At 71.2% G+C, this 56517-nt stretch carries 55 protein-coding genes (2 of these 55 cut by a window edge); 22 read left to right on the forward strand and 33 right to left on the reverse strand.

Translation table 11 applies throughout. The features are described 5' to 3' along the window. On the reverse strand, positions 1-209 hold the start of the coding sequence (locus ACZ69Q_RS24375; protein WP_471045362.1) for a TetR/AcrR family transcriptional regulator. 403 nt of this gene lie to the left of the window's left edge; 209 of the gene's 612 nt are visible here — the first part of the coding sequence; the start codon lies at positions 207-209; its stop codon lies off the left edge, out of view. Positions 210-224: 15 nt separating this feature from the next. Next, positions 225-1010 (reverse strand): SDR family oxidoreductase, encoded by a 786-nt coding sequence (locus tag ACZ69Q_RS24380; RefSeq protein ID WP_471045364.1) that lies wholly within the window; start codon positions 1008-1010, stop codon positions 225-227. 68 nt (positions 1011-1078) lie between these two features. Here ACZ69Q_RS24380 and ACZ69Q_RS24385 point away from each other — a divergent pair, with 68 nt between their 5' ends. Further along, positions 1079-2218 (forward strand): acyl-CoA dehydrogenase family protein, encoded by a 1140-nt coding sequence (locus tag ACZ69Q_RS24385; RefSeq protein WP_471045367.1) that lies wholly within the window; start codon positions 1079-1081, stop codon positions 2216-2218. After that, complete coding sequence (locus ACZ69Q_RS24390; protein WP_471045369.1) at positions 2218-3186, forward strand: acyl-CoA dehydrogenase family protein; 969 nt, start codon at positions 2218-2220, stop codon at positions 3184-3186. Before ACZ69Q_RS24385 ends, ACZ69Q_RS24390 begins: the two co-directional genes overlap by 1 nt. Here the strand turns inward: ACZ69Q_RS24390 and qcrB are convergent. Continuing rightward, entirely contained in the window at positions 3161-4810 is a 1650-nt protein-coding gene (qcrB, locus tag ACZ69Q_RS24395) for a cytochrome bc1 complex cytochrome b subunit (RefSeq protein ID WP_471045371.1), read from the reverse strand. The genes ACZ69Q_RS24390 and qcrB overlap by 26 nt on opposite strands. Positions 4811-4896: 86 nt before the next feature. Further along, on the reverse strand, positions 4897-5619 hold the full coding sequence (locus ACZ69Q_RS24400) for a vWA domain-containing protein (protein WP_471045374.1): 723 nt from the start codon (positions 5617-5619) through the stop codon (positions 4897-4899). Positions 5620-5764: 145 nt separating this feature from the next. On the opposite strand from ACZ69Q_RS24400, the gene ACZ69Q_RS24405 reads away from it, so the two are divergent. The 6 genes from ACZ69Q_RS24405 to ACZ69Q_RS24430 all read left to right on the forward strand — a co-directional run bounded on the left by ACZ69Q_RS24405 (position 5765) and on the right by ACZ69Q_RS24430 (position 9725). Beyond that, a complete protein-coding gene (locus tag ACZ69Q_RS24405; RefSeq protein ID WP_471045599.1) occupies positions 5765-6718 on the forward strand; it encodes a rhomboid family intramembrane serine protease in 954 nt (317 codons plus the stop codon). Beyond that, the gene (locus ACZ69Q_RS24410) at positions 6715-7623 is read left to right on the forward strand and encodes a chitosanase (RefSeq protein WP_471045377.1); all 909 of its coding nucleotides are present in this window, start codon (positions 6715-6717) and stop codon (positions 7621-7623) included. Before ACZ69Q_RS24405 ends, ACZ69Q_RS24410 begins: the two co-directional genes overlap by 4 nt. 116 nt (positions 7624-7739) lie before the next feature. Then, complete coding sequence (locus ACZ69Q_RS24415; RefSeq protein WP_471045380.1) at positions 7740-8819, forward strand: M12 family metallopeptidase; 1080 nt, start codon at positions 7740-7742, stop codon at positions 8817-8819. Between the two features lie 23 nt (positions 8820-8842). Next, positions 8843-9127, forward strand: coding sequence for a hypothetical protein (locus ACZ69Q_RS24420; RefSeq protein ID WP_471045383.1), 285 nt, complete (start codon positions 8843-8845; stop codon positions 9125-9127). Next, positions 9124-9384, forward strand: coding sequence for a hypothetical protein (locus ACZ69Q_RS24425; protein ID WP_471045384.1), 261 nt, complete (start codon positions 9124-9126; stop codon positions 9382-9384). The genes ACZ69Q_RS24420 and ACZ69Q_RS24425 overlap by 4 nt, the downstream gene beginning before the upstream one ends. 5 nt (positions 9385-9389) lie before the next feature. Next, positions 9390-9725: a YbaY family lipoprotein gene (locus ACZ69Q_RS24430; protein WP_471045386.1), complete on the forward strand. Its 336-nt coding sequence runs from the start codon at positions 9390-9392 to the stop codon at positions 9723-9725. A 136-nt stretch (positions 9726-9861) separates the two neighbouring features. On the opposite strand, the gene ACZ69Q_RS24435 is transcribed toward ACZ69Q_RS24430, so the two are convergent. The 3 genes from ACZ69Q_RS24435 to ACZ69Q_RS24445 all read right to left on the reverse strand — a co-directional run bounded on the left by ACZ69Q_RS24435 (position 9862) and on the right by ACZ69Q_RS24445 (position 17016). Beyond that, a complete protein-coding gene (locus tag ACZ69Q_RS24435) occupies positions 9862-11322 on the reverse strand; it encodes a glutamate synthase subunit beta (RefSeq protein WP_471045388.1) in 1461 nt (486 codons plus the stop codon). Next, positions 11315-15913 carry a glutamate synthase large subunit gene (gltB, locus tag ACZ69Q_RS24440; protein WP_471045389.1) on the reverse strand — a complete coding sequence of 1533 codons (4599 nt, stop codon included), beginning with the start codon at positions 15911-15913 and terminating at the stop codon, positions 11315-11317. Before gltB ends, ACZ69Q_RS24435 begins: the two co-directional genes overlap by 8 nt. Before the next feature lie 371 nt (positions 15914-16284). After that, complete coding sequence (locus tag ACZ69Q_RS24445) at positions 16285-17016, reverse strand: VIT1/CCC1 transporter family protein (protein WP_471045391.1); 732 nt, start codon at positions 17014-17016, stop codon at positions 16285-16287. Positions 17017-17286: 270 nt separating this feature from the next. Between ACZ69Q_RS24445 and ACZ69Q_RS24450 the strand changes: the two genes are divergently transcribed. The 7 genes from ACZ69Q_RS24450 to ACZ69Q_RS24480 are packed head-to-tail and all read left to right on the forward strand — an operon-like array spanning position 17287 to position 25338. After that, complete coding sequence (locus ACZ69Q_RS24450; RefSeq protein WP_471045393.1) at positions 17287-18354, forward strand: ADP-ribosylglycohydrolase family protein; 1068 nt, start codon at positions 17287-17289, stop codon at positions 18352-18354. Next, on the forward strand, positions 18351-19820 hold the full coding sequence (locus ACZ69Q_RS24455) for an ADP-ribosylglycohydrolase family protein (RefSeq protein WP_471045395.1): 1470 nt from the start codon (positions 18351-18353) through the stop codon (positions 19818-19820). Before ACZ69Q_RS24450 ends, ACZ69Q_RS24455 begins: the two co-directional genes overlap by 4 nt. An 8-nt stretch (positions 19821-19828) precedes the next feature. Then, positions 19829-21004 carry an ADP-ribosylglycohydrolase family protein gene (locus tag ACZ69Q_RS24460; protein ID WP_471045398.1) on the forward strand — a complete coding sequence of 392 codons (1176 nt, stop codon included), beginning with the start codon at positions 19829-19831 and terminating at the stop codon, positions 21002-21004. Continuing rightward, entirely contained in the window at positions 20992-22386 is a 1395-nt protein-coding gene (locus tag ACZ69Q_RS24465; RefSeq protein WP_471045400.1) for an ADP-ribosylglycohydrolase family protein, read from the forward strand. The genes ACZ69Q_RS24460 and ACZ69Q_RS24465 overlap by 13 nt, the downstream gene beginning before the upstream one ends. Further along, complete coding sequence (gene rbsK / locus ACZ69Q_RS24470) at positions 22383-23276, forward strand: ribokinase (protein WP_471045402.1); 894 nt, start codon at positions 22383-22385, stop codon at positions 23274-23276. The genes ACZ69Q_RS24465 and rbsK overlap by 4 nt, the downstream gene beginning before the upstream one ends. Beyond that, complete coding sequence (locus ACZ69Q_RS24475; RefSeq protein WP_471045403.1) at positions 23273-24487, forward strand: CaiB/BaiF CoA transferase family protein; 1215 nt, start codon at positions 23273-23275, stop codon at positions 24485-24487. Before rbsK ends, ACZ69Q_RS24475 begins: the two co-directional genes overlap by 4 nt. Beyond that, a complete protein-coding gene (locus tag ACZ69Q_RS24480) occupies positions 24484-25338 on the forward strand; it encodes an HpcH/HpaI aldolase/citrate lyase family protein (RefSeq protein WP_471045406.1) in 855 nt (284 codons plus the stop codon). The genes ACZ69Q_RS24475 and ACZ69Q_RS24480 overlap by 4 nt, the downstream gene beginning before the upstream one ends. Positions 25339-25398: 60 nt before the next feature. On the opposite strand, the gene lgt is transcribed toward ACZ69Q_RS24480, so the two are convergent. From lgt to hisI, 11 genes are all read right to left on the reverse strand, one after another. Beyond that, positions 25399-26370 carry a prolipoprotein diacylglyceryl transferase gene (gene lgt, locus ACZ69Q_RS24485; protein ID WP_471045409.1) on the reverse strand — a complete coding sequence of 324 codons (972 nt, stop codon included), beginning with the start codon at positions 26368-26370 and terminating at the stop codon, positions 25399-25401. 77 nt (positions 26371-26447) lie between these two features. Then, positions 26448-27221 (reverse strand): DsbA family protein, encoded by a 774-nt coding sequence (locus ACZ69Q_RS24490; RefSeq protein WP_471045412.1) that lies wholly within the window; start codon positions 27219-27221, stop codon positions 26448-26450. Between the two features lie 128 nt (positions 27222-27349). Beyond that, complete coding sequence (gene trpA / locus ACZ69Q_RS24495; protein ID WP_471045415.1) at positions 27350-28168, reverse strand: tryptophan synthase subunit alpha; 819 nt, start codon at positions 28166-28168, stop codon at positions 27350-27352. Further along, on the reverse strand, positions 28165-29451 hold the full coding sequence (trpB, locus tag ACZ69Q_RS24500; protein WP_471045418.1) for a tryptophan synthase subunit beta: 1287 nt from the start codon (positions 29449-29451) through the stop codon (positions 28165-28167). Before trpB ends, trpA begins: the two co-directional genes overlap by 4 nt. A gap of 138 nt (positions 29452-29589) precedes the next feature. Then, positions 29590-29757, reverse strand: coding sequence for a tryptophan biosynthesis modulator TrpM (trpM, locus tag ACZ69Q_RS24505; RefSeq protein ID WP_351926813.1), 168 nt, complete (start codon positions 29755-29757; stop codon positions 29590-29592). Between the two features lie 21 nt (positions 29758-29778). After that, positions 29779-30588, reverse strand: coding sequence for an indole-3-glycerol phosphate synthase TrpC (gene trpC / locus ACZ69Q_RS24510; RefSeq protein WP_471045421.1), 810 nt, complete (start codon positions 30586-30588; stop codon positions 29779-29781). A 135-nt stretch (positions 30589-30723) separates the two neighbouring features. Then, positions 30724-31170, reverse strand: a complete 447-nt coding sequence (locus ACZ69Q_RS24515) for a DUF2752 domain-containing protein (RefSeq protein ID WP_471045423.1) — start codon at positions 31168-31170, stop codon at positions 30724-30726. A 78-nt stretch (positions 31171-31248) separates the two neighbouring features. After that, positions 31249-31500: an HGxxPAAW family protein gene (locus tag ACZ69Q_RS24520; RefSeq protein ID WP_471045424.1), complete on the reverse strand. Its 252-nt coding sequence runs from the start codon at positions 31498-31500 to the stop codon at positions 31249-31251. 211 nt (positions 31501-31711) lie between these two features. Further along, a complete protein-coding gene (locus ACZ69Q_RS24525; RefSeq protein ID WP_471045426.1) occupies positions 31712-32356 on the reverse strand; it encodes a TIGR02234 family membrane protein in 645 nt (214 codons plus the stop codon). A gap of 70 nt (positions 32357-32426) precedes the next feature. Then, positions 32427-33914 (reverse strand): anthranilate synthase component I, encoded by a 1488-nt coding sequence (locus ACZ69Q_RS24530; RefSeq protein WP_471045428.1) that lies wholly within the window; start codon positions 33912-33914, stop codon positions 32427-32429. A gap of 11 nt (positions 33915-33925) precedes the next feature. Further along, positions 33926-34336, reverse strand: a complete 411-nt coding sequence (gene hisI, locus ACZ69Q_RS24535; protein ID WP_471045430.1) for a phosphoribosyl-AMP cyclohydrolase — start codon at positions 34334-34336, stop codon at positions 33926-33928. Positions 34337-34467: 131 nt separating this feature from the next. On the opposite strand from hisI, the gene ACZ69Q_RS24540 reads away from it, so the two are divergent. After that, complete coding sequence (locus ACZ69Q_RS24540; protein WP_471045433.1) at positions 34468-35103, forward strand: TIGR03085 family metal-binding protein; 636 nt, start codon at positions 34468-34470, stop codon at positions 35101-35103. A 44-nt stretch (positions 35104-35147) separates the two neighbouring features. Here ACZ69Q_RS24540 and ACZ69Q_RS24545 read toward each other — a convergent pair whose 3' ends face one another. From ACZ69Q_RS24545 to hisD, 10 genes are all read right to left on the reverse strand, one after another. Beyond that, positions 35148-36398 carry an MFS transporter gene (locus ACZ69Q_RS24545; RefSeq protein ID WP_471045436.1) on the reverse strand — a complete coding sequence of 417 codons (1251 nt, stop codon included), beginning with the start codon at positions 36396-36398 and terminating at the stop codon, positions 35148-35150. Positions 36399-36408: 10 nt separating this feature from the next. Next, a complete protein-coding gene (locus tag ACZ69Q_RS24550) occupies positions 36409-36999 on the reverse strand; it encodes an ArsR/SmtB family transcription factor (protein ID WP_471045438.1) in 591 nt (196 codons plus the stop codon). A gap of 117 nt (positions 37000-37116) precedes the next feature. Beyond that, positions 37117-37872: an imidazole glycerol phosphate synthase subunit HisF gene (gene hisF / locus ACZ69Q_RS24555; protein WP_471045441.1), complete on the reverse strand. Its 756-nt coding sequence runs from the start codon at positions 37870-37872 to the stop codon at positions 37117-37119. Positions 37873-37885: 13 nt separating this feature from the next. Then, positions 37886-38281: a RidA family protein gene (locus ACZ69Q_RS24560; RefSeq protein WP_471045444.1), complete on the reverse strand. Its 396-nt coding sequence runs from the start codon at positions 38279-38281 to the stop codon at positions 37886-37888. After that, positions 38278-39003: a bifunctional 1-(5-phosphoribosyl)-5-((5-phosphoribosylamino)methylideneamino)imidazole-4-carboxamide isomerase/phosphoribosylanthranilate isomerase PriA gene (priA, locus tag ACZ69Q_RS24565; RefSeq protein WP_471045445.1), complete on the reverse strand. Its 726-nt coding sequence runs from the start codon at positions 39001-39003 to the stop codon at positions 38278-38280. The genes ACZ69Q_RS24560 and priA overlap by 4 nt, the downstream gene beginning before the upstream one ends. A gap of 4 nt (positions 39004-39007) precedes the next feature. Then, positions 39008-39649 (reverse strand): imidazole glycerol phosphate synthase subunit HisH, encoded by a 642-nt coding sequence (hisH, locus tag ACZ69Q_RS24570; RefSeq protein WP_471045600.1) that lies wholly within the window; start codon positions 39647-39649, stop codon positions 39008-39010. Continuing rightward, positions 39646-39810 carry a hypothetical protein gene (locus ACZ69Q_RS24575; protein ID WP_471045446.1) on the reverse strand — a complete coding sequence of 55 codons (165 nt, stop codon included), beginning with the start codon at positions 39808-39810 and terminating at the stop codon, positions 39646-39648. Before ACZ69Q_RS24575 ends, hisH begins: the two co-directional genes overlap by 4 nt. Positions 39811-39813: 3 nt before the next feature. Next, a complete protein-coding gene (gene hisB / locus ACZ69Q_RS24580; RefSeq protein WP_471045448.1) occupies positions 39814-40407 on the reverse strand; it encodes an imidazoleglycerol-phosphate dehydratase HisB in 594 nt (197 codons plus the stop codon). Then, entirely contained in the window at positions 40404-41510 is a 1107-nt protein-coding gene (locus ACZ69Q_RS24585) for a histidinol-phosphate transaminase (RefSeq protein WP_471045451.1), read from the reverse strand. The genes hisB and ACZ69Q_RS24585 overlap by 4 nt, the downstream gene beginning before the upstream one ends. Further along, complete coding sequence (gene hisD / locus ACZ69Q_RS24590; RefSeq protein WP_471045453.1) at positions 41507-42832, reverse strand: histidinol dehydrogenase; 1326 nt, start codon at positions 42830-42832, stop codon at positions 41507-41509. The genes ACZ69Q_RS24585 and hisD overlap by 4 nt, the downstream gene beginning before the upstream one ends. A gap of 171 nt (positions 42833-43003) precedes the next feature. Here hisD and ACZ69Q_RS24595 point away from each other — a divergent pair, with 171 nt between their 5' ends. The 4 genes from ACZ69Q_RS24595 (at position 43004) to ybaK (ending at position 47108) form a co-directional block, all read left to right on the forward strand. Further along, positions 43004-44593, forward strand: a complete 1590-nt coding sequence (locus tag ACZ69Q_RS24595; RefSeq protein ID WP_471045456.1) for an oxidoreductase — start codon at positions 43004-43006, stop codon at positions 44591-44593. 185 nt (positions 44594-44778) lie between these two features. Then, positions 44779-45825: a hypothetical protein gene (locus tag ACZ69Q_RS24600; RefSeq protein ID WP_471045459.1), complete on the forward strand. Its 1047-nt coding sequence runs from the start codon at positions 44779-44781 to the stop codon at positions 45823-45825. 11 nt (positions 45826-45836) lie between these two features. After that, positions 45837-46574, forward strand: coding sequence for an LON peptidase substrate-binding domain-containing protein (locus ACZ69Q_RS24605; RefSeq protein WP_471045461.1), 738 nt, complete (start codon positions 45837-45839; stop codon positions 46572-46574). Positions 46575-46601: 27 nt separating this feature from the next. Continuing rightward, positions 46602-47108 carry a Cys-tRNA(Pro) deacylase gene (gene ybaK, locus ACZ69Q_RS24610; protein WP_471045463.1) on the forward strand — a complete coding sequence of 169 codons (507 nt, stop codon included), beginning with the start codon at positions 46602-46604 and terminating at the stop codon, positions 47106-47108. Between the two features lie 162 nt (positions 47109-47270). On the opposite strand, the gene ACZ69Q_RS24615 is transcribed toward ybaK, so the two are convergent. The 4 genes from ACZ69Q_RS24615 to ACZ69Q_RS24630 form a co-directional block, all read right to left on the reverse strand. Beyond that, the gene (locus ACZ69Q_RS24615) at positions 47271-48029 is read right to left on the reverse strand and encodes a hypothetical protein (protein ID WP_471045466.1); all 759 of its coding nucleotides are present in this window, start codon (positions 48027-48029) and stop codon (positions 47271-47273) included. Positions 48030-48063: 34 nt separating this feature from the next. Then, entirely contained in the window at positions 48064-48888 is an 825-nt protein-coding gene (locus tag ACZ69Q_RS24620) for an ABC transporter permease (RefSeq protein WP_471045468.1), read from the reverse strand. 88 nt (positions 48889-48976) lie between these two features. Beyond that, entirely contained in the window at positions 48977-49951 is a 975-nt protein-coding gene (locus ACZ69Q_RS24625) for an ABC transporter ATP-binding protein (RefSeq protein WP_471045470.1), read from the reverse strand. A gap of 188 nt (positions 49952-50139) precedes the next feature. Further along, positions 50140-51360 (reverse strand): NYN domain-containing protein, encoded by a 1221-nt coding sequence (locus ACZ69Q_RS24630; protein ID WP_471045471.1) that lies wholly within the window; start codon positions 51358-51360, stop codon positions 50140-50142. Positions 51361-51605: 245 nt separating this feature from the next. Between ACZ69Q_RS24630 and ACZ69Q_RS24635 the strand changes: the two genes are divergently transcribed. Further along, on the forward strand, positions 51606-51770 hold the full coding sequence (locus ACZ69Q_RS24635; RefSeq protein WP_383416903.1) for a hypothetical protein: 165 nt from the start codon (positions 51606-51608) through the stop codon (positions 51768-51770). Positions 51771-51856: 86 nt separating this feature from the next. Here the strand turns inward: ACZ69Q_RS24635 and dnaE are convergent, their stop codons facing one another. Next, positions 51857-55396: a DNA polymerase III subunit alpha gene (gene dnaE, locus ACZ69Q_RS24640; protein ID WP_471045474.1), complete on the reverse strand. Its 3540-nt coding sequence runs from the start codon at positions 55394-55396 to the stop codon at positions 51857-51859. A 201-nt stretch (positions 55397-55597) separates the two neighbouring features. On the opposite strand from dnaE, the gene ACZ69Q_RS24645 reads away from it, so the two are divergent. Then, positions 55598-56517: the 5' portion of a DUF2252 domain-containing protein gene (locus ACZ69Q_RS24645; RefSeq protein ID WP_471045476.1), read on the forward strand. 406 nt of this gene lie beyond the right edge of the window; the window shows 920 of its 1326 coding nt (coding positions 1-920); it begins with the start codon at positions 55598-55600; its stop codon lies beyond the right edge, outside the window.

Genomic DNA, 56517 nt, shown 5'->3' on the forward strand with positions numbered 1-56517 from the left:
AGGAAGGTCCGCAGGATCTCTTCGAGCATCGACTCCTTGGAGTCGAAGTGGTAGTAGAGGCTGCCCGCGAGCATGCCCGCATGGTCGGCGATCTTGCGTACGGTGGTGGCGTTGTAGCCCTGCTCGGCGAAGACCTCGGCGGCTGTTTCGAGGAGTTCGCGACGCCGGACGGCCGCGGCGGTCACCTGGGGCTTCTTCTTGGTCGGCACGGGTCCATTGTCGTCCTAGGCGCGCTGGCTGCTGACGGAGACGATCTCCCCGGTCATGTACGAGGAGTAGGGCGAGGCCAGGAAGACGATCACGTTGGCCACCTCCCAGGGCTCGGCGTGGCGACCGAAGGCCTCCCGCGCGGTCAGCTCCTGAAGCAGGTCGGGGGTCGTCACCTTCGCGAGGTGCGGGTGCATGGCGAGGGACGGCGAGACCGCGTTGACCCGCACGCCGTACTCGGCCGCCTCGATCGCCGCGCACCGGGTCAGCGCCATCACGCCCGCCTTGGCGGCCGCGTAGTGCGCCTGCCCGGCCTGGGCGCGCCAACCGACGACGGAGGCGTTGTTGACGATCACGCCGCCGCCGGTGTCCCGCATACGGCGCAGGGCCGCCCGGGTGCATCTGAAGGTGCCGTTCAAGGTCACGTCGAGGACCTTCGACCACTGTTCGTCGGTCATGTCGACGAGGGGTGAAGTCCCGCCGAGACCGGCGTTGTTGACGACGACGTCGAGCCGGCCGTGCTCCCGCACGGCGGTGTCGAACAGGGCGCGCACCTGTGTCTCGTCGGTGACGTCGCACACCGCTGAGCTGACCGCGCCCTCGAACTCGCGGGCCAGCTCGGCCTCGTGCCCCTTCAGCCGCCGTGCGTGCGCGTCGCTGATCAGCACGCGCGCGCCCTCTTCGAGGAAGCGGCGCGCGGTCGCACCGCCGATGCCGGCACCGGCCGCGGCAGTGATGACGGCCGTGCGCCCGCGGAGCAGTCCGTGTCCGGGAACGTACGTCGGCGCCTCGACGTTTGTCATGGCAGCACGCTAACCTACCAAACACTTGTTAGGGAAGACTGCTAAGCCCGCAAGGAGGGAGCGCGACCGTGGATCTGTGCCACCCGGCCGCCGACGAGGCGTTCCGCGCCGAGGCCCGCGCCTGGCTGCACGCACATGTGCCGCCCGATCCGCTCCCCTCCCTTGAGACCGAGGAGGGCTTCGCGGCGCACCGGGCCTGGGAGGCCGAACTGGCCGCGGACGGCTGGTCGGTGGTGAACTGGCCGGCTGCGTACGGCGGCCGGGACGCCTCGCTGGTGCGATGGCTGCTGTTCGAGGAGGAGTACTACGCGGCGGGTGCACCGGGCCGCGTCGGTCAGAACGGCGTCAGCCTCCTGGCCCCGACCCTCTTCGACCACGGCACCGAGGAGCAACGCGCGCGCGTGCTCCCGTCCATGGCCACCGGCGAGGTGGTCTGGGCACAGGCGTGGTCGGAGCCGGAGGCGGGCTCGGACCTGGCCTCGCTGAGGTCGAGGGGCGTGCGCACGGACGGCGGCTGGCTGCTCAGCGGCCAGAAGACCTGGTCCTCGCGCGCCGCCTTCGCGGACCGTGCGTTCGGCCTGTTCCGCACCGACCCGGACACCCCGAAACCCCACCAGGGCCTGACCTACCTGATGTTCGACCTGCGAGCCCCCGGGGTCACCGTCCGCCCCATCGCCCGCCTCGACGGCAAGCCCGCCTTCGCCGAGCTGTTCCTGGACGAGGTGTTCGTGCCCGACGAGGACGTGATCGGCGAGCCCGGCCAGGGCTGGCGCATCGCGATGTCGACGGCGGGCAACGAACGCGGGCTGATGCTGCGCTCCCCCGGCCGCTTCCTCGCGAGCGCCGACCGTCTGCACCGCCTGTGGCAGGCGCAGGGCAGCCCGCCGAGCGCGCGCGACCGCGTGGCCGACGCCCTGATCGGTGCCCGCGCCTACCAGCTCTTCACCTACGCCGCCGCCTCCCGCTTCGCCGACGGCGAGTCGATAGGCCCGGAGTCCAGCCTGAACAAGGTCTTCTGGTCGGAGTACGACATCGCGCTCAACGAGACGGCCCTCGATCTCCTGGGCGCCGACGGCGAGCTGGCCGACACCGACTGGTCCGAGCGCTATGTCTTCGCCCTGGCCGGACCCATCTACGCCGGGACGAACGAGATCCAGCGCGACATCATCGCCGAGCGACTGCTCGGCCTGCCGAAGGGGCGCCGCTGATGAGGTTCCTCCTCGACGCCGAGCAGCGTGCCTTCGCCGGCTCGCTGGACGCGATGCTGACGGCGGCGGACACTCCGTCGGTGGTGCGGGAGTGGAGCCGCGGCGAGCTCGCGAGGGGACGGGCGCTGTGGTCCCGGGTCGCCGATGCGGGGGTGTTCGCGCTGGCGGTTCCCGAGGCCCATGAGGGACTGGGCGTCCGGCCCGTCGAACTCGCCGTCGCCTTCGTGGAGCTGGGACGCCACGCGGTTCCGGGGCCGCTGGTGGAGACGGTCACGGCGGCGGCGCTGCTCGCCGGCCTGCCGGACCCCGGACCGGCCAAGCGCCTCCTGCCGGCGCTGGCGGCGGGGGACGCCCCGGCGACGCTGGCCTGGCGGACGCCGTACGCCCTGGACGGCGACGCGGCCACGACGCGCCTCGCGCTGACCACCGAGGGCCTGTACCTCTCCCCCGGTCACGGGCCCGTGCGCCCTTCCCTGGACCCGGCCCGCCGCCTCACCCCTCTCCAAGCCGGCGGCGAACTCCTCAGCTCCGACCCGCCCACCGCCGAGGCCCTCACCCGAGCCCGTCTGGCAACGGCCGCCCAAGCCCTCGGCATGGGTCTCGCCCTCCTCGACAAGACCGTCGCGTACGTCAAGCAGCGCACCCAGTTCGGCGTCCCCGTGGGCTCCTTCCAGGCAGTGAGGCATCGCCTGGCGGATGTGAAGGTCGGGCTGGAGTTCGCCCGGCCGCTCCTCTTCGGTGCCGCGCTCACCATGGACCCGGCCGACGTGGCCGCGGCCAAGGTCACCGCCTGCGAGGCCGCCTACGCAGCCGCCAGGGCCGCACTCCAGTTGCACGGCGCGATCGGCTACACGGCGGAGTACGACCTGTCGCTGTGGCTGACCAAGGCCCGCGTCCTGCGCACCGCGTGGGGCAGCCCGCAGGAGTGCCGGACCGAGGTGCTCAGTGGTGGTGGTCGCCGCTGGTGACCTCGCGGTACTCCTGCACCGTCGGCTTCTCGATCCGCGACGCCGACCCGAACATCGCCCGCGCCAGCCGGGCCCGCATCCGGTGGGCGGGGGTGACCCGGCGCCGGACGCCGTTCGCGTCGACCGTCGGACCGGTCTCGTACGGCGGATGCTGCTCGTGCTGGGTGAGGGTGAACAACTGGCCCTGCGTGAGCGGCTCGTGCACCTCGATGAACTCGCCCTGCGGCAGCCGTTTGATGGTGCCCGTCTCCCTGCCGTGCAGCACCATGGCCCGGTCCCGGCGCTGCAGCCCGAGACAGATGCGCTTGGTCACGGAGTAGGTCAGGACCGGCACCACGAACACCGCGATCCGCACGAACCAGGTGATCACGTTGATGGACAGATGCAGATGCGTGGCCACGATGTCGTTGCCGCCACCGATCAGCAGCACCGCGTACAGGCTCAGCCAGGCCGCGCCCAGCGCGGTGCGCACCGGCACGTTGCGCGGCCGGTCGAGGATGTGGTGCTCCCGACTGTCGCCGGTGACCCACGCCTCCAGGAACGGATACAGGCCGAGGGCGAGCAGGATCAGCGGGAAGAGCGAGAAGGGGATGAAGACGCCCAGTTCCAGGGTGTGGCCCCAGGCGTTGAGCTCCCATCCCGGCATCACCCGGATCAGGCCCTCGGAGAAGCCCAGATACCAGTCCGGCTGGGCGCCGGTGGTCACCAGGTCGGGCCGGTAGGGCCCGAACGCCCACACCGGGTTGATGCTGGCGACGCCGCCCATGAGCGCCAGTACGCCGAAGACGAGGAAGAAGAAGCCGCCCGCCTTGGCCATGTACACCGGAAGGAACGGCATGCCGACGACCGACTTCTGGTCGCGGCCGGGACCCGGGTACTGCGTGTGCTTGTGGTAGAAGACCAGGATCAGATGGGCGACGACCAGGCCCAGCATGATCCCGGGCAGCAGCAGGATGTGGACCGGGTACAGCCGCGCGATGAAGTCCTCCCCGGGGAACTCCCCGCCGAAGAGGAAGAACGCCAGATACGTCCCCACGATCGGCACCGACAGGATCGCGCCGTAGGCGAATCGCAGGCCGGTGCCGGACAGCAGGTCGTCGGGCAGGGAGTAGCCGGTCAGGCCGGTGATGATGCCGAGCATCAGCAGGGTCCAGCCGAACACCCAGTTCAGCTCGCGCGGCTTGCGGAAGGCGCCGGTGAAGAAGACCCGCATCATGTGCACGAGCATGCCGGTGACGAAGACCAGCGCCGCCCAGTGGTGGATCTGCCGGATGAGCAGCCCGCCGCGCACGTCGAAGCTGATGTCGAGCGTGGACTCGTAGGCCCTGGTCATCAGGACGCCGTTGAGCGGCTCGTAGGTGCCGTTGTAGACGACCTCGGCGGTGCTCGGCTCGAAGAACAGGGTGAGCCAGACGCCGGTGAGGATCAGCACGAGGAAGCTGTAGAGGCAGACCTCGCCCAGCATGAACGACCAGTGGTCCGGAAAGACCTTGCGCATGTTGGCCTTGGCCAGCGCGTACAGTCCGAGCCGTCCGTCGGCCCAGTCGGCGACGCGCTCGCCCTTCCCCGGTGGCGCGGCCCGTCGCGCCGCAGCCGCCCCGTTCCCCGATCCCGCGCCGTCCATGGGTCGTCGCCCTCCGTCGGATCACCTCAGGGTGACACGGCGGTGCGGGCCCGGCCAACGGGGCGGACCGGCCGGACCTCAGGTCCCTACGGCCGTACGATCCCCTGCGCCCGCGCGGCCACCAGCCACTTCGGGAACTCCCCGACCAGGCGGTCGTACAGCTCGGCCTCGGAGACCTTTCCCGGGTCGGCGCCGGCGTGGAAGAACCCGGCGTTGTCGACCACCCGCTTCTGGGGCACCGCCAGGTCGTCGAGCTTGCGCAGGAAGTCGAACTGCTTGCTCGTCGGGTCCCCGAACCCGACGAACTGCCAGAACAGCGGGAGCCGGGCCGCCTTGCACAGATAGCGTTCCGCGGCGAGCTTGTTGATGGGGCCGCCGTCGGTCTGGAACACGACCAGGGCGGGGTCCGTGGAGCCGCTGTCCAGGTAGTGGTCGATGACGGCGTCCATGGCCAGGTGATAGCTGGTCTTGCCCATGTGCCCGAGCCCGGCCACGATCCGCTCGATCCGGCCCCGGTGGTCGGCCAGCGCGATGTCTGTGACGGCGTCGACGTCGGTGGAGAAGAAGACGACCGGAACGGTCCCGTCGTCGTCGAAGTGCGCCGACAACCCGAGTACTCGGTCGGCGAGCGCCTGCACGCTGCCGTCCTTGTAGTACGGCTTCATCGAACCGGAGTAGTCGACCACCAGATAGACCGCGGCCCGCACCCCGTCGAGGCCGTGCTTGCGGAGCGACACCCCGGCGCTCTTGTACAGACTGACCAGCGCGGGCGCGGTCTCCTCCACCTTGCTGAGACTGATCGCCGCCATATGCTTTCCCCCTCGCGCGTCACACTGGCTGCCGAGATTACGACACCATGGGCCCCGCCCCTCCCTCGGTCCACAGGTGTTCGATATTTTGTTCGCCGCCGCCCCCACCGGCTCACCGTTCGTCCAGTCCACCGAGGAGCCGGCCGTGGAGCCCGAGTCCACCCAGTCCGAGTCCGCCCAGCCCACCGTCACGACGTGCTACCGCCATCCCAAGGTCGAGTCCCACGTCCGCTGCACGCGCTGCGACCGGTACATCTGCCCGGACTGCATGCGCGAGGCGGCCGTCGGCCACCAGTGCGTGGAGTGCGTGAAGGAGGGCGCGCGGTCGGTGCGGCAGGCCCGGACGCTCGTCGGCGGGCGGATCGCCGCGACCCCGCTGGTGACCTCGGTGCTCATCGGGCTGAACGTCCTCGCCTATCTGGCCGAGGTGGTGCGCCCGGAGATCCTGGACCGGTTCTCGATGCTCAGCGCCCGGCTGGTCGGGCCCGACGGCGGCTTCTACATGTACCAGTCCGGGTACCCGTCGGACTTCCATGCCGAGGGCGTCGTCGCCGGGCAGTGGGAGCGGTTGCTCACCGGCGGTTTCCTGCATCTGCCGCCGACGGAGGGCACCTTCGGGCTGCTGCACATCGTGATGAACATGGCCTCGCTGTGGCAGCTCGGCCGGGTCGTGGAGCCCATGCTGGGCCGGATCCGCTATGTCGCCCTCTATCTGCTGGCGACTTTGGGCGGCTCGGTGTTCGAGCTGCTGCTCACCGAGGTGAACGTGGAGTCGGTCGGCGCGTCGGGCGCGATCTTCGGTCTCGGTGCCGCGTACTACGTGCTCGCCCGCCGGGTCGGCGCCGACATGCGGTCCGTCAACCGGTTCATGGTCTTCCTGCTGCTGTGGCTGCTGCTGTCCGCCGGTCTCACCTCGTGGCAGGGGCACCTCGGCGGGCTGCTGACCGGCGCGGCCGTGACGTTCGCCTACGCGTACGCCCCGCGCGGTCCGCGTCAAGCCCTGATCCAGACGGTCGCCTGTGCGGGCGTGCTGGTGCTGCTGGCGGCGGTCGCCTTCGCCAAGGTGTCCGAGCTGACCGGCGCGGGGGTGACCCAGTGAGACGTACCGGCATCCTGCTGTTCGCGGCCGTCCCCGTCGCCATCACCGCGGCCGCCTACTTCCTCGTCCCCACGGACTCCGCCGACAGCCCCGCCGAGCCCCCCGCGGTCTCCGCGCAGCAGACCTCCCGCCAGGAGGCCAAGAGCCGCGCCGAGCAGGAGCGGGCGGCCGACGACGAGGTGATCGCGAGCCGGCCGCCCGGCCTGGCCTCCCCGGCGAAGAAGGCCCTGGCCCAGCAGATCGTGTCCAGCGCGGAGAACTCGACCCTGAACTGGCGCGACACCTTCGCCTACATCGAGGACATCGGCGACGGCCAGGGCTACACGGCCGGCATCATCGGCTTCTGCACCGGCACGAACGACCTGCGCATCCTGGTCGAGCGCTACACCGACAAGCATCCGGACAACGGGCTCGCCAAGTACCTGCCCGCCCTGCGCGCGGTCGACGGCACCGACTCCCACGAGGGCCTCGACCCCGGCTTCACGGCCGCCTGGAAGGCGGAGGCCCAGCAGCCGGCCTTCCAGGAGGCCCAGCTCGCCGAGCGCGACCGCTCCTACTTCGAACCGGCGGTCCGCCTCGCCAAGCTCGACGGCCTGGGCACGCTGGGCCAGTTCATCTACTTCGACGCGATGGTCTTCCACGGCCCCGGCATCGACGACGACGGTTTCTACGTCCTGCGCGAGCGCGCCCTGAGCGAGGCGGACTCCCCGTCCCAGGGCGGCTCCGAGAAGGCGTACCTGGACATCTTCCTCGACATCCGCCGCAAGGCCATGCGAGAGAAACGTCCCGGCACCGACACCAGCCGCATCGACACCGCCCAGCGGCAGTTCCTGTACGACGGAAACCTCGAACTGAGGACGCCACTGCAGTGGCAGGTGTACGGGGAGACGTACAAGGTGCCCTAGTCGCCCTGGGTCAGACGTACGAGACAAAAGCCGCCTACGGCCTCCATTGACGAAAGATGGCGCCTCATCGACGTTAATCCCCTCAAGGGGGAACAACGTCAAACAAGGGGGACGCCATGGCAGCCGATACGGCCGAACCGGCCGCCGCCGGTTCGGGGTTCGGGCCATATCAGGTCGGACCGGAGGTGCTGGCGGGTCTGGTCCAGCTTGCGGGCAAGGGGCCGAAGGCGGTGCAGTACACCGAGGTCGACGGCCGGCCCGTGTTCGAGGGCGACATCGTCCTCGACCTCATCGAGTCCAAGCAGGTGGCCGCCGAGCAGGCGGTCGCGCTGCTGGAGAGCGGGGTCGTCATCCCCGGTCAGCAGTTCCGCTGGCCGGACGGCCTCGTGCCGTACGAGATCGATCCGAACCTGCCGGACCAGGCACGGGTGACGGGCGCGATCGACCACTGGCAGCGCAACACCCGCATCCGCTTCGTGCAGCGCACGGCCCAGACCACGGACTACATCCGGTTCGTGCCCGGCAGCGGGTGCAGCTCGGCCGTGGGCCGGCGGGGCAACGTCCAGCAGATCACGCTCGGCCAGGGCTGCGAACTGGGCGCCGCGATCCATGAGATCGGGCACGCGGTCGGGCTGTGGCACGAGCAGAGCCGGGAGGACCGGGACCAGTTCGTCACCATCAACTGGGCCAACATCCAGCAGGGCATGGCCCACAACTTCAACCAGCACATCACCGACGGCGACGACGTGGGCGCGTACGACTACCACTCGATCATGCACTATCCGCGCTGGGCGTTCTCGAACAACGGCCAGGACACCATCGTGCCCCGGCAGACCATCGAGATAGGCCAGCGGGCGGGGCTCAGCCCCGGCGACTGTCTCGCCGTACGCACGATGTACGCGGGCCTGGAGTCGCCGGCGCGCTTCTCCGGTGTGCAGTTCACCGGCCGGGTCGCCGCCGGGCAGGTCGGCCGCTGGTTCACCCATAGCTGGCCCGCGCACTGGTACGTCCACTGGACGGTCGTGCCGACCGCGCCGGTGGTGGACGGGGACGCGCAGATCGAGTCGTGGGTGCAGGTGACCCGGCAGTCCGGCGGGCTGCTGAAGTACTTCCTCAACATCCGCAATCTGACCGGCTCTCCGGTCGACATCCAGGCCCGCTACGACGTGCTGGGCTGGGGCGCCAACGCGACCTGAGGGTCCGGGAACCAGGGGGAACCATGCAAGCGATGGGAATGCCGGGCGAGTCCGTGCCCGCGGGCCGGGCCGACGCGGTCGACGCCGGTCCGGCGCCGAGCCTGAGCGGGGCGCCCGAGGCGCCGGCCGGGGCGGCGGTCACCGGGACCGGCAGCGGGATCGGAGGCCCCGAATTCGCGGGCGCCTCGTATGCGCCGCTGGGCGCGGCACAGGACGGCGGGGGCGTCGCGGGCGTCCCGGCTGCCGTACAGAGCCCGAACGACGGCGGGGCCGCACCGAAGGCCCCGGAAGAAGGGGGAGAGTCATGATTCTGGGAGTGCAGTTCCGCGGACAGGTACCGGCGAACACCAGCCGCCGGTGGTTCACCCATAGCTGGCCGGAGGCCTGGCGGGTCGACTGGACCGTCGTACCGACGTGGCCCATGGTGGACGGCGACGCCCAGGTGGAGTGGAAGGTCCAGATGGACCGTCAGGCGAGCAACCTGATCAAGTACTTCATCGAGATCCGCAATCTCACGGGCGGCCCGGTCGACATCGAGGCGCGGTACGCCGTGCTCAACTCCTGAAGGTCATGACGACGGTTTCCGGACGGGTCCTGCTCACTCCCGACCTGGGGGACTTCCCCCGGGCGGTCCTCAGGGTGCGCGTCCTCGACGTGACGCTCGCGGACGCGCCCTCGCGGGAGCTGGCGGTGACGGTCCAGGACCTCACGTACGACGGCAAGGGCACGCTCGCCGTGCCCTTCCGACTGTCGGCGGACTGGGAGCCGGGGCAGTCGGTCGTGGTCGACGCGCACCTGGACCGCTCCGGCAGCGGCTTGGTCGAGAGCGGTGACGCGCTGACCGTGCGGTCGCTGCCGGTGCCCGACGAGCCGGTTCCGGTGACCGTGCGGCTACGAGCCGTCTGAGAAAGGCGAGCCGTCCGGGAAGGCGAGCCGTCCAGGAAAGGCGACGGCGCCTGCCCATTCGTCCGGTCGGGGACAAGGGGCAGGCGCCGTCAGTGTTCCGTACGCCGTTGTACGGGACGTCTGGTGATCCTCCGGATCAGACCATCAGGCTGCGGTCCGTCGGGCGGATCGGGGCCGGCAGCTCGCTGGCGCCGGTCAGGAAGCGGTCGCAGCCACGGGCGGCCGAGCGGCCCTCCGCGATGGCCCACACGATCAGCGACTGACCGCGACCCGCGTCACCGGCGACGAACACGCCCGGGACGTTGGTCTGGAAGTCGGCGTCGCGGGCGATGTTACCGCGCTCGTCCAGGTCCAGACCAAACTGCTCGACCAGGCCGTTGTCCCGGTCGGTGCCGGTGAAGCCCATGGCGAGGGTGACGAGCTGGGCCGGGATCTTGCGCTCGGTGCCCGGCTTCGGGGTCAGCTTGCCCTCGACGAACTCCACCTCGGTGAGGTGCAGCCACTGGACGTTGCCGTCCTCGTCGCCCTCGAAGTGGGTGGTCGAGACGGAGTAGACCCGCTCGCCGCCCTCCTCGTGCGCGGACGTGACCTTGTACAGCATCGGGAAGGTCGGCCACGGCTGGTGCGGCGCCCGGTCCTCGCCCGGACGCGGCATGATCTCGAGCTGCGTGACGGAGGCTGCGCCCTGGCGGTGGGCGGTGCCCACGCAGTCGGCGCCGGTGTCGCCACCGCCGATGACGACGACGTGCTTGCCCTCGGCCGAGACCGGGGAGGTGACGTAGTCGCCCTCCTGGACCTTGTTGGCCAGCGGCAGGTACTCCATCGCCTGGTAGACGCCCTTGAGCTCGCGGCCGGGGACCGGGAGGTCACGGGCGGTCGTGGCGCCGGCGGCGATGACGACCGCGTCGTACCGCTTCTTCAGGTCGGTCGCCTTGAGGTCGCGGCCGATCTCGATGCCGGTACGGAAGCGGGTGCCCTCCGCGCGCATCTGCTCGATACGGCGGTTGATGTGCCGCTTCTCCATCTTGAACTCGGGGATGCCGTACCGGAGAAGACCTCCGATGCGGTCCGCGCGCTCGTAGACGGCGACGGTGTGGCCGGCCCGGGTGAGCTGCTGGGCGGCGGCGAGGCCCGCCGGGCCCGAGCCGATGACGGCGACGGTCTTGCCGGACAGGCGCTCGGGGGCCTGCGGCTCGACGTCACCGCTGTCCCACGCCTTGTCGATGATGGAGACCTCGACGTTCTTGATGGTGACGGCCGGCTGGTTGATGCCGAGCACACACGCCGACTCGCAGGGGGCGGGGCAGAGGCGACCGGTGAACTCCGGGAAGTTGTTGGTCGCGTGCAGCCGCTCGCTCGCGGCGGCCCAGTCCTCGCGGTAGGCGTAGTCGTTCCACTCGGGGATGAGGTTCCCGAGCGGACAGCCGTTGTGGCAGAACGGGATGCCGCAGTCCATGCAGCGGCTGGCCTGCTTGCTGATGATCGGCAGCAGGGAGCCGGGGACGTAGACCTCGTTCCAGTCCTTCAGACGCACGTCGACCGGGCGGGACTTGGCGACCTCGCGGCCGTGGTTCAGGAAGCCCTTCGGGTCAGCCATTGATCGCCGCCTCCATCATCTTCTCGGTGATCTCGGACTCGGAGAGTCCCGCCTGCTCGGCGGCGTCCTTGGCGGCGAGCACTGCCTTGTACGTGCTGGGGATGATCTTGCTGAAGCGTTCGACGGCGGTGTCCCACTCGGCCAGGAGCTTCTCGGCGACCGTGGAGCCGGTCTCCTCCTGGTGACGGCGGACCACGTCGTGCAGCCACTGCTTGTCGGTGTCGTCGAGGGCCTCGACGGCGTTCACGTTGCCGACGTTGACGTTGTCGCGGTCGAGGTCGATGACGTAGGCGATGCCGCCGGACATGCCGGCCGCGAAGTTACGTCCCGTCTCGCCCAGGACCACCGCGTGGCCGCCGGTCATGTACTCGCAGCCGTGGTCGCCCACGCCCTCGGAGACGACCGTCGCACCGGAGTTGCGGACACAGAACCGCTCACCGGTACGGCCGCGCAGGAACAGCTCGCCGCCGGTCGCGCCGTAGGCGATGGTGTTGCCCGCGATCGTCGAGAACTCGGCGAGGTGGTCGGCGCCCCGGTCGGGACGGACGACGACCCGGCCGCCGGAGAGGCCCTTGCCGACGTAGTCGTTGGCGTCGCCCTCGAGGCGCAGCGTGACACCGCGCGGCAGGAAGGCGCCGAAGGACTGGCCTGCCGAGCCGGTGAAGGTGATGTCGATGGTGTCGTCGGGCAGGCCCGCGCCACCGAACTTCTTCGTCACCTCGTGGCCGAGCATGGTGCCGACCGTGCGGTTGATGTTGCGGATCGCGACCTGGGCGCGCACCGGCTGGGCGTCGGTCGCCGAGTCGGCGGCCAGGGCGTCGGCGGCGAGCTTGATGAGCTCGTTGTCGAGCGCCTTCTCCAGGCCGTGGTCCTGCTCGATGACCTGGTGCAGCGCGGCGCCCTCGGGCAGTTCGGGCACGTAGAAGAGCGGAGCCAGGTCGAGGCCCTGCGCCTTCCAGTGGTTGACGGCCCGCTCGACGTCGAGCGTCTCGGCGTGGCCGACGGCCTCCTCGATGGAGCGGAAGCCCAGCTCGGCGAGGATCTCGCGGACCTCTTCGGCGATGAACTTGAAGAAGTTCACGACGTACTCGGCCTTGCCGGTGAACCGGTCGCGCAGGACCGGGTTCTGGGTGGCGATGCCGACCGGGCAGGTGTCCAGGTGGCAGACGCGCATCATGATGCAGCCGGAGACGACGAGCGGCGCGGTCGCGAAACCGAACTCCTCGGCGCCGAGCAGCGCGGCGATGACGACGTCACGGCCGGTCTTGAGCTGGCCGTCGGTCTGCACGACGATGCGGTCGCGCAGGCCGTTGAGCAGCAGCGTCTGCTGGGTCTCGGCGAGGCCGAGCTCCCAGGGACCGCCGGCGTGCTTGAGCGACGTCAGCGGCGACGCGCCCGTACCGCCGTCGTGGCCGGAGATGAGGACGACGTCCGCGTGCGCCTTCGACACACCGGCCGCGACCGTGCCGACGCCGACCTCCGACACCAGCTTCACGTGAATCCGCGCCTGCGGGTTCGCGTTCTTCAGGTCGTGGATGAGCTGCGCCAGGTCCTCGATGGAGTAGATGTCGTGGTGCGGCGGCGGGGAGATCAGGCCCACGCCCGGCGTCGAGTGACGCGTCTTGGCGACCCACGGGTAGACCTTGTGGCCGGGAAGCTGGCCGCCCTCGCCGGGCTTGGCGCCCTGGGCCATCTTGATCTGGATGTCGTCGGCGTTGACCAGGTACTCGGACGTGACACCGAAGCGGCCGGAGGCGACCTGCTTGATGCTGGACCGGCGCGCCGGGTCGTAGAGCCGCTCCGGGTCCTCGCCGCCCTCACCGGTGTTGGACTTGCCGCCCAACTGGTTCATGGCGATGGCGAGGGTCTCGTGCGCCTCCTTGGAGATGGAGCCGTACGACATGGCGCCGGTGGAGAAACGCTTGACGATCTCGGAAGCGGGCTCGACCTCGTCGATGGAGATCGGCTGCCGGTCGGACTTGAAGCCGAACATGCCGCGCAACGTCATCAGGCGCTCGGACTGCTCGTTCACCCGGTCCGTGTACTTCTTGAAGATGTCGTAGCGGTTGGCACGCGTGGAGTGCTGGAGGCGGAAGACCGTCTCCGGGTCGAACAGGTGCGGCTCGCCCTCACGGCGCCACTGGTACTCGCCGCCTATCTCCAGGGCGCGGTGCGCCGGGGCGATGCCGGAGGCCGGGTACGCCTTCGCGTGGCGGGCGGCGACCTCCTTGGCGATGACGTCGATGCCGACGCCGCCGATCTTGGTGGCCGTGCCGTTGAAGTACTTCTCCACGAAGGCGTCGTCGAGACCGACGGCCTCGAAGACCTGGGCGCCGCGGTAGGAGGCGACGGTCGAGATGCCCATCTTGGACATGACCTTCAGGACGCCCTTGCCGAGGGCGTAGATCAGGTTGCGGATCGCCTGCTCGGCCTCGATGCCGGGCAGGAAGGTACCGGCGCGGACCAGGTCCTCGACGGACTCCATCGCCAGGTACGGGTTGACCGCGGCGGCGCCGAAACCGATGAGCAGCGCGACGTGGTGGACCTCGCGGACGTCGCCGGCCTCGACCAGCAGGCCCACGTGGGTGCGCTGCTTGGTGCGGATGAGGTGGTGGTGGACGGCCGAGGTGAGCAGCAGCGACGGGATCGGCGCGTGCTCGGCGTCGGAGTGACGGTCCGACAGCACGATCAGCCGGGCGCCGTTGTCGATGGCGGCGTCGGCCTCGGCGCAGATCTCCTCGATGCGCGCGGCCAGCGCGTCACCGCCGCCGTGCACCCGGTACAGACCGGACAGGGTCGCGGCCTTGAAGCCGGGCATGTCGCCGTCGGCGTTGATGTGGATGAGCTTGGCCAGCTCGTCGTTGTCGATCACCGGGAAGGGCAGGGTGACGCTGCGACAGGAGGCGGCCGTCGGGTCGAGCAGGTTGCCCTGCGGGCCCAGCGAGGAGTTCAGCGAGGTGACGAGCTCCTCGCGGATGGCGTCCAGCGGCGGGTTGGTGACCTGCGCGAAAAGCTGGGTGAAGTAGTCGAAGAGCAGACGCGGGCGCTCGCTCAGCGCGGCGATCGGCGAGTCGGTGCCCATCGAACCGATCGGCTCGGCACCGGCCTTGGCCATCGGCGCGACGATGACGCGCAGCTCCTCCTCGGTGTAACCGAAGGTCTGCTGGCGGCGGGTGACCGAGGCGTGGGTGTGCACGATGTGCTCACGCTCGGGCAGGTCGGAGAGCTCGATCTCGCCGGCCTCCAGCCACTCCGCGTAGGGCTGCTCGGCGGCGAGCTGGGCCTTGATCTCGTCGTCCTCGATGATGCGGTGCTCGGCGGTGTCGACGAGGAACATGCGGCCGGGCTGCAGGCGGCCCTTGCGGACGACCTTGGCGGGGTCGATGTCCAGGACGCCGACCTCGGAGCCGAGGACGACGAGGCCGTCGTCGGTGACCCAGTAGCGGCCGGGGCGCAGGCCGTTGCGGTCGAGCACGGCGCCGACCTGGGTGCCGTCGGTGAAGGTGACACAGGCCGGGCCGTCCCAGGGCTCCATCATCGTGGCGTGGAACTGGTAGAAGGCGCGCCGGGCCGGGTCCATGGAGTCGTGGTTCTCCCACGCCTCCGGGATCATCATCAGCACGGAGTGCGGCAGCGAACGGCCGCCCAGGTGCAGCAGCTCCAGCACCTCGTCGAAGGATGCGGAGTCGGAGGCGTCCGGCGTGCACACCGGGAAGATGCGGTCCAGCGCCTTGCCGTCGGACCCGAACAGGTCGGAGACGAGCTGCGACTCGCGGGCCACCATCCAGTTGCGGTTGCCCTTGACGGTGTTGATCTCACCGTTGTGCGCGACGAAGCGGTACGGGTGCGCCAGCGGCCACGACGGGAAGGTGTTCGTCGAGAAGCGCGAGTGGACGAGGGCGACGGCCGAGGCGAAGCGGCGGTCGGACAGGTCCGGGAAGAAGGGCTCGAGCTGGCCGGTGGTCAGCATGCCCTTGTAGACGATGGTGCGGGCCGACAGCGACGGGAAGTAGACACCCGCCTCGCGCTCGGCGCGCTTGCGCAGCACGAAGGCCTTGCGGTCGAGGGCGATGTCCTTCGAGGAGCCGTCCGCCACGAAGACCTGGCGGAAGACGGGCATCGTCGACCGGGCGGTGGCGCCGAGCAGCTCGGGGGCGACGGGAACCTCGCGCCAGCCGAGGACGGTCAGGCCCTCTTCGGACGCGATCGTCTCGATCTGCGAGACGGCGTCCTGGGCCCCCTCCTCAGGCAGGAAGGCGATGCCGACGGCGTACGCACCGGCCTCGGGGAGCTCGAATTCGGTCACCTCACGCAGGAAGGCGTCCGGGACCTGGGAAAGGATGCCCGCGCCGTCGCCCGAGTCGGGCTCGGAGCCGGTGGCGCCACGGTGTTCGAGATTGCGCAGAACGGTGAGCGCCTGCTCGACCAGCGTGTGGCTCGCCTCGCCGGTGAGGGTGGCCACGAAGCCGACGCCACAGGCGTCGTGCTCGTTGCGGGGGTCGTACATACCCTGCGCAGCAGGGCGAGCATCCATGAACGACCAGTTCTGGCCATTCGTGGAGTGCTGGGACGGCTGGCGCGGCGTACGCATCGGCTCTCCCGTCGTCGTCATGTGGCATATGCAGATTGCCGAGGGACGACGTTGGCCCTCTGCGTGAGTGCAAAATTTCGTGCAGGTTACATGATGGGGCGGTTCTCGGGAAGCGGGATAATCCGTTCCACCATGCGGACACCACGGGCTGCGGCAAGGGTTCCGCGCACGTGGCTCAAAGTATGTGGGGACCGAGCAGGACAGGTCCATGTCCGACGATCCAGGGGGCGGGAGAGGCGTCGTCGCCGACCCCGCGAGTGCGCCCCAGGCGTCATTGCCCACAGCGCTTACGGCTCATGCCCGGTGGTCACGCATCCGAAACCAGCGAGTAACGGCTACTTATGCGGCCCATCGCATAAGTTCCAGCCGAGCTATCCTATGGCCGTTCCGAACAAACTGCCCAGGGCGTACGTCACACCGGCCGCGGCGCCACCCAGTGCGAGCTGCCGCAACCCGCTGTACCACCAGCTCCGCGCCGTCACCCTGGCCACGACCGCACCGCAGAGGAAGAGCCCGAGGAGCGCCAGCAGCAGAGCCGGCCACAGCGTGGTCGCTCCGAGCAGATACGGCAGTACGGGCAGCAGGGCGCCCAGCGCGAACGAGCCGAACGACGAGACGGCCGCGACCAGCGGCGACGGCAGATCGCCGGGGTCGATGCCGAGCTCTTCCCGGGCGTGTATCTCAAGGGCCAGCTCGGGATCGCGGGAGAGCTGCTCGGCTACGGCCTTCGCGAGCTCGGGTTCGACGCCCCGGGCCGCATAGAGGGCGGCGAGCTCGGCCTCCTCGTCCTTGGGGTGCTTGCGCAGCTCCCGCCGCTCGACGTCCAGCTCGGCCTCGACGAGCTCACGCTGCGAGGCGACGGAGGTGTACTCACCGGCGGCCATCGAGAAGGCACCGGCGGCCAGGCCCGCGAGCCCGCTCAGCACGATGGTCTGATGGCCGACCGCACCACCCGCGACACCGGTCATCAGAGCGAGGTTGGAGACCAGACCGTCCATCGCACCGAAGACGGCCGGGCGCAGCCAGCCGCCGTTCACATCGCGGTGCGTGTGGTTGTCACGGTGCGCAACGTGGAGCGCGGCCTCGGTTTCGATGATGGCCATGAAGGTCCCCCAGGTGACTCAGGTAAGGCTGTCTTTAGACGAGTTCTACTCTTCGACAACGAAAAATCTACGCTGGTAAATTCCACCTCGCCAGCAAGGAAAGGCTCGTCTAACCTGCGGTTTTACCTAGAACGCTCATTCGTGTATGGGTGCGCACAAATGTCGACCGGGTGACTCTGAGGCTTCCGAGGCTCAGGTCAACCGCCGACGGTGGGACACATCCGCAAAGGGCTCCGCGCCCTGGGTGGAGCCCCGGAGGAGAGGCCGCGTATGGCATCGATCGCCTGCATCCCCTCGGTTCCGGCGCCCGGGGACGCCGCCGAACTGCGCCGACGGGCGCGCGGCGCGCTGCTGGGCCTCGCGGTCGGCGACGCGCTTGGCGCTCCCGCGGAGAACATGAAGCCCTCCGAGATCCGCGCCCGCTGGGGCCGCGTCACGGGATTCGTCACCGACAGCCCCTGCGGCACGGACGACACCGAGTACGCGATCTTCTCGGGCCTCCTTCTCGCCCGCCACGGCTCGGCCCTCACGCCGGCCCATGTGGAGGGGGCCTGGCACGAGTGGATCGCGGACCGGGCCGAGGGCCCCTTCAGGGGCGCGGGCTTCAGCGAACGCGGCACGCTGGAGAACCTCCGCCGGGGCCTGGCCGCCCCCATCTCCGCCCAGCACCGGCACGCCTGGAGCGACGGTCTCGCGATGCGGGCGGCCCCGTTCGGCGTCTTCGCGGCCGGCCGCCCGGCGGAAGCGGCCCGTCTGGTGGCGATCGACGGTTCGGTGAGCCATGACGGCGAGGGCATCTACGGCGGCCAGGCGGTGGCGGCGGGCGTGGCGGCGGCGATGGCGGGCGCGCCGACGATCGCGGTGGTCGCCTCAGCCCTGGCGGTGGTCCCGGACGACTCCTGGACGGCCCGCTCCCTGCGCCGGGCGGTGGCGGTGGCCCACCGGGGCGAACGCGCGGTCCGCTCCGCCGTCGTGATCGGCGGCTACCCGTGGACCGACCTGGCTCCCGAGGCGGTCGCGCTGGCCTTCGGGGCGTACGCGGCGGCGGACGGCGACTTCGTCCAGGCGGTCCTGACGGCGGTGAACATGGGCCGCGACGCCGATACGACGGCCGCGGTGGCGGGCGCCCTGGCCGGCGCGACACAGGGCGAGTCGGCGATCCCGGTGGAGTGGGCGGCGGCGATCGGACCGGCCCGCGGGAGCTGCCTGCCGTCGATGTCCGGCCACCACGTGCTGGACGTGGCGGAACTGCTGGTCCCGGGCGAGGACAGAAAGTGGGTGACGGAGGGCCTCACCCCACTGGAGGCACCGACCCCACACGAAGGAGCCGCCCGATGACACCCCCAACCCCATGGGCCGAGGGCACCCCGACCACGGACCCCACGGAGCCGGAGCCACCCCTCCTCACACACACGCCCGACCCCACAGCCCCCGACCCAGCAGACGCCGCTCCCACCCTGCTCACGGCCCCGAACACCCCCGCCGCCACCGAACCCACGCCGCTCACACAGTCGCTCGCCCCCGCCCACCCGAACGCACCCGCTGCCACCGACCCCACACCGCCCGCGCACCCGAACACCCCCGCAGCCGCCAACGGCGAGCACGCCCCGCCGGGGCCACCCGCACCCGACGACGAAAGTCGCACGGGCGGCGCGGGTGGGAAACAGCAGGCCGAAGGCGAAGCCGAGGCCGGTCAGCGCATCCTCGGCCTCCTACTCGGCCTCGCCGCAGGCGACGCCGCCGGCTGGCCCGCCGCCCGCCACCGAGCCGCCCGCATGCCGGAATGGACCCGCCGCCTCACCCGAGAACTCGACACCTTCGCCGAACACAACGCGACAACCACCCTCCCCGTCCCCATCGCCCTCAACCAACCCCCCGAACCCCTGCGCCTGGGCCCCTCCGACGACGCGGAATGGGCAACCTTCGCCGCCGAAGCCGTACTCCGCGCCGGCGACGACACCGCCCTCGGCGACCTCAGCCGGGAACGCCGCACCCGAGCCGCCATCGACCTCACCTGGAACGCCGTGGCCAGCGAGGTCGCCGCCGCAGCCGACCGCGCCCCAGAGATCGAGTCGGCCATCCTCCCCCTGCGCGCCCGCATCTCCGTCCGCGCCGGCCTCGGCAACCTCGCCACCGGCCTGCGCCCACCCGCCACCGGCCACGACAACCCGCACTACTTCGACGACGCCGCCTGCGTACGCGCCTGCGTCCTCGCCGTGGCCCACGCCGGCGACCCCCGCAGCGCCGCCGACCTCGCCGAGTTCGACGCCCGCTACACCCAGGACGGCGACGGCGTACACGGCGCGAGGGCGATGGCAGCGGCCGTAGCACTGGCCCTGGCCGGCGCGAACGCCGCGGCCTGCGTGACAGCCGCCCTCGCCGAACTCCCCGAGGAGACGGAGATCGGCCGAAACGCCCGCCACGCCCTGCACCTCGCCCGGACCGCCGACAGCGCCTTCGCCCTGATCCCCCTCCTGGAACACCAGATCGTCGACCACGTCTACAGCTACGGCATCGCCGCGGCCGAGACGGTCCCGGTCGCCCTCGCCCTCACCGTCGCCGCAGGCGGCCGTATCGCCGAGGCGGTCCCCGCCGCCGCGTGCCTCTCCCGGGTCGCCGACTCGGCACCGGCCCTGGCAGGTGCGCTGACCGGCGCGCTGGGCGGCGGCGCATCGATCCCCGCGTCCTGGCGCGACACCTGCCGCACCCTCTCCGGCTGCGTACTCCCCCGCCTCACCGGCACCGACCTGGTGGAACTCGCCGAACTCCTGGAAGCCACACAACCGGCCCGACCAGGAGGATGATTCGGGGCATGACGCCCAAAGCAGAAGAAAGCAGTGGTCCGCGTCTCGACGAGCGGATCACCGGCGCCCTGGTCGGCGCGGCGGTCGGCGACGCCCTCGGCGGCCCGGTGGAGGGCTACTCCCCCGACCAGATCCTTCAGCGCCACGGCGGCCGGGTGCACGGCATCGTCGGCCCCTGGAACGGCGACGCCTGGCGGACGGCCCGCCCCATCGCGCCGTACCACAAGGGCGACGGGCACGTCACCGACGACACGTTGCTGACGCACGCGCTGGTCCGCGTCTACGGATCCGTCCGCGACCACCTCGACGCGTACGCGATCGCCGACCACCTGGTCCCGGACCTGATGACGAACCCGCGCTGGATCCCGGAACTGGAGGCCGAGGCGCTCCCCCTGCACCGCGTCTTCCTGGCCGAGAAGTGGCTCGTGGCCCGCATTCACTACGGCCACGTGGACCCGCGGGAGGCCGGCGTCGGCAACATCGTCAACTGCGGTGCGGCGATGTACATGGCCCCGGTCGGCCTGGTCAACGCGGCCGACCCGCCGGCCGCGTACAGGGAGGCCCTGGACATCGCGGGCGCCCACCAGTCGTCGTACGGCCGTGAGGCGGCGGGCGTCTTCGCGGCGGCGGTGGCGTCGGCGTGCATCCCCGGCGCCACACCGGACTCGATCATCTCGACGTGCCTGTCCCTGGCGAAGGACGGCACGAGGGCGGCGATCGAGAAGACCTGCGAAGTGGCAAGCACCCACCCGGACTTCGAGTCGGCCCTCACCCCGCTCCGGGAGGCGATCGCCCCGTACGACACCGTCGGCCCCGACTACCGCCGGCCCTCCCTCGGCGCCCGCCGCCCCTCCCGCCTGCACGCCATCGAGGAACTCCCCGTCGCCCTCGCCATGCTGCTGATCGCGGACGGCGACTACCGCCGATCGGTCCTGGGCGCGGTGAACTACGGCCGCGACTGCGACTCGATCGCCACGATGGCCGGCGCTCTGTCCGGCGCCCTGGGCTCACCGGTCCCCGAGGACTGGTCGAAGGCGGTCGCGGAGGCCAGCCGACTGGACCTGTGGGAACCGCCCCGCACCCTGACCGAGGTCACGCGGGAGATCCACGCCCAAGACGTACGACGGCGCCGCGCCCACGAGGCGGCGTTCGCAAGCCTGGAGGGCCGACCATGCTCCGACTGACCTGGGTCCAGCCCGAGGACCTGATCGGCCACGAGTTGCGCCAAGCCGCCCTGGACGGCCGGGAGCCGTCGAGGATCGCGGCGAGATGGCGGGCGGCCGGCGGCGGGGAGGCGCCGGTGCGGGCGGGCGCGTCAGCGGAGCCCACGTCGCGATACCTGCGAACCCTCGCCGAAGACCTGCTGGACGAACTGGCCGACCTGCCCGGCAGGTTGGCGGACCGGGAGCCCACCGACCTCGCGAGGATCAAGGCGAGCTGCCCGTCCTGGCCGGACCCGGACCCGGCACCGGCCGCGCCGGCCGCATCCCGCTACGAAGCCGCCTGGCTCGGCCGGGCCGTCGGCTGTCTGCTCGGCAAGCCCGTCGAGAAGCTCCCCCTGGAAGCGATCCGCCAACTCGCCGCGGCCACCGGCAACCGGCCCCTGAACACGTATTTCACGGCCAAGGGGGTCCCCCCGGAGCTCCTGGCGGCCCACCCCTGGAACCGCCGCTCGGCCCTCACCTCCCTGGCCGAGAACATCGACGGCATGCCCGAGGACGACGATCTCAACTACCCCCTGCTCAACCTGCTCCTGCTCCAGCGCCAAGGCAGGGCATTCACCACCACCGACGTGGCCCGCCTCTGGCTGGACGAGCTCCCGGCCGGCCGCACCTTCACCGCCGAGCGCGTCGCGTACCGCAACCTCCTCCTCGGCATCGAACCCCCGTACACGGCCCGTCACCGCAACCCCTTCCGCGAGTGGATCGGCGCCCTCATCCGCGCGGACGTGCACGGCTGGACCAACCCCGGCGACCCCGGCGCCGCGGCCGAGCAGGCCCACCGCGACGCCACCCTCACGCACACCGCCAACGGCGTCTACGCGGCGATGTTCACGGCCGCGGTCATCGCGCGGGCGGCGGTGGCGACGGCCCCCCACGACATCCACGCCTGCCTGCGCACCGGCCTCACGGTGATCCCGCCGAGGTCCCGGCTCGCCCAGGCCGTTCAGCACGCCGTCCAACTGGCCTGTGCCCACGAGGACTTCGACACCGTCGTCGACGAACTCCACGCCACCCACGCGCACAGCCACCACTGGGTCCACGCCGTCCCCAACACCGCGCTGATCGCCGCCGCCCTCACCCACGCGGACGGCGATTTCACCGGCTCCATCTGCCGTGCCGTGTCGGGCGGCTGGGACACCGACTCCAACGGCGCGACGGCGGGCAGCATCGCCGCGCTGCTGGCCGGCACCCCCGCCGCCCTCCCCGACCGCTGGACGACCCCCCTGAAGAACCGCCTCGCCACCTCCGTCGCCGACTTCAACGGCACCGGCTTCGACTCACTGGCCCGGCTCACCCACGACCTCACCCACCAGCACACCCCCCGGGAGGCACCTCGCCCATGACCGACATCGTCGTGCTCGGCAGCACGAACATGGACCTCGTCACCTACGTCGAGAAGGCCCCGCAGCGCGGTGAGACCGTGACGGGCCGCGAGTTCCGTACGATCCCCGGTGGCAAGGGCGCCAACCAGGCCATCGCGGCGGCCCGCGCCGGCGGCCTCGTCTCGATGATCGGCGCGGTCGGCAACGACGCCTTCGGCACCCGGCTGCGCTCCAACCTCGAACACTCCGGCGTGGACACCGACGACCTCCGCACGGCCGAGGGCCCGTCCGGCACCGCGCACATCGTCGTGGACGACGAGGGCGGCAACGCGATCGTCGTGATCCCCGGCGCGAACGGCACGCTCGACCACCTCAGCCCCGGCGACGAGGGCGTCATCGCCGCCGCGGGCACCCTGCTGCTCCAGCTCGAGATCCCGCTTGCCGCCGTCCTCGCCGGCGCCGAGGCGGCCCACCGCCACGACGTCCGTACGGTCCTCACCCCCTCCCCCGCCCGGCCGCTCCCGCACGAACTCCTCGCCGCCGTCGACCTGCTGGTCCCCAACGAGCTGGAGGCCACCGCCCTCACCGGCCGCACCGACCCTCGCGAGGCGGCCACCGCGCTGCTCGACCAGGTGCCCGAGGTGGTCGTCACCCTGGGCGCCGCCGGCAGCCTGTACGTCACCCGCGGCGCCGAACCCCTGACGGTGCCCGCCCCGAAGGTCACCGCCGTCGACTCCACCGGCGCCGGTGACACCTTCGTCGGCGCCCTCGCGGTGGCGCTCGGCGAGGGGCGGCCCATGCCGGACGCCCTGAAGTGGGCGGCCGCGGCGGCCGCGCTGTCGGTCCAGCGGGAAGGCGCCTCGGTGGCGATGCCGTACCGCCCCGAGATCGAGGAGGCGTACGCGTCATGAGCGCCCCCGACACGCGCCCCCTTCCCCCCGCTCCCCTCACCGGCCTGCGCGTCCTCGACCTGGCCACCCTCTTCGCGGGCCCCCTCGCCGCCACGATGCTCGGCGACTACGGCGCGGAGGTCGTCAAGGTCGAGCACCCCGACCGGCCCGACCCCTCCCGCGGCCACGGCCCGTCGAAGGACGGCGTGGGCCTGTGGTGGAAGGTCCTCGGGCGCAACAAGCGCACGATCACCCTGAACCTCTCCAAGCCCGGCGGCCGTGCCACCCTGCTGCGCCTCGCCGCGAACGCGGACGTCGTCATCGAGAACTTCCGCCCCGGCACCCTGGAGAAGTGGGACCTCGGCTGGCCGGAGCTCTCCGCCGCCAACCCCCGCCTGATCCTCACCCGGGTCACCGGCTTCGGCCAGTTCGGCCCCTACGCCCACCGCCCCGGCTTCGGCACCCTCGCCGAGGCGATGAGCGGCTTCGCCGCGCTCACCGGCGAACCGGACGCACCCCCGACCCTGCCGCCGTTCGGCCTCGCCGACTCGATCGCGGGCCTGGCGACGGCGTACGCGGTGATGACGGCGTTGGCAGCGCGCGAGCGCACCGGCGAGGGCCAGGTCGTCGACATGGCTCTGATCGAGCCGATGCTGCTGGCGCTCGGCCCCCAGGCGACCTGGTACGACCAGCTCGGCTACGTGCAGGAACGCACCGGCAACCGCTCCGCCAACAACGCCCCCCGCAACACCTACCGCACCGCGGACGGGTCCTGGGTCGCGGTCTCCACCTCCGCCCAGTCGATCGCCGAGCGGGTGATGCACCTGGTGGGGCGGCCCGACCTGATCGACGAACCGTGGTTCGCGACCGGCGCCGACCGGGCCCGGCACGCCGACGTCCTCGACCGGGCCGTCGGAGACTGGATCGCCCGCCACACCCGCGCCGACGTCCTCGCCGCCTTCGAGAAGGCGGAGGCGGCGGTGGCCCCGATCCAGGACGTACGGGATGTGATGACGGACCCGCAGTACGCGGCCCTGGACACGATCACCACCGTCGACGACCCCGAACTCGGCCCGCTGCGCATGCAGAACGTCCTCTTCCGGCTCTCCGCCACCCCCGGCACGATCCGCTGGACCGGCCGCCCGCACGGCGCGGACACCGACGAGATCCTCACCGGCCTGGGCCTGACCCCCACCGACCTGGCGGCCCTGCGCGAGGAGGGCGCGCTGTGACCGTCCGGGCAAGGGCCGCCGCCTCCTACCCCCTGACCTGGCTGTACGCCCCCGGCGACCGCCCGCGTGTGGTGGCCAAGGCCCTCCTGTCGGGCGCCGACGTCGTGATCGTCGACCTTGAGGACGCGGTGGCCCCGGACCGCAAGGACTACGCGCGGGCGGCCACGGCCGACCTGCTCGCGGACCCGGAGCACCCCGTGCCCGTCCATGTCCGGGTGAACGCCCTGGACACCCCGCCGGCGGCCAAGGACCTCGCCGTCCTGGCAGCCCTTCCGGGCCTCGCCGCGCTGCGCCTGCCGAAGGTGACCTCCGCCGAGCAGATCATCCACCTCGCCCAGACCACCCCGCCCACCGCTCCGGGCACGACCCCGCTGCACGCCCTCCTGGAATCGGCCCTGGGCATCGAGCGCGCCCACGCCATCGCCGCCGCGCACCCGAGCCTGCACGGCATCTCCCTCGGCGAGTCGGATCTACGGGCCGACCTGGGCGTACGCGGCGACGCGGGCCTCGACTGGTGCCGCTCGCGCGTCGTCGTGGCCGCACGCGCGGCGGGCATGCCCCCGCCCCCGCAGTCGATCCACCCCGACATCCGCGACCTGGAGGGCCTGGCGGCCTCCTGCGCCCACGGCCGCACCCTCGGCTTCCTGGGCCGGGCCGCCATCCACCCCCGCCAGCTCCCGGTGATCGAACGTGCCTACCTCCCCACGGAGGAGGAACTGGCACAGGCCGAGATGATCATCAAGGCGGCCACGACGGAACAGGGCGCCCAGGCCCTGCAGGACGGCACGTTCATCGACGCGGCGGTGGTGGCAGCGGCCCACCGCACCCTGGCACTGGCCCGTCGGCGCTGACCGGACACGACGGAGGGCGCCCGGCAGAACCGGGCGCCCTCATCGTCGTAAAGTCAGACCTCAGGCCTTCTTCGTCCCCGACCCGGCCTCGTCCTTGACGTCTTCCTCGGCCTCGTCACTGACGTCTTCCTCGGCCTCGTCCTTGACGTCCTCGTCCTTCGCCTCGGCGTCGGAGTCGGCATCCGCGTCGTCCCCGGCCTCACCGCCGGAGGCACTCGCGCCAGGCTCGACCACCGCCTCGCGGCCCGGCCGCTTCTTCGCCGAGATCACGATGTAGGCCACCGCGAGCAGGAACACGATCAGCGCGGTCCAGTTGTTCAGCCGCAGCCCGAGGATGTGGTGGGCGTCGTCGACGCGCATGTACTCGACCCAGAACCGGCCCACGCAGTACGAGGCGACGTACAGCGCGAACGCCCGTCCGTGGCCCAGCTTGAAGCGGCGGTCGGCCCAGATCACCAGCACCGCGACGCCGATGCACCACAGCGACTCGTACAAGAAGGTCGGGTGGTACGTGCCCGGTACCCGGCCGTCCGTCGAGGAGGTGATCTTCAGCGCCCACGGAAGGTCGGTCTCGCGTCCGTAGAGCTCCTGGTTGAACCAGTTGCCCCAGCGCCCGATCGCCTGCGCGAGGGCGATGCCGGGCGCCACGGCGTCGGCGTACGCGGGCAACGGGATGCCCCGGCGGCGGCAGCCGATCCACGCGCCCAGTGCGCCGAGCGCGATGGCGCCCCAGATGCCGAGGCCGCCCTCCCAGATCTTGAAGGCGTCCACCCAGTCACGGCCCTCGCTGAAGTACAGCTCGTAGTCCGTGATCACGTGATAGAGGCGCCCGCCGACCAGTCCGAACGGGACGGCCCAGACCGCGATGTCGGCGACCGTGCCGGACCGCCCGCCCCGGGCGATCCAGCGTTTGTTGCCGAGCCAGACGGCTACGAAGACACCGATGATGATGCAGAAGGCGTAGCCGCGCAGCGGAATGGGGCCGAGGTGGATCACCCCGCGCGACGGGCTGGGAATGTAGGCAAGTTCCATGGCAAGGTCGACGCTACCCTGCCGGGCGGCACCGATGTCAGGCAGCCCGGCTACGGGTCCATAACAGGCACCGGGGCTCAGCCCTTGGCGGCTTCCTCCACCATCTGCTTCAGCTTGGCCGGCGTCATCGTCTGGTCCTGGTAGATGTTCTTGCCGTTGAGCAGGACCGTCGGCGTACCGCTGAAGCCGCCGCTCTTGAACGCGTCGTTGGACTTCTCCACCCAACTGTTGTGGGTGCCGTCCTCGACGCACTTGCGGAAGGCGGGCGTGTCCAGGCCCTTGACCTTGCCCGCGAGCTCGAAGAGCTTGCTGTTCTTGGCGAAGGCGTCGTCGACCTCCGGCGGCTGGTTCTCGTACAGCACGTCGTGGTACTGCGTGAACTTCCCGGCGTCCTGGGCGCAGGCCGCCGCGTTCGCGGCGTTGCGCGAGCCGGTGCCGCCCATGTTGCCGTCGATGATCGTCGCCAGGTGGTACTCGACTCTGAGCTTGCCGGAGTCCGTCAGCTCGTGGATCGTCGACCGGTACGCGTCCTCGAAGGACTTGCAGGCCGGGCAGCGGAAGTCCTCCCAGACCGTGAGCGTCGACTTGGCGCCCTCCTGGCCGACGGGGATCGCGAGACCGTCCTTGCCCTGTGCCCCCGAGGGCCCCACGACGGGCCCCGCGTCGCTGCCGCTGTCCTTGCCGGCGTTGGCCGCGACGACTCCGATGACCGCCGCGAGTCCGAGGACGCAGACGACGCTCGCGCCCACGATCAGCGCACGGCGCCGCTTGTCGGCGGCCTTCTGCTTCTCCCGCTCGACCGCCAGCCGCTCACGGGCGGTCCGCTTTCCCTCACGATTCTTTTCGCTCACACCCGCAGAACGAACCGGGGAGGCGCAGCGCGCCTCCCCGGCCTCAGGTCCACCCGTTCGAGCGACTCGTACGGAAGGCCCTTCTTCTGAAGATGTCCCCTACGGAGGTAGTCCGCCGCAGGTCAGGGCTACGCCTGCCGGCGCACGCCCTTCGCCAGATCACCGGCGAGCGAGCGCACGGCCTCGACTCCGGCCGCGTCGTCCGGCGCGTCCAGCATCCGCTTGACGAAGGCCGAGCCGACGATCACGCCGTCGGCGAAGCCGGCCACCTCGGCGGCCTGGTCGGCGTTGGAGACGCCGAGCCCGACGCAGACGGGCAGTTCGGAGCCGGTGGCCCTGGTGCGCTCGACCAGTTCCTGCGCCTGTGCGCCCACGGACTCGCGGGTGCCGGTGACGCCCATCAGCGAGGCGGCGTAGACGAAGCCGCTGCCGGCCGCGGTGATCCGGGCGAGCCGCTCGTCCTTGCTGCTCGGCGCCACGACGAACACCGTCGCGAGGCCGTGCTTCTCGGCGTGCTCCCTCCACAGCGCCGACTCCTGGACCGGCAGGTCGGGCAGGATGCAGCCCGCGCCGCCCGCCTCCGCCAGCTCGGCGGTGAAACGCTCGACGCCGTAGCGGTCGATGGGGTTCCAGTACGTCATCACGAGGATCGGCTTGCCGGTGGCCTCGTGCGCCTCGCGGACCGTGCGCATGACGTCCGCGATCCTGACGCCGCCGCGCAGGGCGATGTCGTCGGCGGTCTGGATGACGGGGCCGTCGAGGACGGGGTCGCTGTGCGGCAGCCCGACCTCCACGACGTCGGCGCCCCCGTCGAGCGCGGCCTTGATCGCCTCGATGCCGCCGTCCACGGTCGGGAACCCGGCCGGGAGGTAGGCGATCAGCGCGGAGCGGCCCTCGGCCTTGGCGGCGCGCAGGGTGTCCGTCAACAGCTCGATGTTCCCGCTCACTTGGCGTCCCCCTGGATCTCGGCGGCGCCGCCGTTCGCGTCGGCGGCGACCTCGGCGTCGGTGTCGTACAGGCCGAAGTAGCGCGCGGCCGTGTCCATGTCCTTGTCGCCGCGGCCGGACAGGTTGACGACGATCAGGCCGTCCTTGCCCAGCTCCCTGCCGACCTCCAGGGCGCCGGCGAGCGCGTGGGCGCTCTCGATCGCCGGGATGATGCCCTCGGTGCGCGACAGCAGGCGCAGGGCCTGCATCGCCGCGTCGTCGGTGACCGCGCGGTACTCGCCGCGGCCGCTGTCCTTGAGGTAGGAGTGCTCGGGGCCGATTCCCGGGTAGTCCAGACCGGCCGAGATCGAGTACGGCTCGGTGATCTGGCCCTCGTCGTCCTGGAGGACGTAGGAGCGGGAGCCGTGCAGGATGCCGGGCTCGCCCGCGGTCAGGGTCGCAGCGTGCTCGCCGGTCTCGACGCCGTGCCCGGCGGGCTCGCAGCCGATGAGGCGTACGTCCGTGTCGGGGATGAAGGCGTGGAAGAGGCCGATGGCGTTGGAGCCGCCGCCGACGCAGGCGATGGCGGCGTCGGGGAGGCGTCCGGCGCGCTCCAGGAGCTGGCGGCGGGCCTCGACGCCGATCACGCGGTGGAAGTCGCGGACCATGGCGGGGAAGGGGTGCGGGCCGGCGACCGTACCGAAGAGGTAGTGGGTGTGGTCGACGTTGGCGACCCAGTCGCGGAACGCCTCGTTGATGGCGTCCTTCAGGGTGCGGCTGCCCGACTTCACGGCGATGACCTCGGCGCCGAGCATGCGCATCCGGGCCACGTTGAGGGCCTGGCGCTCGGTGTCGATCTCACCCATGTAGATGGTGCAGTCGAGGCCGAACAGCGCGCAGGCCGTCGCCGTCGCCACGCCGTGCTGGCCGGCGCCGGTCTCGGCGATCACGCGGGTCTTGCCCATGCGCTTGGTGAGCAGGGCCTGGCCGAGCACGTTGTTGATCTTGTGTGAGCCGGTGTGGTTGAGGTCTTCCCGCTTGAGGAAGATCCGGGCGCCGCCGGCGTGTTCGGCGAACCTCGGCACCTCGGTGAGGGAGCTGGGGCGGCCGGTGTAGTGGACCAGCAGGTCGTCGAGCTCGCGGGCGAACTCGGGGTCGTGCTTGGCCTTGTCGTACTCGACGGCCACCTCGTCCACGGCGGCGACGAGGGCCTCCGGGATGAACTTGCCGCCGAACGCACCGAAGTAGCCTTCGGGGCTGGGTACTTGACCTTCGGGGTCGGGGATGAAGAAGTCGCTGGGCATGCGGATACCTCACGGTGAGTGCGTGAAAAAGACACTAATCGCCGTGGGGCGGGGGGGGTAATCACACGACTGCGGGCCGTGTGTGGTTGCTCGCGCTCGCGCGGCGGTAGCCGCACATCAGACAGAGCCCCCGCGCCCCTAAGGGGCGCGCTGCCATCGACGGCCGTTCACCTGGCCAGGCTCGTCTCCGATGACGTATCGCACGCGACGGCCGTGCACCCGGCGTGCGGGCGCGCGGCAGCCACGGGGGCGGCAGCCGCGCGCGAGGCGGGCGTACCTGTCCGTGGTCGTCGTCGTGAGCGTCATCGGGCCAACTCTATCGGGTGATCAGCCGCGGCCGTGCCGCAATGCGGGGTGCTCGCCGGCCGCCACCAGGTCGGAGACCGCGGACTTGGGGTCCTTGCCGGTGACCAGGGACTCACCGACCAGGACCGCGTCGGCGCCGGCGTTGGCGTAGGCGATGAGGTCGTGCGGGCCGCGGACACCCGACTCGGCCACCTTGACGATGGTGTCGGGGATCTCCGGCGCCACCCGCTCGAACGTGCCCCGGTCGACTTCCAGGGTCTTCAGGTTGCGCGCGTTGACGCCGATGATCTTCGCGCCGGCGTCCACCGCGCGGTCGACCTCGTCCTCGTCGTGCACCTCGACGAGCGGCGTCAGGCCGATGGACACCGCGCGCTCGATCAGCGACTCCAGGGCCGGCTGGTCGAGGGCGGCCACGATCAGCAGTACGAGGTCGGCGCCGTACGCGCGCGCCTCCCAGAGCTGGTACGACGTGACGATGAAGTCCTTGCGCAGGACCGGGATGTCCACGCGCGCGCGGACGGCCTCCAGGTCGGCCAGCGAGCCGCCGAAGCGGCGCTGCTCGGTGAGTACGGAGATGACGGCCGCGCCGCCCGCCTCGTAGTCCGCGGCGAGCCCGGCCGGGTCGGCGATCGCCGCCAGCGCGCCCTTGGAGGGGCTGGAGCGCTTGACCTCACAGATGACCTTGACGCCGTCGCCCCGCAGGGCGGCGACCCCGTCCTTGGCCGCGGGAGCCTTCGCCGCGCGCTCCTTGAGCTCGTCGAGGCTGACGCGCGCCTGCCGCTCCGCGAGGTCGGCACGGACTCCGTCGATGATCTCGTCGAGCACACTCACGCGAGCGGCCCCCTTTCAGACGGTGGGCTGTGAAAGCGGTACGAAACCGCCGGTCACTGCGATGGTATCCGGAGCAGGGCGTAGGCCTCACATCCGGTTGACGCCGGTCCCACTACCTGGACCTTCCCTGATTGATCAAGGATGCAGCCAGCCACCGAAGGGCAGGTTCCGGACAACTGTGAACACCAGCAGCAACGCGCCCGCGGCCCACAACTGCACCGGCCCGAGATCGATCCGCAGCGGCCGGCCGCGCACCGTGCGGACCACCCAGACGGTCCACACCACGGCGAAGACCGCGTAACCGGCGACGGCGAGCGCGTTGTCCTGGAGCGCCGCCGCGAAGTCGCCGTGCACGACGGCGTGCGCGCTGCGCAGTCCACCGCAGCCCGGGCAGTAGATGCCGGTGAACCGGAGCAGCGGGCAGGCGGGGTAGTGGCCGGGTTCGTTCGGGTCCACGGCGCCGACGTAGGCGAAGGCGCCGGCGACGGCCGCGAGCACGCCCGCCGGGACGGCCAGGCGCGCCCACCGGGCGCCGGTACCGGGCCGTGTCACCCTCTGGCTGTCGGCGTTCACGTCATGCATTGTGCCCCCCACGCGCGTGAGGGGCGCCCCCTGGCACCCATCGGTGCCGGGTCGCCCCTCAGCGAAGTGGTGCGGGCCTCAGCCCTTGGCGCTCGCCGCCTCGCGCTCCTGCGACATCAGCAGCGCCTGGTGAGCGTCCTTGGGCTGGCCCAGGCCCATCGCGCTCATGATCCAGGCGATGATGCCGCCGAGAACCACGACGCCCATGCCGGCCCAGAAGCCCGCGGGCTGGTCCAGAACCATGAAGGCGCCCGCCACGCAGAAACCGATGAAGGCGATCGTGACACCGGTCCAGGCGGCCGGGGTGTGACCGTGGCTGCTGCCCGCCATTGCTTGCTCCTCGTTGCTGAAGTACGTGTCGAGCCGAACGCTCGCTGTCATTGTCCCGCACGCGTTGCGCTGTGGTGATCGGGGGTAGCCCGAGCGATACGAGGCCGGAGCGATTCGACGCCGAGTAGGGCAACGCCCTAAGGGGCGCGGGGAACTGCGCGACCAGCCCCCCACCGCCCCGCGGGTGAACTACGGCCCTCCTCGCGGAGCGCTACGCGCCGGTCGGGTCCTCGCCCCGGTCCAGCGCCTTCCAGAGTTCCTCGGGCCGGTCGGGGTCGGCGGCGGTCTGGGCCCTACGGCGCGGCCGGGGGGTGCCGTTTCGCTCGTAGCGGCCGGACATGCCGGGCCACAGCCGCCCGTAGCGCAGGGCCAGCAGTCCGGCGAGCAGGATGAGGGCCCCGCCCACGGCCGCGACGTACGGCCAGGCGGTGTGGGTGAGGGCCTGGACGGTGGCCGAGGTGTCGCCGGACGCCCGCGCGGCCTTCTCGTCGAGCGCGGTGCTGTCGGAGGCGCCGAGCAGGGCGGCGGCGACGGTGCCGGCTCCGGAGAGCGCGAGCAGGCCGGCGACCATGAAGCGGCCGGCCCGGCGGACGGCGAAGACGGCGACGAGCGCGGCGAGCCCCACTATGGCCAGGGCCGCGGGGACGCCGGTGACGTCACTGCCCTTGGCGGTCAGCGGGAACGGTCCGCCCGCCACCGTCGCGGTGCCCTCCGACCAGAGCTGTCGGGTGGCGAGCAGCGCGACGGCCGCGCCGACCGCCCCGCACAGCAGGGCTACGGCGAGGCTCACACGGCCGGCCCGGGCGGAGCCGGGGGCTTCGGAACGAGGGTGCGGTACGGCAGTCACGTACTCCACTATCGCCCGAACCCCGGGCGATCGGTCACCCGGGGTTCATGTGAGACGGACTACGCAGTCCCGCGTGGGTTCACCCGAGCCGGTTCGCCGTGTGGACCGCGCGCAGGACCGCCGCCGCCTTGTTGCGGCACTCGGTGTCCTCGGCGACCGGATCCGAGTCGGCGACGATGCCCGCGCCCGCCTGGACGTAGGCCGTGCCGTCCCGCAGGAGGGCCGTACGGATGGCGATGGCGGTGTCGGAGTCGCCCGCGAAGTCGAGGTAGCCGACGCAGCCGCCGTACAGCCCGCGCCGGGACGGTTCGAGCTCGTCGATGATCTGCATCGCGCGGGGCTTGGGGGCGCCGGAGAGGGTGCCGGCCGGGAAGCAGGCCGTGAGGACGTCGAAGGCCGTGCGGCCCGGGGCGACGCGGCCGGTCACCGTCGAGACGATGTGCATCACGTGGGAGTACCGCTCGATGGACATGAAGTCGACGACCTCGACGGAGCCCGGCTCGCAGACCCGCCCCAGGTCGTTGCGCCCCAGGTCGACGAGCATCAGGTGCTCGGCGCGCTCCTTGGGGTCGGCGAGCAGCTCGTCGGCGAGGGCCTGGTCCTCCTGCGGGGTCGCCCCGCGCCACCGGGTGCCGGCGATGGGGTGGACCATGGCGCGGCCGTCCTCGACCTTCACCAGGGCTTCCGGCGAGGAGCCGACGACGTCGAAGCCGTCGAAGCGGAACAGGTACATGTACGGCGAGGGGTTGGTCGCCCGCAGCACCCGGTAGACGTCCAGCGCGCTCGCCGTGCACGGCGTCTCGAAGCGCTGGGAGGGGACCACCTGGAACGCCTCGCCGGCCCGGATGCGCTCCTTGATGTCCTCGACGGCCTCCTGGAAGTCCTCGCCGCCCCACAGGGCGGTGTACTCGGGGAGCTCCGAGGGCGGCAGGACGGCCGGCGGCTGGACGACCGCGCGGGAGAGATCGGCCTCCATGGCGTCGAGGCGGGCGACCGCGTCCGCGTACGACTCGTCGACGCCCGTGTCGAGGTCGTTGTGGTTGATCGCGTTGGCGATCAGCAGGACGGAGCCCTCCCAGTGGTCCATGACCGCGAGGTCGCTGGTGAGCAGCATGGTCAGCTCGGGCAGCCCCAGGTCGTCCCGCTCGCCGGGGCCGATCTTCTCCAGGCGGCGCACGATGTCGTAGCCGAGGTAGCCGACCATGCCGCCGGTGAAGGGCGGCAGGCCCAGGTCGTGGGCGAGGTCGCGCGGAGTGTGCAGGGCCTCGATGGTGGCGCGCAGGGCGGCCAGCGGGTCGCCGTCGACGGGGACGCCGACGGGCGGGGAGCCGAGCCAGTGGGCCTGGCCGTCGCGCGCGGTGAGGGTCGCCGCGGAGCGGACGCCCACGAAGGAGTAGCGGGACCAGGAGCGGCCGTTCTCCGCGGACTCCAGCAGGAAGGTGCCGGAGCGCTCGGCGGCGAGCTTTCGGTAGAGGGCCACCGGGGTGTCGCCGTCGGCGAGGAGCTTGCGGGTGACCGGGATGACCCGGCGGTCGCTGGCGAGCTTGCGGAACGTCTCAAGATCCATGGCGGCTGACCCTACTGATCCGAGGCCGGTGCGCCGGAATCGGCGCCGTCCTTGAGCAGCACGTCCTCGTCGAAGCAGGTACGCGCGCCGGTGTGGCAGGCGGCGCCGACCTGGTCGACCTTGACCAGGAGGGTGTCCGCGTCGCAGTCCAGGGCGACCGACTTCACCCACTGGAAGTGGCCGGAGGTGTCGCCCTTGACCCAGTACTCCTGGCGGCTGCGGGACCAGTAGGTGCAGCGGCCGGTGGTGAGCGTGCGATGCAGCGCCTCGTCGTCCATCCAGCCGAGCATCAGCACCTCACCGGTGTCGTACTGCTGGGCGATGGCGGGCAGGAGCCCTTCCGCGCTGCGCTTGAGGCGCGCGGCGATCTCGGGGTCCAGCCGGCTGGGCCGGCGGGGCGTGCTCGTGGTCATGCCTGCCATTGTGCCGCGCGCAACTGACAGTGACCGTCCGGTGTCCACTGATTGGAAGGGGCGGCGCACGAGCACCTCGTCGAGGGGTGGGGGCCGGGTGACGGGTGGGCGGACTTCGGGGGTGGTCGTAGGCTGACTGTATGTCGACCTTCGCGCAGCGTGAACGACTTCTGCTCGCCGACCTCTTGGAGGCCGAGGGCCCCGAGGCCCCCACCCTCTGCGAGGGCTGGCAGACCCGTGAGCTGGCCGCGCACGTGGTGGTGCGCGAGCGCCGCCCCGACGCCGCCGCCGGGCTGCTGATCAAGCCGCTCGCCCAGCGCCTGGACAGGGCGATGGAGGAGTTCGCGGCGAAGCCGTACGAGGAGCTGATCCAGCTCATCCGCACCGGCCCGCCCCGTTTCTCGCCCTTCCAGCTCAAGCAGATCGACGAGGCGTCGAACACGATCGAGTTCTACGTCCACACCGAGGACGTCCGCCGCGCCCAGCCCGACTGGACGCCGCGCGAACTCGACCCGGTCTTCCAGGACGCCCTGTGGTCCCGTCTGGAGCGCTCCGCGCGCCTGGTGGGCCGCAGCGCACCCACGGGTCTGGTGCTGCGCCGCCCCGACGGGCAGACGGCGGTGGCCCACAAGGGCGCGCCGGTCGTCACGGTGACCGGCGAGCCGTCGGAGCTGCTGATGTTCGCCTACGGCCGGCAGAGCACCGCCAAGGTCGAGCTGGACGGCGACGAGAACGCCATCGCCAAGCTGCACGGGTCGAAGCAGCTCGGCATCTGAGCTCAGCCCGGCAACAGTTCGGCCCGGCAGCTCAGACCGTCAGCTCAGCCCGGCAGTTCGGCCCGGCGCAGGTCCCGCGCGCACAGGCCGACCGCCCCGCCGAGCCCGCAGACCGCTGCACTGGCCGCGAAGACCGGGCCGGTGCCCCACACGCCGATCGCGGCGCCGGTCAGCGGGAAGGTGAGCGGGGCGACGCCGAGGCTGAAGAAGGTGGACACGGACGTGACCCGGCCGACGTAGGCCCGCTCGGACTCGGCCTGGAGCAGCGCCCCGCACAGCACGCCGTTCAGCCCCGAGATCAGCCCGACGGTCAGGGCCACGGCGACGGCGACCGCGAGGTACGGCACATACGCGAGGGCGGCGATCGCGCTCGCGCTGACCACACCGGACACGGACAGTACGAGCCCCGTGCGCGGGACGCGGCCACGGGCGGTGAGCAGCAGCGAGGCCGCTCCGGCCCCGGTGCCGAAGCCGGCGAGGACCCATCCGACACCGCCCGCTCCCCAACCGCGCTCGTCGGCGAGCAGGGCCAGGCCGACGTTGAGGGGGCCGACGAAGCCGAGGTCGCTGAGCGCGATCACGGCGATCAGCGGCAGCAGGACACGGTGGCCGCGTATGTGGCGCAGGCCGGCGGTGAGGTCGCTCCAGGCGCTGCCACGCGTGCGTGCGCCGTCCGCGGGCAGCGGTCCCACCCGCAGGGCGATCAGGAGTGGCAGGGAGGCCGCGAACAGCAGCCCGGCCAGCCCGAACGCCGCCGCGGTGCCCCCGAGGGCCACGCCGAGGCCGCCGAGCGGGGCCCCGACGACGTTGGCCAGCCGGACGACGAGGCCGCGCATGCCGTGCACCCGGGCGAGCTGCCCGCGCGTGGTGATCCGGCTGGGCAGGGCGCCCAGGGCGGGCATCATCACGGCGTCGACGGCCCCGAAGACCAGCGCCAGCGCGGCCAGCGGCCACAGGCCGGGGCTGCTCACGAGCAGCAGCGCGGCGACGGCGAGGACCGCCGCGCAGCGTGCCGCGTCGCTGCCGATCAGCACCCTGCGCGGCCCGAACCGGTCGGCGATCACTCCCCCGCCCAGCATCAGCACGGCCCGCGGCACCGCGCTCAGCGCGGTCACCAGTCCCGCCTGGGCGGGCGTCCCGGCCTGGACGGCGGCCCAGGACAGGGCGAGGTAGTAGACGTTGTCGCCGACGGCCGACGAGGCGTAGGCGCCGAGCCAGCGCAGCACGTCGGGGTCGCGGTGGGCGGGGCGCTCCGCCGCGGCGGCGGGCGCGTCGCCGGTCTGTGTCGCGGGCACGTCCGTCCTCTCAGATCCGGAACGGGAAGGCATAGGTGTGCACCGCGACGCTCTCGCGGCCCTCGGTGTCGCCTGCGGCGTCGGCGGCCTGGCCGCGCTCGTCGTACCGGCCGAGCAGGGCGAGCATCTCCTGGTTCAGTTCGGCCAGTTCGTCGGCCGTGAGCCGCAGGTGGGACTCGGAGGACTCGGCGGCCCGGTTCCACTCGGGGCCCCAGTGGGTGCGCTCGTCGAGCCAGCGCCGGTACATGTCCGTGCGCTGCTCGGCGAAGAGCCTGCTCGCCGCCGTGTGTGCGGCGGCCTTCTCGGGTGCGTCGCGGAAGTCCTCGTCGTGGATGCGCACCCCGTCCGAGGCGGGCTGCCACCAGCGTTCCCGGCCGTCCGCGCTGCGCGGCTCGGCCTCCTCGATGAGCCCGTGCTCGGCGAGCTTGCGCAGGTGGTAACTGACCAGCGACACCGCTTCGTCGACCTGTTCGGCGAGCTGTGAGGCGGTGGCGACCTGGGCGATCGTCAGCCCTCGGAACAGCCGCATCCGCAGGGGGTGGGCGAGCGCCTTGAGCGTGCCCAGGTCCGTGATCCTGCGGTCCCTCTCCCTGTCCGTCATGCCTTGACCGTAAGTGCAAAAGAAAAGTTGCGCAATTAGTTTTGCGCAACTTCTCTTTCGTATCTGCCCATGAGAAGGCCCCGGTCACCTCAGGGGCGACCGGGGCTCAGTCCCGTGTCAGCGGACGGGGTGCCCCGCCCCCCGCAACGCGTCCTTCACCTCGCCGATCCGCAGATCCCCGAAGTGGAACACCGACGCGGCCAGCACGGCGTCCGCCCCCGCCTCGATGGCCGGCGCGAAGTCGGCGAGCCTGCCGGCGCCGCCGGAGGCGATCACCGGGACCGTCACGTGCTTGCGCACGGCACGGATCATCTCCAGGTCGTAGCCGTCCTTGGTGCCGTCGGCGTCCATCGAGTTGAGGAGGATCTCGCCCGCGCCCAGCTCGGCCGCGCGGTGCGCCCACTCCACGGCGTCCATGCCGGTGCCCTTGCGGCCGCCGTGGGTGGTGACCTCGAAGGCGCCTTCGGCGGTACGCCGTGCGTCCACCGAGAGGACCAGCACCTGCCGGCCGAAGCGCTCGGCGATCTCCCGGATGAGGTCCGGACGCGCGATGGCCGCCGTGTTGACGCCCACCTTGTCCGCGCCCGCGCGCAGCAGCTTGTCCACGTCCTCGGCGGTGCGGACGCCGCCGCCGACCGTCAGCGGGATGAAGACCTGCTCGGCCGTGCGGCGCACCACGTCGTACGTCGTCTCGCGGTTGCCCGACGAGGCGGTGATGTCCAGGAAGGTCAGTTCGTCGGCGCCCTCGGCGTCGTACACCTTGGCCATCTCGACGGGGTCGCCCGCGTCGCGCAGGTTCTGGAAGTTGACGCCCTTGACGACCCGGCCGTTGTCCACGTCCAGGCAGGGGATGACTCGGACCGCCAGGGTCATGAAACCGGCTCCTCTAACGTCCTCTGAATGCTTCTATTTCCACTTCGACCAGGATGCGCGAGTCCACGAAGCCCTCCACGACGAGCAGCGTCGAGACCGGGCGCACCGTGTCGAAGAGTTCCTTGTGGGCCCGGCCCACGGCGTCCACGTCCCGCGCATGGGTCAGGTACATCCGCGTCCGGACCACGGACTCGATGTCGAGCCCGAACTCGCCGATCGCCTCGATCGCGCTGGTGAAGGCCACCTTGGCCTGCTCGTACGGGTCGCCCTCGCCGTACAGCACGTCGCCCTTGAAGGACGTCGTGCCCGCCACCAGCACACGATCGCCCGCCGCGACGGCGCGCGCGAACCCGAAGGACTCTTCCCAGGGACTACCGCTCTGCACACGCCGCACGGCATCGGACGTCATGACGACACAGCCTCCAGGGCCTCTTCCAGGGTGAACGCCTTCGCGTACAGGGCCTTCCCGACGATGGAGCCTTCGACACCGAGCGGGACCAGCTCGGCGATGGCCCGCAGGTCGTCCAGGGACGAGACACCACCGGAGGCCACGACCGGGCGGTCGGTCGCCGCGCAGACGTTCTTCAGCAGTTCCAGGTTCGGGCCCTGGAGCGTGCCGTCCTTGGCGATGTCGGTGACGACGTAGCGGGCGCAGCCCTCGCTGTTGAGGCGCTCCAGCGTCTCGTAGAGGTCGCCGCCGTCCCGGGTCCAGCCGCGGCCGCGCAGGGTCGTGCCCCGTACGTCCAGGCCCACCGCGATCTTGTCGCCGTGCTCGGCGATGACCTTGGCGACCCACTCCGGGGTCTCCAGGGCGGCCGTCCCGAGGTTCACGCGCGTGCAGCCGGTGGCGAGCGCGGCGGCCAGGGAGGCGTCGTCGCGGATGCCGCCGGACAGCTCGACCTTGATGTCCATCGCGCCCGCGACCTCGGCGATCAGCTCGCGGTTGTCGCCGGTGCCGAACGCGGCGTCCAGGTCGACCAGGTGCAGCCACTCGGCGCCGGAACGCTGCCAGGCGAGGGCGGCCTCCAGCGGGGAGCCGTAGGACGTCTCGGTGCCGGACTCGCCGTGCACGAGGCGCACGGCCTGGCCGTCGCGGACGTCGACGGCGGGGAGGAGTTCGAGCTTGGCCATGTCTCTACAGGGTTCCGATCCAGTTGGTGAGGAGCTGCGCTCCGGCGTCGCCGGACTTCTCGGGGTGGAACTGCGTGGCCCACAGGGCGCCGTTCTCCACGGCGGCCACGAAGGGCTTGCCGTGGGTCGACCAGGTGACCCTCGGCGGGGTCATCGCCGGGTTGTGGACCTCCAGCGCCCAGTCGCGGACGGCGTAGGAGTGCACGAAGTAGAAGCGCGCGTCCGCGTCCAGGCCGGCGAACAGCTCGCTGCCGGGCGCCGCGTCCACGGTGTTCCAGCCCATGTGGGGCACGACGTCGGCCTGCAACGGCTCCACCGAGCCCGGCCACTCGCCGAGGCCCTCGGTCTCGACGCCGTGCTCGATGCCGCGCGCGAACAGGATCTGCATGCCGACGCAGATGCCCATCACGGGGCGTCCGCCGGACAGCCGGCGGTCGATGATCCAGTCGCCGCGGGCTTCGGTCAGCCCCTTCATGCAGGCCTCGAAGGCGCCGACGCCCGGCACCAGCAGCCCGTCGGCGTTCATGGCCTTGTCGAAGTCACGGGTGATCTCGACCTCGGCACCCGCGCGCGCGAGGGCGCGTTCGGCCGACCTCACATTGCCGAAGCCGTAGTCGAAGACCACGACCTTCTTGGCGTCGGTCAATTCCACACCTCCAGCCTCACGACGCCCGCGAGAAGACACATCGCGGCGCCTATCGACAGCAGCACGATGAGGCTCTTGGGCATCTGCTGCTTGGCGAAGGAGATGATGCCGCCGACCAGGAAGAGGCCGACGACGATCAGGATGGTGGACAGGCCGTTCATGGGTTACAGCGCACCCTTCGTCGAGGGAAGGATGCCTGCCGCGCGCGGGTCACGCTCACTCGCGTACCTCAGCGCCCGCGCCAGCGCCTTGAACTGGCACTCCACGATGTGGTGGGCGTTGCGCCCGTACGGCACGTGCACGTGCAGCGCGATCTGGGACTGGGCGACGAAGGACTCCAGGATGTGCCGGGTCATGGTGGTGTCGTACTCGCCGATCATCGGCGCCATCTTCTCGGGCTCGGTGTGCACGAGGTAGGGGCGGCCGGACAGGTCGACGGTGACCTGGGCGAGGGACTCGTCCAGCGGGACCGTGCAGTTGCCGAAGCGGTAGATCCCCACCTTGTCGCCGAGGGCCTGCTTGAAGGCGGCGCCCAGCGCGAGGGCGGTGTCCTCGATGGTGTGGTGGGAGTCGATGTGCAGGTCGCCCTCGGTCTTCACGGTCAGGTCGAACAGACCGTGCCGGCCGAGCTGGTCGAGCATGTGGTCGTAGAAGCCGACGCCGGTCGACACATCGACCTTGCCGGATCCGTCGAGATCGATCTCGACGAGGACCGAGGTCTCCTTCGTGACTCGTTCCACGCGTCCTACGCGGTTCATGCGTTCAGCTCCTTCTTCAACTCACGTACCGCGTCGAGGAACGCGTCGTTCTCTTCGGGAGTTCCGGCGGACACCCGCAGCCATCCCGGGATGCCGTTGTCCCGGACCAGGACACCCCGGTCGAGGATCTTCCGCCAGGCCGTGTGCGAGTCCTCGAACCTGCCGAACTGCACGAAGTTCGCGTCGGACTCCACGACCTCGTACCCGGCGGCCCGCAGTTCGGCGACCAGCCGGTCCCGCTCGGACTTGAGCTGCTCGACGTACTTCAGCAGCGTGTCGGTGTGCTCCAGGGCGGCCAGGGCGGTCGCCTGGGTGACGGCCGACAGGTGGTACGGCAGCCGTACGAGCTGGACGGCGTCCACCACCGCCGGGTGCGCGGCGAGATAGCCGAGGCGCAGGCCGGCGGCGCCGAAGGCCTTCGACATCGTCCGGGAGACGACGAGATTCGGCCGACCTTCGAGCAGCGGCAGCAGCGAGTCGCCGTGGCTGAACTCGATGTACGCCTCGTCGACCACGACCATCGAGGGCTTCGCGGCCTGCGCGGCCTCGTACAGCGCGAGGACGGTCTCGCGCGGGACCGCGTTGCCCGTGGGGTTGTTGGGCGTCGTGATGAACACGACGTCGGGGCGGTGCTCGGCGATCGCCTTCCCGGCTTCGGCGACGTCGATCGTGAAGTCGTCGTTGCGCGGGCCGGAGATCCAGCCGGTGCCGGTGCCGCGCGAGATGAGCCCGTGCATCGAGTACGACGGCTCGAAGCCGATCGCCGTGCGGCCCGGTCCGCCGAAGGTCTGCAGAAGCTGCTGGATGACCTCGTTGGAACCGTTCGCCGCCCAGACGTTGGCGAGGCCGACCTCGTGGCCGGACGTGTCCGTCAGGTACTCGGCGAGCCGGGTGCGCAGCTCGACCGCGTCCCGGTCCGGGTAGCGGTTGAGGTTGCGGGCCGCCTCACGCACGCGCTCGGCGATCCGCTCGACCAGCGCATCGGGCAGCGGGTAGGGGTTCTCGTTGGTGTTCAGCCGTACGGGGACGTCCAACTGGGGCGCGCCATAGGGGGACTTGCCGCGCAGCTCGTCCCGTACGGGGAGATCGTCGATGCCTGTCACTTGCCTTCTGGAACCTTCCAACCGAACCGAGCCTTGACCGCCGCGCCGTGCGCCGGCAGGTCCTCCGCCTCCGCCAGCGTCACCACGTGATGCGCGACCTCGGCCAGCGCGTCCCGCGTGTAGTCGACGATGTGGATGCCGCGCAGGAAGGACTGGACGGACAGGCCCGAGGAGTGACACGCGCAGCCGCCGGTGGGCAGGACGTGGTTGGAGCCGGCGGCGTAGTCGCCGAGCGAGACCGGCGCCCAGGGCCCGATGAAGATCGCGCCGGCGTTGCGCACGCGGTCCGCCACGGCGGCTGCGTCGGCGGTCTGGATCTCCAGGTGCTCGGCGCCGTACGCGTCGACGACCTTCAGGCCCTCGTCGACGCCGTCGACCAGGACGATCGCGGACTGCCGGCCCTTGAGGGCGGGCACGATCCGGTCGTCGATGTGCTTGGTGGCCGCGACCTGCGGCTCCAGCTCCTTCTCGACCGCGTCCGCGAGCTCGACGGAGTCGGTGACGAGGACGGCGGCGGCCAGCGGGTCGTGCTCGGCCTGGCTGATCAGGTCGGAGGCGACGTGTACGGGGTCGGCGGTGGAGTCGGCCAGGATCGCGATCTCGGTCGGGCCCGCCTCGGCGTCGATGCCGATCTTGCCGGTGAAGTAGCGCTTGGCGGCGGCGACCCAGATGTTGCCGGGGCCGGTGACCATGTTGGCGGGCGGGCACGACTCGGTGCCGTACGCGAACATCGCGACGGCCGTGGCGCCGCCGGCGGCGTACACCTCGTCGACGCCGAGCAGCGCGCACGCGGCGAGGATCGTCGGGTGCGGGAGACCCCCGAACTCGGCCTGGGCGGGCGAGGCGAGCGCGACGGACTCGACGCCGGCCTCCTGGGCCGGGACGACGTTCATGATCACGGAGGACGGGTAGACGGAGCGACCGCCGGGCGCGTACAGCCCGACGCGGTCGACCGGCACCCACTTCTCGGTCACCGAGCCGCCCGGCACGACCTGGGTCGTGTGCGTCGTACGACGCTGCTCGCGGTGGACGAGACGGGCGCGGCGGATGGACTCCTCCAGAGCCGCGCGCACGGCCGGGTCGAGCTCCGCGAGTGCCTTGTCGAGGGCCTCGGCGGGCACCCTCACCTGGTCGAGCCTGACCCCGTCGAACTTCTCCGCGAAGTCGATCAGCGCCGCGTCGCCCCGATGATGCACGGCCTCGCAGATCGGACGCACCTTCTCCAGGGCGGCCGAGACGTCGAAGTCGGCTCGGGGCAGCAGGTCGCGCAGGGCGGGTCCCTCGGGAAGGGCGTCGCCGCGCAGATCGATTCGGGAGATCACGGGTGCAATTCTCTCAGACCCGGGTCCAGCGTCGTTCGCGCGTATCAATGGCTGATACAGACCGCCGCCGGAACCCGGAAGATCCTCTTCACGTCTAGCGTTCGGGGCGTCACGCAGCGGGCATGAACGGTTGTACTAAACCCGCGAGTAGCTGAGGGGGATGGGCGAAAAGTGACCGAACGGGGCGGTCTCCGCGACGGGGACCTGCCGGACGACCTGCCGAACGACCTGACACCCGCAGAGCTCGGCATGTGGCAGGCCTTCCGCAACGGCAGCGTGTACGACCTGAGCAGCGGCGACACGGTCGTCGACGACCCGCACGGCGGGCATCCCTGGGGCCCGGACCGGACCGTGCGCGCGCGGATCATCTGCTGGCTGCTGCTGGACGGGCCGCCCGCCCTCGCGGGCCGGGTGTCCTCGCTGAAGCTGGTCGGCGTGCGGATCAGCGACCCGATGGACCTCGCGGGCGGCACGGTGGTGCCGTACGTCGAGCTGCGCGGCTGCCGCTTCGACCGGGAGATCCTGCTGCCGGAGGCCCGCTTCACGACCGTACGGCTCGTGGACTGCGCGGTGCCGCGCCTGGAGGCGGCGCGGGTGCACACCGAGGGCGACCTGCATCTGCCGCGCTGCCGGTTCCACAACGGCGTACGGCTCACCGACGCCCACATCGGCACGGATCTGCTGCTCAACCAGGCGATCGTCTACCGCGACCGCAGCGGCCGCTCGATCGCCGCGGACGGCATCAGCGTCGGCCAGGACCTCCAGGCCGAGATGCTGGAGTCGCACGGCGAGCTGAGCCTGCGCGGCGCCACCATCGGCGTGTCGCTGAGCCTGCGCGGCGCCCGGCTGGTCAACCCGTACACGCGGCTCGCACTGAACGCGCCCCAGCTCACCGTCGGGCGCACGCTGTACATGACCCCGGCCGGCGTCGGCAGTCCGATGCTGAGCGGCCGCACCCCCGCGCGCGGGACGCGCATCCAGCGGTTCGCATGCCAGGGCGGGGTGCGGCTGGACGACGGGCGGTTCGGGGACGCGGTCGACCTGGAGCGGGCCCGGTTCACCTTCACCGACGAGCAGGAGCTGTCGCTGCGCCGCATCCAGACGCCCGAGCTGCGCTTCCTCGGGGAGCGGCCGGAGCGCGGCGGGGTGGTGCTGTCGGGGGCGCGGATCGTCAACCTGATGGACCGCGCGGACGCCTGGCCGGAACCCGGGCTGCTGCACATGAGCGGCTTCACCTACGAGAACCTCGTGCCGCGCGGCCCGTTCCCGCTGGAGCGGCGGCTGCAGTGGGTGGCCGCCGCGACCGCCGAGTACAACCCGGAGCCGTACGAGCGCCTCGCCTCGGTGCTGCGGGCCGGCGGCGAGGACGAGGACGCGCGTGAGGTGCTGCTCGCCAAGCAGCGCCGTCGGCGCGAGACGCTGCCGCCGGCGGCCAAGCTGTGGGGCTACGCACAGGACTGGATGGTCGCCTACGGATACCGGCCCGGCCGGGCCGCGGTGTGGATGGCAGTGCTGTGGGCGGCGAGCTCGGTGGCGTTCGCCCATGCCGACCATCCGCCGATCAAGGGCGGCGAGCATCCGGCCTGGAACCCTCCGCTGTTCGCCCTCGACCTGCTGCTTCCCGTCATCGACCTGGGCCAGGTCGGGTTCTGGCAGCTCAGCGGGGCCTGGCAGTGGCTGGCCGCGGCGATGATCCTGCTCGGCTGGATCCTGGCGACGACCGTGGCGACGGGAGCCACGCGCATGCTGCGGCGGAACTGACCCGCGACGGCGGTGGGATCGGTGGGATCGGTGGGATCGGTGGGATCGGTGGGACCACTGAGTCGATGACTTAGATGTCCGGACAGTTGTTGAACCGTTGGCCTTTACCCGTTCTTGACCTGTGGGCGTACAACTTTCGACGTCTTGGCCGTTCCCTCTGGCGCGGCGTGACCAGCGGACTTTCAATGGTCGACACCATGGCTCTGATGCTTCCGTTCGGCCGTGCGTCCCGGACGACAAGAACCGCGGAGAACCCCGCCGTCGCACTCCCCGCCGACGACGAGGTGCTTCTCGACGCACCCGACGACCGGCTCGGCCCCGCGCTGGTCGCGGCCGGGCGCGGCGAGTACGAGCCCGCCGCCGCACTGCTCGCCCACACGCGGCAGCGGGCGGAGTGGGAGTACCGCGACCGCTACACGCTGCACCTAGCGGCCTTCGCGCACTCGCGGCCGGAGTGGCTTCAGACCTGGTACGCGGCGGCCCCGCAGGACCCGGACGCAACTCTGATCAGGGCCCAGCTCGCGGTGGACCGCGCCTGGGGCTCACCGGCCCGGGCCGAGGTGCTGCGCGGGGTGAGCCCGCTCATCACCGCCGCCGCACGCACCGACGACCGCGACCCGGTGCCCTGGCGGATCGCCCTGGACCACGCGCGCGGCTCACGCGCCGGCCACACCTACTTCGGGGAGCTGTGGGAGGCGGCGCTGCGGCGCGCCCCGCGCCACTACGGCTGCCATGTGGCGGCCCTGCGCTACCTGGCGTCCTCCTGGCACGGCTCGCACCGCGAGTGCCTGGACTTCGCCGACCGAGCCGCGCAGGACGCCCCCGCCGACTCCCTCGTACAGGCGCTGCCGACCCGGGCCGTCCTCGCCTACCTGGACGACGAGTGCGGTCCGGGCGTGCCGCGCGAGCGGCTGGACGCGGCTGCCGACCGGGCCGTCGCGCTGTCCGCCCGGTTCCCGGCGGCCGACCTGTGGCCGGGCGCGATCCGCAACAAGCTGACGTACGTGCTGGTGCGGCTGGGCCGCTGGGAGGACGCCCTGGAGCAGCTCACACTGATCGGGCCGTACGCCACCTCCTTCCCGTGGGGCAGGCTCTCGGACGATCCGCTGGGCCGGTTCCTGGAAATGCGCGACGAGGTACGGCGACGGGCGGCCGCCTCCGCCGCGCCGGGGGCCGGCGGCGGACATCCACACAGTGGGCGCGGCGGACGCGTTCACTCCGGCGACCACTAGGCTTTGGCGCCGTGACCGTCCGCCTTCCGCTGTTTCCCCTGAACTCGGTGCTGTTCCCGGGACTCGTGCTGCCGCTCAACATCTTCGAGGAGCGGTATCGCGCCATGATGCGCGAGCTGCTGAAGACTCCCGAGGAGGAGCCGCGCCGTTTCGCCGTCGTGGCGATCCGCGACGGCCACGAGGTGGCCCCCAGCGCCCCCGGCATGCCCGACCCCACGGCGCTGCCCGAGCGCGGGCCCGCCGCGGGCTTCGGCCCGGACCCGGTCAAGGCCTTCCACGGGGTGGGCTGTGTGGCGGACGCGGCGACGATCCGGGAGCGGGCCGACGGCACCTTCGAGGTGCTGGCGACGGGAACGACACGGGTGCGGCTGGTGTCGGTGGACGCCTCGGGCCCGTTCCTGACGGCGGAGCTCCAGGAGCTGGAGGAGGAGCCGGGCGACGAGGCGGGGGCGCTTGCCGAGGGCGTGCTACGCGCGTTCCGGCAGTACCAGAAGCGTCTGGCGGGCGCCCGTGAACGTTCCCTGTCCACGGGGGCCGAGCTGCCCGACCAGCCCTCGGTGGTCTCCTACCTGGTGGCGGCCGCGATGATGCTCGACACCCCGACGAAGCAGCGCCTGCTCCAGGCCCCGGACACCGCGTCCCGGCTGCGCGACGAGCTGAAACTCCTTCGCACCGAGACCTCGATCATCCGTAGCCTGCCCTCGCTGCCGTCGTCGGACCTGACGCGCGGCCCGACGAGTCTCAACTGACGCACGACCTCTGGGGAACCGGCCACCATGGCGAAGAAGTCGAAGAAGAACCAGCAGCAGGCGGGCGGCACTCCCGCGACGGTCGCCCTGACGGCCGCGGGCGTCGCCTACTCCGTCCACTCCTACGACCACGACCCCGCCCACCCCTCGTACGGCGAGGAGGCCGCTCAGGCGATGGGCGTGTCTCCTGACCGGGTCTTCAAAACACTGGTGGCGGACGTGGACGGCAGCCTGACCGTGGCGGTGGTTCCGGTGGCCGGGCAGCTCGACCTCAAGTCCCTGGCGTCGGCGGTCGGCGGCAAGCGCGCGGCGATGGCCGACCCGGCCCTCGCGGAACGCACCACGGGCTATGTGCGCGGCGGCATCTCCCCACTGGGCCAGCGCAAGAAGCTCCGCACGGTCCTGGACGCCTCGGCCTCCGCCCACGCCACGATCTGCGTCTCGGCGGGCCGTCGCGGCCTGGAGGTGGAGCTGGCCCCCGAGGACCTCGCGAAGCTCACGGAAGCGGTCCTCGCGCCCATCGGGCGTGCGTGACCTCTCGACGGCGGGGGTGTCCTCGGTTAAGTACGAGGGACATGTCGAAGAAAACGCGGAAACGAAAGTGGCGCATCAAGAAGGGCCGCTCGAACCACGGACGCCGCCCGGCATGACGATCCACCGGCCCGGGGGGCCACGGCCCCCTGGGCATCCCGGACCCTAGGCCTGCGGTGCCCCGTACGGGTCCTTCGGCTGCACCTGCGGCGGGTGCTGCTGATACGGGTCCGCGTCCCGGGGCCCGAACAGCGCCGTCAGCCCGAGGTGGACGACCAGCGCGGCCAGCGGCCAGGCCAGCAGCGCGCCCTTTGCCCCCAGCTTCAGCGGCGCGGAGAACGCGACGCCCTTGCCCGCCTCCTTGGCGTGGGCGATCACGTCCTGCGTGGGCCCGAGCCGCACCCCGAGCCACCAGGCCAGCAGCGCCCCGAGGAACCCCCCGACCGCCAGCCCGATCACCAGCGGCACGCCTCCGCGCCGCCGCCACAGGAACACGGCGACCGCACTGACCAGGCCGAACGCCAGCGCGAGCAGAGTGAACGTTCCGTCCACCCCGATGGCCTGCTCCCCCTCGGAGTCCTTGAAGTAGACGACCCAGCTCTTGTCGACGACGTCGCCGACCAGCGGCACGCTCGGCGCCAGCCACCACCACAGCACGCCGAGCAGCGCGCCGAAGAGCGCCACCACCACCGTGACGATTGCGGCTTCTCGCAGTTCGGTCTTCATTCCGGGACCGTCCTGTTCGTACGAGCCATACATGCCGTACGGGCCGGGAGAGCCAGGATGGCCCGGTATCCCGCCCGGGGCACCGGATATGGCGTCATGCGGCGGCACGGCGGCCGCGTGCCGGGCAGCGGGCTGCTGCCACCCCCCGTTCGGGGACGGTTCACGCGGCGGCGGTGGAGGAGTCAGCGGAGCGGTCACTCTGCCATCGTGCCAGGCGTCTCTGTGCGGCGCGTCACCGGACGGCCGCCCGACGGTACGCCCAGGTGGCCACGGCCAGCGAGACGACGCCGACGACCCCGCACACGGCCAGGTCTGCGAGTACGAACGCCCAGTCCGGCCGCTCCCCGAAGGTCCGCGCGAACGCCTCCACGCCGTACGTCGAGGGCAGCAGGTCCCGCGCGAAGCGCACCGCCTCCGGCATCCGGTCGGCCGGCAGCACGCCCAGCAGCAGGGCCGCCGACATGCCGAGCTGGCCGAGCAGCGTGGCCAGTTCGGGGCGCGGGGCGAGCAGCCCGAGTGCCGCCCCGAGTCCGGCGAGCGCGGCCCCGGCCAGCGGGATCACCGCGATGAGCACCCACAGATGCGCCATCGGCAGCCCGAAAAGCACGCATCCGAAGACGGCGGTCACCACGGTCCCCGGCACGGTGAAGGACGCGTACGCCCCGGCCGCCCCCAGCACCACCGCGGCCGGCGGCACCGGCAGGGTGGCGTAGTGGTCGAGCCCGCCGCTGGCCCGCAACTGCCCGAAGTACTGCGCGAGCAGGTTCAGCGCGACGAAGGCCACGACGAGCACCGCCGAACCGGCGACCACGGCCTGAGCCTCGGCGCCGCCGTCGACGACCCCGCGCATCAGGATCATGATCCCGATCGACTGGAAGGTCGCCACGAACAGCAGCGGGATGCGCGCGACCCGGGCCCGGGACAGTTGCGCCCGGTACACGGCGCACAGCGACGGCCACAGCCGCGCACGCGGCCCGAGCTCGGCCGCGGCCCGGCCGGCCGTCTCGTCCACGGCCAGGGCGCTGCCCGGCAGAACCTCGGCGGGTACGACACTCACGTGGCGCTGCTCCCTTTCACACGGAGGATCACTCGGGAGGTGGCCCTGTTCCGTACGGCGTTGTGTACGGATACGGCGGTCTGCCTGCTCACGCCTTCACCAACCCCTGCTGCGCGGCCCCGCCCAGCGACAGATAGACGTCCTCCAGGCTCGGCGTGGCGAGCGTGAAGTCGTCCAGCGCGGCGAAGGCGGCCCCGCCGGTGACGGTGGCCACGACCGCGCGGGCCTCCTCGGGGGCGAGCCGCAGCGTCCAGCGGCGCCCGGACTCGACGACCCGGTCCTGGAGCGCGGCGACCTCGGGCACGTCCAGCGGCGCCCGGTCCCGCCACAGCAGCTCGACCCGGACCTCGCCGGCGACGCGTTCCTTGAGCCCGGACGGCGTGTCGCAGGCGATCACCCGGCCCCGGTCGAGCACGGCGACCCGGTCGAGCACGGTCTCGGCCTCGATGACGTTGTGGGTGACGAGCAGCACGGTCGTGCCGTACTCGGCCCGGCGCCGGTCCACGGCCGACCAGACGGACCGCCGCGCCACCGGGTCCATCGCGGTGGTCGGCTCGTCGAGCACGAGCAGCGGCCGCTCCCCCACCAGCGCGGCGGCGAAGCAGGCGAGCCTGCGCTGGCCGCCGGACAGCTTCCTGATCGGACGCCCGGCGAGCGGCCCGAGGCCCAGCTCGTCGAGCACGGCGTCGCGTTCGTCGCGGGCCCGGCGTGCGTCCAGGCCGCGCAGCCGCCCGGTCGTCTCGGCGGCGAGCGACACGGTCAGGTCGTCGAGGGCGGTCGACTCCTGCCCGAGGTAGGCGAGGATGCGCGCGGCCCGCTCGGGGTGGCGCACGATGTCGTGGCCGAGGATCTCGACGCTGCCGGCGTCGGGCCGCATCAGCCCGGTGAGCTGCCGTACGAGGGTGGTCTTGCCGGCGCCGTTGGGGCCGAGCAGCCCGAAGATCTCGCCGCGCCGGATGTCCAGCCGTACGTCGTCGGTGGCGCGCACCTCGGGAGTCCCGGGCGCCCCGCGTCGTGCGCGCACGGCCGGATAGGTCTTGGTCAGCCCGCGCACGGCACACACGACCTCACCATCGTGCCGAAATGCCTGTGCCGCGCGCTTACTCACAAGGGACGAGACTACGGGGTCCACAGGTCCGATCCGCCCTCGGGTCGTCCACTCGGCACAAACCGACAGCTCGCGGGCACAAATCTCCCGGTGCCGATAAATCCACCGCAACGGCGCTCAACCGGGGCGGCACCGGGAGGAAGTCACTCTCCCACCGGAGCGTGTTCCGCGGCCGTCCGCACATCGATCTCGCGCCAGAACCCGGCCCGGATCGCGTACCGGTCGTGCTCGTCGATCTGGTCGTCCTTGTGCGCGAGGAGCCCGAACCGGGCCGCGTAGCGCAGCAGCTCGCCGTCGATCCGGTGCGGAATCCGCGGATACATCCCGGACAGCCGCTGGAGATGGCCCTGATCCCCGAGCCGCTCCATCCACCGCCGGGCGAAGACCTGCCCCACCTCGTACGGATCGCCGCCGACCGTGGTGATGTCCTCCTCGCGGTCGGCCCATCGCTGCTCCGCCGTGGTCAACTGCGCCAGCGTCGGCATGGACGCGGCCTCGGCCGGCTCGGCCGCGACACCGGGCCGGTCGACCCACCCTTTGTCGGAGGACCAGCGCAGCGTCGCGTTCGGCGGGTGCTGGGCCGGCTGGACGCCGGGGGCGCGCAGGGCGGCGAGATCCTTCGGCGTGGGCACGCCCTTGGGCGCCGGAACCCGCTCCTGGGTGCCGTTCTCCGAGGCGGTGGCCGGCGCGGCGTGCTCGACCTCCGCGGGGGGCCGCTCGGTCGCCGCGCCGAGCGCGGAGTCGGGCAGCGGCGCGGACAGGATCGCGGCGATCTCCGGCCGGGGCACGGGCGGCGGCGCGCACACCCCGCTGAGCTCCTTGGCGCGTACGGCCTTGGTGATCCACGTACGGTCCAGCACGCGCCGTTCGTCGGCCTCGGCGACCAGATCCTCGGACTGGTTGTAGTCACCGTCGGCGGCCTGCACCGCCCACAGGTGTACGGCGACGCCGTGCTCCTTGGCGGCCATCATGCCCGGCAGGAGATCACCGTCCCCGGTCACCAGCACCACGTCGGAGCAGGCGCGGTTGCGGGCCAGCTCGGTGAGCTCGGCGTGCATCGCGGCGTCCACGCCCTTTTGCGCCCAGCGGCCGTCGCTGCGGGTCAGGGCGCCGAGCCGGACGGTGACCCGGGGCATCACGCGCAGCCTGCGGTGCTCGGGCTGGGGAACGCGGTCGGGGGCGCCGTCGAACCAGTAGATCCGCAGCAGGGGCTGCTGGGTGTCGGACTCGGCGCGTTCGCGCAGCCCCTGGATGAGGGCGGTGTGGTCGACCGTGATCCGGGACCGGGAGGGTTCCCCGGCGAGCAGGCTGGCGGCGGCCCCCAGCAGATACCCGGCGTCCACCAGGACGATGCAGCGGTCCACGCGACTCACCCTCTTCCCGGGAGGTTTGCTTTGGGCTTCCTTCGAGTCTGCCCGACCGCGCGGGGGTTAACGGGCCGAACTCGATCTTCGGCGTGGCGTTTCGGGGTATCGGACCCGCGGCGCGCCATTCCTCACGCCCCGACAACCGCTGTCACACACGGTAATTATCCGAAATGCGTTCTTTATCAGCCTATGTGAATCTGGTCCCGGCCCTGGCCCCTAGTCCCCACAGGAGGCAGATCACCATGGCCAAGAACAAGAAGCAGGACCGGAAGCAGCCGCAGTCCGAACGTGCTCAGCAGCAGGCGCAGCGCTCCTCGATGGAGGCGCAGACCGAGCAGCACATGCCGCAGGTGACTCCCGCCGACATGGCACGCAAGGGCAAGCAGAAGCGCTTCGGCCACAACTGACATACGCATGACGGGCTGTTGCAGCCCGGGCACACGAAGAGGGGCGCACCCGACGCGCGGGGTGCGCCCCTCTCGCACGACTCGGCTCAGCCGGCCAGGCAGGACGGCCCGAGCAGCACCTTCAGGTCACCGAACAGCGCCGGGTCGGGCTTCACCCGGTGCCGGTCCAGCCGTAGAACCGTTGTCTTCGTCGGGCCCTGGAGCTTGATCCGGACCTCGCTGTCGCCCTTGTGGTGGCTGAGGATCTCGCCGAGCCGGTTCACCATCGGCGGGGTGACCCGGGTGGCCGGGATGGTGAGGATCACCGGCGCGTTGGTGCCCGCGTTGGACAGGTCGGGGACCTGGAGCTCCATCGCGACCAGCCGCGGCACGTCCTCACGCTTGTCGAGGCGGCCCTTGACGAACACCACGGCGTCCTCGACGAGTTGGGTCGACACGAGCTGGTACGTCGCCGGGAAGAACATGCACTCGATGGAACCGGCGAGGTCCTCGACGGTGGCGATGGCCCAGGCGTTGCCCTGCTTGGTCATCTTGCGCTGCAGGCCCGAGATGATGCCGCCGATGGTGACGACCGCGCCGTCCGCGTGCTCACCGCCGGTGAGTTGGGCGATGCCCGCGTCGGCCTTGTCGGACAGCACATGTTCCAGGCCGAAGAGCGGGTGGTCGGAGACGTACAGACCGAGCATCTCCCGCTCCTGGGCGAGCAGATAGGTCTTGTCCCACTCGTCGTCGGTGAAGACGACGTCGAGTCCGAAGCCGGGCTCGTTGCTCTCCTCCTCGCCCATGCCGCCGAAGAGGTCGAACTGGCCCTCGGCCTCCTTGCGCTTGACCGCGACCACGTTGTCGATCATCGGCTCGAAGTGCGCGGTGAGGCCCTTGCGGGTGTGCCCCAGGCTGTCGAACGCGCCCGCCTTGATCAGCGATTCGGTGGTGCGCTTGTTGCACGCGGTCGCGTCGACCTTGTCGAGGTAGTCGGGGAAGGAGGCGTACTTGCCCTTGGCCTTGCGGCTCTTGATGATCGACTCGACGACGTTGGTGCCGACGTTGCGCACGGCCTCCAGGCCGAAGAGGATCACGTCGTCGCCCTGGGCTGCGAAGTTGTGGACCGACTCGTTGACGTTCGGCGGGAGCACCTTGATGCCCATGCGCCGGCACTCGTTCAGGTAGACGGCCGACTTGTCCTTGTCGTCCTTGACGGAGGTCAGAAGGGCGGCCATGTACTCGGCGGGGTGGTTCGCCTTGAGGTAGGCCGTCCAGTACGACACCAGGCCGTACGCGGCGGAGTGCGCCTTGTTGAACGCGTAGCCGGCGAAGGGGACCAGCACGTCCCACAGGGCCTGGATGGCCTCGTCGCTGTAGCCCTTGTCGCGGGCGCCCTTCTGGAAGAGGACGAAGTTCTTCGCCAGCTCGTCGGGCTTCTTCTTGCCCATCACGCGGCGCAGGATGTCGGCCTCGCCGAGCGAGTACCCGGCGATGATCTGGGCGGCCTTCTGGACCTGCTCCTGGTAGACGATCAGGCCGTAGGTGACGGCCAGGACCTCTTCGAGAGGCTCCTCCAGCTCCTTGTGGATCGGGGTGATCTCCTGGAGCTTGTTCTTGCGCAGGGCGTAGTTGGTGTGCGAGTCCATGCCCATCGGGCCCGGACGGTACAGCGCCGACACGGCGGAGATGTCTTCGAAGTTGTCGGGCTTCATCAGGCGCAGCAGTGAGCGCATCGGGCCGCCGTCGAACTGGAAGACGCCGAGGGTGTCGCCACGCTGGAGCAGTTCGAAGGTCGTCGGATCGTCGAGCGGCAGGGCCAGCAGGTCGAGGTCGATGCCCTTGTTGGACTTCACCATCTTGACGGCGTCGTCCATGATCGTCAGGTTGCGCAGGCCGAGGAAGTCCATCTTCAGCAGGCCGAGCGACTCGCACTGCGGGTAGTCCCACTGCGTGATGGTCACGCCGTCCGTGTGCCGCACCCAGATCGGGGCGTGGTCGACGATCGGCTCGCTGGACATGATCACGCCGGCGGCGTGCACGCCCATCTGCCGCACCAGGCCCTCGACGCCCTTCGCGGTGTCGATGACCTTCTTGACGTCCGGTTCGTTCTCGTACATCCCCCGGATCTCGCCCGCCTCGCTGTAGCGCGGGTGCGAGGGGTTGGTGATGCCGTCGAGGTCGATGCCCTTGCCGAGGACGTCGGCGGGCATCGCCTTGGTGAGGCGGTCGCCCATCGCGTACGGGTAGCCCAGCACGCGCGCGGAGTCCTTGATGGCGTTCTTCGCCTTGATCTTGCCGTAGGTGCCGATCATGGCGACCTTGTCGGCGCCGTACTTCTCCGTCACGTACCTGATCACCTCGACGCGCCGACGCTCGTCGAAGTCGATGTCGACATCGGGCATCGAGATGCGCTCGGGGTTGAGGAACCGCTCGAAGATCAGGCCGTGCGGGATGGGGTCGAGGTCGGTGATGCCCATGGCGTAGGCGACGATCGAACCGGCCGCGGAGCCTCGGCCGGGGCCGACCGCGATGCCCTGGCTCTTGGCCCACATGATGAAGTCGGCGACCACGAGGAAGTAGCCCGGGAAGCCCATCGAGATGATGGTGTCCATCTCGTACTCGACCTGCTTCATACGGTCGTCCGGGATGCCGCCCGGGAAGCGGCGCTCCATGCCGCGCATGGTCTCCTCGCGGAACCAGGTGACCTCGGTGTAGCCCTCGGGGATGTCGAACTTCGGCATGAGGTTCTTCGCCTCGAACATGCCGGTGGTGTCGACCATCTCGGCGACCAGGAGCGTGTTGGCGCACCCCTCCTGCCAGGCGTCCGAGGAGTCGATGGCGTACATCTCGTCCGTGGACTTCAGGTAGTAGCCGGTGCCGTCGAACTTGAAGCGGTCCGGGTCGGAGAGGTTCTTGCCGGTCTGGATGCAGAGCAGGGCGTCGTGGGCGGTCGCCTCGTGCGCGTACGTGTAGTGCGAGTCGTTGGTGACCAGCGGGGGGATGCCGAGCTTCTTGCCGATCTCGAGCAGGCCGTCGCGGACCCGGTGCTCGATCTCGATGCCGTGGTCCATCAGCTCCAGGAAGTACCGGTCCTTGCCGAAGATGTCCTGGTAGTCGGCCGCCGCCTTCAGGGCCTCGTCGTACTGGCCGAGGCGCAGCCTGGTCTGGAGCTCGCCGGAGGGGCAGCCGGTGGAGGCGACGATCCCCTCGGACCACTGGGAGATCGTCTCCTTGTCCATGCGGGGCCACTTCTGCAGCCAGCCCTCGGCATAGGCGTCGGAGGAGAGCTTGAAGAGGTTGTGCAGGCCGGTCTTGTTCACGGCCCACATCGTCTTGTGGGTGTAACCACCCGAACCGGAGACGTCGTCCCGCTTCTGGTGTGGTTGCCCCCACTGGATCTTGCGCTTGTTGCGCCGGGACTCGGGGGCGACGTACGCCTCGATCCCGATGATCGGGGTGACTCCGGCCTTCTTCGCGGTGTGGAAGAAGTCGTACGCCCCGTGGAGGTTGCCGTGGTCGGACATGGCGATGTGCGTCATGCCCATCTCGTTGCACGCGTCGAACATGTCCTTCAGCCGCGCGGCACCGTCCAGCAGCGAGTACTGGGTGTGGACGTGCAGGTGCGTGAACGGCGGCTTTGACACGGCTTGGCCTCCATGGAAAACGCTCGGTGACAGGCGGACGGACACTTCTGGGGACAGCGTCGAAGTCTATGCCTCGGCACTGACACTCGCGGGGCTCCCCCGCGTACCTTCACAGCGAGGGCCGCGGGCACTTTCCGGTCGGCCCGCCCGTTGGATACGACAGAAACGCTGTCGTACACATGCACCAGGAGGCACCCAGCGATGTCGGTCCCCCAGCTCAACGACGAGCAGCGCGGCGACGAGATCCTCGCGGTCTTCGACACCGCCTTCGGCGAGCTCCTGGCCGCCGATCCGGCCGCGTTCCGCGTGAAGTTCCGGAAGATGGCGGCCTCGGCCTTCGCGTTCTACCGCGGCACGGCGTGCCTCTTCTACCACGACCTGGACGCCGAGAAGCGCGGCGGCCCGTACCTGGACGAGCGCACCTCGCGCGTGTGGATCCACGGCGACCTGCACGCGGAGAACTTCGGCACGTACATGGACGCCAACGGCCGGCTGATCTTCAACGTCAACGACTTCGACGAGGCCTACGTCGGCCCCTTCACCTGGGACCTCAAGCGCTTCGCCGCCTCCATCGCCCTCGTCGGGTACGCCAAGGCGTTCGGCGACGACCAGATCAGCGAGCTCGTGGGGATCTACGCGGGCGCCTACCGCGAGCGCGTGCACGCCCTGGCCACCGGCGCCAAGAGCGACGAGGTACCGCCGTTCACGCTGGACACCGCCCAGGGCCCGCTCCTGGACGCTCTGCGCGACGCCCGCGCGCTGACCCGCTTCGGGCTGCTGGACTCCATGACGGAGATCCGTGACTTCGAGCGCCGCTTCGCCGCCGGCGGCGGCTCCATCGAGCTGGACGCGGCCACCCGCTACAAGGTCCTCGCCGCCTTCGACGGCTACCTGGAGACGCTGCCTGACGCGTCCCTTGCCCGCCCGGACTCCTACCGGGTCAAGGACGTCGTCGGCCGCCGCGGCATCGGCATCGGCTCGGCCGGGCTGCCGTCGTACAACATCCTGCTGGAGGGCCACACCGACGCCCTCGAGAACGACGTCGTGATCTACATCAAGCAGGCCCAGACCCCGGCCGTCTCCCGGCACATCACGGACCAGGCCCTGCGCGACTACTTCCA

This window comes from Streptomyces sp. NPDC036764, assembly GCF_055609385.1.

Coding starts and splice junctions, on each gene's coding strand:
- ACZ69Q_RS24380 (WP_471045364.1), bottom strand. CDS start 1,010: ATGACAAACGTCGAGGCGCCGACGTACGTTCCCGGACACGGACTGCTC.
- ACZ69Q_RS24390 (WP_471045369.1), top strand. CDS start 2,218: ATGAGGTTCCTCCTCGACGCCGAGCAGCGTGCCTTCGCCGGCTCGCTG.
- qcrB (WP_471045371.1), bottom strand. CDS start 4,810: ATGGACGGCGCGGGATCGGGGAACGGGGCGGCTGCGGCGCGACGGGCC.
- ACZ69Q_RS24400 (WP_471045374.1), bottom strand. CDS start 5,619: ATGGCGGCGATCAGTCTCAGCAAGGTGGAGGAGACCGCGCCCGCGCTG.
- ACZ69Q_RS24415 (WP_471045380.1), top strand. CDS start 7,740: ATGGCAGCCGATACGGCCGAACCGGCCGCCGCCGGTTCGGGGTTCGGG.
- ACZ69Q_RS24420 (WP_471045383.1), top strand. CDS start 8,843: ATGCAAGCGATGGGAATGCCGGGCGAGTCCGTGCCCGCGGGCCGGGCC.
- ACZ69Q_RS24425 (WP_471045384.1), top strand. CDS start 9,124: ATGATTCTGGGAGTGCAGTTCCGCGGACAGGTACCGGCGAACACCAGC.
- ACZ69Q_RS24430 (WP_471045386.1), top strand. CDS start 9,390: ATGACGACGGTTTCCGGACGGGTCCTGCTCACTCCCGACCTGGGGGAC.
- ACZ69Q_RS24435 (WP_471045388.1), bottom strand. CDS start 11,322: ATGGCTGACCCGAAGGGCTTCCTGAACCACGGCCGCGAGGTCGCCAAG.
- gltB (WP_471045389.1), bottom strand. CDS start 15,913: ATGCGTACGCCGCGCCAGCCGTCCCAGCACTCCACGAATGGCCAGAAC.
- ACZ69Q_RS24445 (WP_471045391.1), bottom strand. CDS start 17,016: ATGGCCATCATCGAAACCGAGGCCGCGCTCCACGTTGCGCACCGTGAC.
- ACZ69Q_RS24450 (WP_471045393.1), top strand. CDS start 17,287: ATGGCATCGATCGCCTGCATCCCCTCGGTTCCGGCGCCCGGGGACGCC.
- ACZ69Q_RS24455 (WP_471045395.1), top strand. CDS start 18,351: ATGACACCCCCAACCCCATGGGCCGAGGGCACCCCGACCACGGACCCC.
- ACZ69Q_RS24460 (WP_471045398.1), top strand. CDS start 19,829: ATGACGCCCAAAGCAGAAGAAAGCAGTGGTCCGCGTCTCGACGAGCGG.
- ACZ69Q_RS24465 (WP_471045400.1), top strand. CDS start 20,992: ATGCTCCGACTGACCTGGGTCCAGCCCGAGGACCTGATCGGCCACGAG.
- rbsK (WP_471045402.1), top strand. CDS start 22,383: ATGACCGACATCGTCGTGCTCGGCAGCACGAACATGGACCTCGTCACC.
- ACZ69Q_RS24475 (WP_471045403.1), top strand. CDS start 23,273: ATGAGCGCCCCCGACACGCGCCCCCTTCCCCCCGCTCCCCTCACCGGC.
- lgt (WP_471045409.1), bottom strand. CDS start 26,370: ATGGAACTTGCCTACATTCCCAGCCCGTCGCGCGGGGTGATCCACCTC.
- trpB (WP_471045418.1), bottom strand. CDS start 29,451: ATGCCCAGCGACTTCTTCATCCCCGACCCCGAAGGTCAAGTACCCAGC.
- trpM (WP_351926813.1), bottom strand. CDS start 29,757: ATGACGCTCACGACGACGACCACGGACAGGTACGCCCGCCTCGCGCGC.
- ACZ69Q_RS24515 (WP_471045423.1), bottom strand. CDS start 31,170: ATGCATGACGTGAACGCCGACAGCCAGAGGGTGACACGGCCCGGTACC.
- ACZ69Q_RS24520 (WP_471045424.1), bottom strand. CDS start 31,500: ATGGCGGGCAGCAGCCACGGTCACACCCCGGCCGCCTGGACCGGTGTC.
- ACZ69Q_RS24530 (WP_471045428.1), bottom strand. CDS start 33,914: ATGGATCTTGAGACGTTCCGCAAGCTCGCCAGCGACCGCCGGGTCATC.
- hisI (WP_471045430.1), bottom strand. CDS start 34,336: ATGGCAGGCATGACCACGAGCACGCCCCGCCGGCCCAGCCGGCTGGAC.
- ACZ69Q_RS24540 (WP_471045433.1), top strand. CDS start 34,468: ATGTCGACCTTCGCGCAGCGTGAACGACTTCTGCTCGCCGACCTCTTG.
- ACZ69Q_RS24550 (WP_471045438.1), bottom strand. CDS start 36,999: ATGACGGACAGGGAGAGGGACCGCAGGATCACGGACCTGGGCACGCTC.
- hisF (WP_471045441.1), bottom strand. CDS start 37,872: ATGACCCTGGCGGTCCGAGTCATCCCCTGCCTGGACGTGGACAACGGC.
- ACZ69Q_RS24560 (WP_471045444.1), bottom strand. CDS start 38,281: ATGACGTCCGATGCCGTGCGGCGTGTGCAGAGCGGTAGTCCCTGGGAA.
- priA (WP_471045445.1), bottom strand. CDS start 39,003: ATGGCCAAGCTCGAACTCCTCCCCGCCGTCGACGTCCGCGACGGCCAG.
- ACZ69Q_RS24575 (WP_471045446.1), bottom strand. CDS start 39,810: ATGAACGGCCTGTCCACCATCCTGATCGTCGTCGGCCTCTTCCTGGTC.
- hisB (WP_471045448.1), bottom strand. CDS start 40,407: ATGAACCGCGTAGGACGCGTGGAACGAGTCACGAAGGAGACCTCGGTC.
- ACZ69Q_RS24600 (WP_471045459.1), top strand. CDS start 44,779: ATGGTCGACACCATGGCTCTGATGCTTCCGTTCGGCCGTGCGTCCCGG.
- ybaK (WP_471045463.1), top strand. CDS start 46,602: ATGGCGAAGAAGTCGAAGAAGAACCAGCAGCAGGCGGGCGGCACTCCC.
- ACZ69Q_RS24635 (WP_383416903.1), top strand. CDS start 51,606: ATGGCCAAGAACAAGAAGCAGGACCGGAAGCAGCCGCAGTCCGAACGT.